Genomic DNA, 50,200 nt, shown 5'->3' on the forward strand with positions numbered 1-50,200 from the left:
CGTGCAAAGGAGCCATCGCAACTCTTCGATTGTTTCCAACTCCTGCTGAAATATCTTCAATGGAGTCACTAGATGTCATGAGGGGATGGAAATCATTAATGAAAAGACAACCAGGACCTAAAAAAGCTCAATTACTGATCAATCTAGCAAAATGTTCTATTGGAACGGGACAAGCACTTGATGCTTATAAATTCCATCTAGAACAATTATTAGAAGAATATGACCTCTCTGTAAAACAACTCGAAAGAGTTGAACAACAAGTTACAGAAGTTCTCAACAATATTCCATTTGCAAAAAAACTACTTATGATTAAAGGAATAAGTGAAATTTCATTAGCTGGGATACTAGGTGAGTCAGGTGATCTAAGTGGATTCTCTCACGGAAACTCTCTATTACGTCATGCAGGATTACATCTAGCTGAAGCAAGTTCTGGCAAGTGGAAAGGTCAGATTGTTATTTCGAAGCGTGGAAGGTCGAGACTACGACGTTTCCTCTACTTAGCAACCATGAGCCTTGTGATGAATAACCCTGAATTTAAAGCCATGCATTCCTATAATGTGAAGGTTAAGAAGATAAAGAAAATGAAATCAATAATGAAACTGATCGGTAAACTAGCAAGGATTTTTGTAGGAATAGCACGACGAAACGAGTCTTACTGTCCAAATAAAATACAAGAATTAATCCCTTTAGCAGCTTAGAAATAAAACATTAGTTAATAAAATGTTTCAATTAAGATAGTCAACTTTAATTTTGAATGTTGTCTTATTCGTAGGATTTCAAATATGTACGGAGTACCAGGTTTCTTGAACAAAAGGGCACTGTGACCCATCAGGTTAGCATAACTGGCCTCCACCCCTTGGATAGGCATGACGAAGGAATGAGAGGGCAATTGACCCGTTGAGACATGGGAGGGAAAGCCTCCAGGGGCGGCGTGGAGATTTGCATTATATGGTAAAATATGGAGTGGTAGCTGACTCCTTTATTTAACTATGCCTTCACGAAGCCAAAATGATCTGATCTCATTTCAATGACCCGAAAATCCAATTACAAGGGTTATGAAATCCTGCGAATAAGTGAGCATTCAAGAGATACTCATATCAAACTGAGGGAGTTTAAGAAGAAATGGTAAAATATAGGTTGACTAATTTAATAACATAGTATAAAATTAGGAAAATTTAAAATGTTAAGACACAGAGACTGGGAGTATTAAGGAATGTTTATTGTTTAGAGAACTGTCGATTGGTGAAAGACAGTCAATAATAAATTCCCCAACTCGCCCACGAGTGTTAAGACTGATATGTAGGTCTTAACGGTTGACATCCGTAATCAGTTATAAAGTGGATTTGTTGTAACAGCAAATCAACAAGAGTGGTACCACGAAGGTAAAGCCTATCGTCTCTTATGAGATGTAGGCTTTTTTTGAACAATCGTTTAGACAAGGAGGAATATTTTATGGGAACAGTTTATTCATCAATACTTCCAATTCACGAAGAATTTATAAGAAAACAACGAATTTTTTTTGTTGGTTCAGCACCTTTATCAGCAGACGGGCAGGTTAACATTTCCCCAAAAGGTCATGATGTACTGCGGATATTTTCACCAACTGAGGTCGCTTATTTAGATTTAACTGGTAGTGGAAATGAAACAAGTGCACATTTAAAGGATAACGGTAGAATAACGTTTATGTTCTTAGCTTTTGAAGGTCCCCCGATGATATTACGCCTTTATGGAAGAGGTAAAGTGGTATTACCAGGTACCTCTGAATGGGATGAAATGGCTAATCATTTTGACATCCTTCCTGGTGCAAGGCAAATTATTTATGCAAAGATTGAAACAGTAAAAACGTCATGTGGATTTAGTGTACCATATTATTCATACAGTGGTGATCGAGATACGCTTCAACAGTGGGCTACCAATAAAAGCGAACAAGAGTTAGAAGAATATCGTAAAAAGAAAAATTCTATAAGTATGGATGGGATAGTTACACCAATAGGAGAAAGTATAGCTAACTTTAATAAAGTGTAAATAGTTCTTGTTGATTTAACGGGTGCTTTAGTGTAATAAAGGGTTGCTTTTGCAGCCTTTTTTTCTTGTTCCACTATCCTGAAAATAAAAACTGCAGTGGGGGATTTTAGGCAATACGAAACTAGACCCATTAAAATCCGTTAAAAATTTTGCTGTACTAACGTGGGCTCAAGTTAATGATGTGATCGCTGCGTCGGTCTTTTTCTTGCTATTGTAATGTTAAACACAATGCTAAAAAGGGTGTTAATAGGGTGCTCATTCGATTGTTATTTTAACTTTATTTCTTATTTTGCATGTCAAAACGGAACTCGTAAGGCTACAAGAGTAGCTCTTTTTTATTTTGAAGGTAAATTTGTGAAGAGATTCACACTAACGGGTGCTTTACTTGAATGAGTTAAATTTAGGACCTAAATTGGTCCTATTTATTTTTGTGTATTTACAGATCGTTTGTTCGCATATAATGATTACGAGGTGAGTTATATGGCAATACGAGACCGCGGTAAAAAGAAATGGCAGTTTGCGTTTGGAATGCCGGAGTTAATTAAGGCACAGCGAGAGCTATGGACCGACCAGGAGCGAATTATAAAGCCAATGATTGATGAATACGAGAAGGAAGAGTTTGACCAACGTATCTGCTATGCGATGGAGTACAACCTGTCGATAAAGATAACGATATGGTCTAACGGCTTTACATCAGATATAACCGGTCGCATTCATAACGTAGATCCCATATCGTACCAACTTCGGATTGAACTACTGGGAGGCGAGTTTCGGCGGATTAATTTCGAGGATGTTATAGGAGTGTCAGTCGTTGATTAAATGTGGCTCAAATTATCAAACTATAATGAAACCTTTTTCTGGAAAAATTCGTATAAAATAAAGCAGATATTAAAAGGGGATGTCTTTCTCAGAACTGGCTGCGATAAAAGGGCAGCCTTTTTGTTAATATGCTAACGGAACAGAATAGTTGTTGAACAAGAAAAACTACCTCGATATTATCAGATTTGAGAAAAAGGATGAAACAAAGGGGTGCAGAAGATGAAAAAAGCAATAAAATGGATTATATTAATCATTGGAGCTTTATTTGGAGCAGTAGCGTGGAATTCCAATGAAAAAGATGAACAATAATGAATTAATCCGCAAACTTTAAAACATTGAATCAGCTTAGTACGAAATACGAATAAAAATGTGACACATCATTATAATCAAGTGAAGCCAAAAGACAAGCTGAGCACCTTTTTTCTTGTTACGCTAACGGGGCAGGTTTGTTTAAAAAGTGTTCACAGTAATTGGTATTTTATTGTATAATTGGAATTATAAAACCATAGGAGGGAAGTATAGGATATTAAATACATTAGTACCTATATCAATATTAGCTGGTCTTGTTGTTTTTGGATTCCTAATGGTTAAGTTAGTTAAATTGTTAAAAAACTAAAGGGAGTAACGGATAGATTGTTCAAAATGAACAGTCTTTTTTACACCTAACATAAAATTTGTGAAGAATTAAACTTAAAGTAACGGGTGCTTTATCTGAAGAGCACTATTAAATGGTTGGTCTACGCAACAATCAATCCTATTCTTAGGAAGTATGGAAAAGCAAATTTATGTATAAAAGCGCCTAAATTGACGCTGTTTTATTTTACATATTAATAAAGAATAAAATAAACAATTACATTTTTGAAGGCGGGATTCATAAACCACCTTCATAAAACTTAATCGCATCCACGTTTTTTATCCATAGTTTTGCTTCTGTCCCATTAGTATTTGCCCTCCAAAGGTTTCTGATGTTATTTGTAATGGTGGTTTTTCTAATCCAAACAATCTTATCAATCGACTTAACGTATAAAGGCTCGTAATCACCATATCCTTTAGGCGGTTCTGTGATTTTTTGTTGTTTATTTGCCTTAGTATCAATGAAATAAAGGGAAGGTATCGGATGTTTGCCAAAATCATTGGACCATTCTGCTTCCTTGCTTCTTGACGAAACAATTGCGTTGTCAGTAATCCAATCGAAATTAAGATCAATGTAGTTTTCTGGTGTGAATTTTGTTGATGCAGGCATACCTCTATTTTTAAATCCTTATTCTTAAACCCAAAAACAATTCTTCCGCCGCCGGCAATATAGGCAATGGTATCGTTTGAGGGAGCCCATTTTGGTTGTCCAACCTGAAGAATAAGTTCATCTAATACCTTAAAATTCTTGCCGTCACTTGATATGACACATAGCATATTACTATCCATTGAACAGGAAGCTGTGGGTGAAACGATAAATGAAATCCACTTTCTACTTGGTGAATAGTTAAAATCGTATACATATACCGCAATGATTTTGTTATTCTTATTTGTTCCAATTTCTCTTGGAAGGGTAAAAAAATGATCAACCCCGTCAAATAGGACAACATCTTTATAGTTATCCCCGACTTTTTTCAAGAAAAGAATGGCACTTGTCCAGCCGTCCGGTCGAAGAGTGCCTGCTGCTGAAAGCAAAAACCCGTTCCCATCTGGCAGCCATGTATAACCATGAACGCCGGTTGCGATATTATAGAACCGTGTGAAATCAGATATATTTAATATACCTTCTTGATTAAAGGCAATTATATTTTTCTTTGGTGACCATGATGGGTCATTTCCATCATAAAATATTTTCTTTTTTTCTCCTGTTTGAATTTTGTAAGCCCAAATCTCATGCTGAAATTCATTATCCTTATGTTCTGCTAGCGCTTCGTTTCGATACAACAGCCATTGTCCGTCTTTTGACCATTTTGGTTGACCGAAGACTCTCCCAGTGGTTGTGATTTGTTTTTCCTTGTTGTTGATAAACGTCCAAAGATTCCCGTCCCTGATAAAAGCTGCTTTGACATCTTTATCATTCTCCGCAAACGAAGGTATTGGATAAAGTAACAACATAAAAAATGTTATCAGTAGAACCCTTTTCATCGTGCAGGATCCCTCCAAGAAATAGCGCTGTCGTCATTTTGGTGGAAACATCGAATTTACGACCTTTACTAAATCACTTTTAGATGGTTTATAATTGGTACTGTCACCGATCAACTTTACGTTGTACTGGATATTATCGATTAACAAGATTAATTCATATCCCTCGGGTAATTCCCCGATAAAACCTTTGTAGCCTTTGTGAAGCGTTATTGGTTTATACATGTTCCCTTTCGGCAAAATGATTTCGCCTGCGGTTGGCTCTGCTTGTATTTTCACTACACAGGGCGTTTTCACATTCTTATAATATAAAGTAATTTTCTCGCCAGAAATCTTCCCGCTCACATCCGTAATCTTAAAGGGAAAATAACCAGGTCCATATATTTGTTTATTAAATTTTTCTTTGTATTCTTTCGTCAGGATGAGTTCGTTCATTAGCGGATTGGCTTCATCTGATATGACTTTAATTTTAGAGATCCTGTCACTTTTCATAGATACTTCCCATATGAAGGCAATTCTTTGACATCCCCCTATACAATCATCAAAAGAATCATCTCTAAAACTCCCAATTATGACATACGTGTTTTTACGCGGGGAAGGTAGGGTTTCAAGACCGTTGATTGGGGTATTTTCTCTGATTTCAGGGATTTTAACAGAAGGATCGATCAAAGAATTTAGCTTTGATTCGTCTTTGTCATGCAATGCCCTAGCAAAATGACGAAAAAATTCTCCTCTATAATTAGTTGATTCAGCTTTTATGAATTGCGGCGCAACAAAAGAAAATACAACAAGTAAAGATAAGATTAATATCTTTATTTTCACATCTATCATCTCCTAACTTTAGTGTCCCCAATTCTGTTTTTAGTATGTTTTATCTGTTCTTAACAAGATGATTTATAACATTTTCCCGATTGGTACCATGGAAAATATGAATCTGCTTTTATTATGTTGATATGAAAAGTAAGCAGACGGTGATAGTGTCCTCGCTCTTATCAACTGTGAATCTTGGACCTAAATGATTCCGGCAAAAAAATAAGACCCTTGAATCAGCCCTAACAAGTTGTATGAACCCCGTTTAGAATAGTAACATATGTCCCCGTTTTGTAGTTTGTATAATTTCTTACAGATGATTAGACCCTTCCTTTTTCACCTCTCACCATTTTCTGAAGCAGAATTATTTCTATAATCTAAGACTTTTGTTGTATTCAAATATCTAGTTTGAAAAGTTATTATATGAGGATGTAATAATTTCAAAAGCGGTGTTCGTGGTCTTGTTTTTCCACGTAACATCAAGTTTTCTATCAATTGTGGTGCTAAAAAATTATCGTAAAAAGAGAGAGGGTATATTAGAATGTCTTTTGGTTCATTTGTCATGGCTTTTTCAATGGCGGGGATAGACTATGACATGTTAAAAAATTTAGGAATTTCTATAGGTATTTTGGTTTTATTTATTCTTTTTAGAAACTTATTTACAAAGTATGTGTTTCAGTTGATTTTAAAATTGTCTAGAAAAACACCGACTGATTTTTTCACAAAAATTTGTTTAGGGTTTGAACGTCCTTTAGGATGGTTCTTTATTATTGTAGGTTTGTATTTAGCAATGGATTATTTCCCATTTATAGAACAACATAATGCGTTATTTTTAAAATTTTTACGTTCCATGGTGATTGTTTTAATTACATGGGGATTGTTTAATTTGTCATCTCCTACTACGGGGATCTTAATAAGTGTTAATCAAAAGATCAATAATAAGATTGATTTAATTCTTTTACCGTTTATATCAAGAACGATCCGTGTCATCATTATTGCAATCAGTATAAGCATTATTGGCCAGGAATTTGATTATGATGTAAATGGATTGGTGGCGGGCCTTGGGTTAGGGGGTCTGGCATTTGCTTTAGCTGCAAAAGAAGCGGTTGGAAATCTAATTGGTGGAATCGTGATTGTAACAGAAAAACCTTTTTCCATTGGAGATTGGATTTTAACACCTAGCGTCGAAGGTATAGTAGAAGATATTAATTTCAGAAGTACTAAAATTCGCACTTTTAGTCAAGCTCTAGTTACAGTTCCCAATGCGACACTTGCAAACGAAGCCATTACCAATTGGAGTCGTATGGGGAAAAGACGAATCTCTTTCCACCTAGGACTTAACTATCAAACCACTAAAGACCAAATTCAAAGAGTCGTTAAACGGATTGAACAGTTGTTGAGAACTCATGAAGAGATCCATCCGGATACGATTATGGTCGCATTCGATCATTATAATGAGAGTAGTCTCGATATTCTTATATATTTTTTCACGAATTCTACTGTTTGGGCAGAACACGTTAAAATTAAACATGAAATCAATTTAGAAATCATGGGGATATTAGAGGAAGAGGGAGTGGAAGTTGCTTTTCCAAGTCGAACCATTTACGTCACTCCACAATCAAATGAATTATTACAAACAATGGGTTCTTTTGATTGAAATTAGTTTAGTTGTTCCAAAGTAAAACAAAGTTTTTGAGTTTTGCCAACTCGAAACAAAAAAATATAACCAGAAAAGGATTAATCTCCCCTGAGTGGAATGATTCCTTTTTTTGAACTGATTATAAGTCAACTTTTTTATATGATTCAGATGCTAGATATTCATTTGTTTTTTCTTTAGCAAATTGGAAGGCATCAATTTCAGTCGTTCGTTCTAGATAAGGTAATTTTTTATCCCATTCAAAATGATGTCTAAAATCAGGATTGAAGTCTTGCATAACATGACGAAATTCATGAAAAAGAGTCTCAATTAATGGGATATATTCACTGAAGCGAAAAATAAAGATAATCTTTAATTCTCTCCAATAAATACCTGAAGCGAATCGTAAATATTCATCTTCTTCATCCCCTAAGTCACAAATGATTTTATTCGCTTGACGAATAGAACAAAAAATAACTGGAATATTAAAATTTGAGTCTAAGTATTTAAAAATAGTATTGTATAATGTTTTGATGTCCCAATAAAATTCATCATCCAGCACATACCAATTTTTATATTGGTGAAAAATAATGCGTTTTTGTAGAACTTGACTTAAAGACATGCATAAAAACCTCCAATACATTTTTATCAATTATTCTTATATTAAAAACATTTTTCCTGAGAGTAGACTTAAAACCACAATAGGCTTCAATCTATTGTGGTTTTAAGATTTTTCGTAAACTTTAGTCTCATCATTTACAAAATTTATAAAATTTAAACGCAATGCTTAATGAAAAAAAATCCTCCTAAATTTTCTTCCTCTTTTTACATATTAGTATTTTTAATGTGGTTGAATTGACAAATTCTAATGATGACGCGATTCCAATGTTCCGAAGAAACAGTAAATATGTCGAACTAGGTTGGATAGATTTATTCCTGTAATAATATATTTATACTATTTTTAAAAATACTTTATACCTCTGATATCTAGTTTTTTTAAATACTATTTTTTCTCAATGATAACGAATAAAACACCAGTAAGAATTAGCATGGAGCTTATCCAAAACGTTACACCTATATTCTCCAGTCAGGTTATAAAAATTACGATTTTAATTTGATATTCATCCCACTTAATAAAATCAACCCAATTCATTACAGTAGGTTGGCCTAATGTCTGGCAGCCTGTTAGGACAAACATTACTAAAATACAGACTTATTGATTTCCTTATTTTCCCACATCGATGATATAGACGAATTCTAAAACTTTTGGTTTCGATTTTTCAAAACATGGATTATAGGAAAAGAAATAAAATATAATAAGTTAAAAGAAAAATAGGTGGGATAAAATGATGAAAAAAATTGCTTATTTGTTCGCGATGATAATAGCTGCAATCAGTTTAGCCGCTTGCAACCAACAACAAGATGTGGTGAAAGAAAAACCACCTGTAACTGAACCAAAGGGAGAAAATCCATCCAAACCTGAAGAGCCTGTTACACCTGAACCAGAGCAAAAAGTGTATCAAAATGAAGTGTTTAAAGATGTTGTCGTCACGGAAACTTTAGATACACTCACAATAACCGGAAAAGCTCAAGTATTTGAAGGGGTGTTTCAATATGCTCTTTACGATGGAGAGAAAGTGGTCAAAGAAAGTAATTACCAAACAGCGGGTGCACCTGCCTGGGGGGAATTTGAAATTACTTTCGAAAAAGGGTTAGTATCTTCTAATAATGCTAAATTTGAATTATTTGTTTACTCAGCAAAAGATGGATCAAAAATAAATACGTTAGAAATCCCAATTTCAAAGCCTTAATTACCTAAATGTAAGTATTTTAGAAAACCTCATCATAACTGAACACTTTTTTCAATTGAACTATTTGGCATGCAAATTACCTAAAATGTATTTTGTTTTTTTGAAAAGAAGGAAAGACACGGCATGGTCAAGAATAGGAATAGGTGAATATGAACAGAGGTGAATTGAATGCTAATAAAGGAAGAATTGATTGAAATAAAAGCACTTCAAGAGGTTTGTGAAAAAGAGGGAGGATTTCAGCTCAAGCTGAATTTTGATATGCTTGAAAATCGAATCGGGAATAAAAAGGAAGACTTCTTCCATTATGAAGATGGCAGGCTTGTCGGTTTTCTTGGATGCTATGGTTTTGGAGAGAAAGTGGAGCTTTGCGGGATGGTGCACCCGGATTATCGAAGGAAAGGGTTATTTTCTAAGTTGCTGGAAATGGGACTTGGAGAAGCGAAAAAACGTTTTATCACTGTTCTGTTAAATGCTCCAACAGACTCACTATCTGCCAAGCAGTTTTTAAAGAATATTCCGTGTGTATTTTCGTTTGCAGAATATCAAGCAGGAAACTGAATTGTCTGTGGATCCCAATATAACCTTAAGGAAGTCCTTTACAAATGAGGATTGGGAAGCAGAAATTCGACTCGAAGTCTTGGGATTTGGATTGAATGAAAATGCAGCAAGGGAGTTTAATCAGTTGATTCGGGAGAACAGCAGGGATTCACGTTTACTTATTGAAGTAGAAGGAAAAACTTCTGGAAAAATGCGTGTTTCCGAATCCAATGGAGAAGCATGGATTTATGGTTTTGCTGTTTTTCCAGAGCTTCAGGGAAAAGGGATTGGGAGAAACGCTTTATCAAGAGTGGTAAAAATGGAACATCAAAAAGGGCTGCCTATTTTTCTAGAGGTTGAGGCCAAAAATTCCCATGCCCTTAGGCTCTATGAATCATGTGGATTTAGAAGTTACCATTCCCAGGATTACTATAAATATCTTGATTAATTTCAAGTACTGTGAGGGAGTAGCTTGGCGATTGCCAAGCTATTTTTTTAATAAGGTATTAAATAGAGCCAAAATCATAAAAAATCTTAGGTCCTTTTAACTGGAAGTTGAATATGGAAGGTTGTGCCTTTTCCAACCACACTTTGTACCGAAATATTTCCTCCATGCTCATGTACCGTTGTAAACACTTGAGTCAATCCAAGTCCTGTTCCATCTGGTTTACTAAAATAAAAAGGTGTTCCTAATAGGACCAACTTTTCTTCAGGAATACCTTGACCTGTATCACTCACCTTAATATGGATCCATCCGCCATGATAATAATGTTCAATTTTAATTTTACCATCGTCAATTATTGCTTCAATTGCATTCTTGATCAGATTGAAAAAAGATTTTAAGAGTAAATTTTTCTTTCCATAAAATCTCTTATCAGAATCCTTTAAGTCCATTTCAACCTCAACGGAATATAGTTTTTCTTGGAATAAAAGCAAGATAGAATTTAACTCTTTACATACGTCAATCAATATAAGAGGTTCATCTTGTAAGTCGGGTTTGGATACCTGCAATAAATTTTGTAGTGTTTGAAATGCTTTTTCTAATTCGCTTTCCATCGTATCTAAATAAGGATGATTATTAGATTCTTTAATTAATTGTAAAAATCCCTTTACTGCCGTTAAGGGGTTTTTAACTTCATGAACAATCCCAGCTGCTAATTGACCAAGTGAAGCTAATTTTTCTCGATCCTTCAACCGTTTCTCTGCAATTTTCCTCTTGGTAATGTCTTGAATAATAACCTGAGCCAATACATTATTTTCAAAATAAAACGGTATGGTCATTATTTCAACCTCTGCAACTTCCCCATGATTTTTAATAATTTTTATATCCATTTCTTTAATGATTTCTTGTTTTTCGATAACCCTGGTTAATCCTTCATAGAACATATCATGAAGATCGGGAGGAAGGAATTGGCTTATTTTTTTATTTATTTAATATTTGATCTGGAGATGTAAGATTTAATAAGCGTAAACCAGCCAGGTTACAGTAGAGGATCGTTCGATCTTCACAAACAATCAATATCGAGTTAAGGGAATTCTCTACTAATTGGTGAAAGTCTAAATTATCTATTGTTAGATTCAATTAAATCCCCACTTTATATCTCTTTTTGTCAGCAATTAGTTTATCAATAAAGTTGCTAAACTTAAATACCAATTTATGTATTCAATCGTGTAGAAACCGCTAAAAAACAAAATGTTCACAAAATCGACATAATTATTTGAAGGTAGTACAAAATAAAAGTTAAAAGTTAGAGAGAATACCATGCGAGTATGCTTTTTTTTATGCTATTTTATTTCACGTTCCTTTTAAGTTTGCAAAATAAAACGGATTTACTTTGAAAGGATATGTAAAATGAAACATAATTTTGTCATTGTCATTGGTTTGATTGTATTCATGCTTGTTCATCCATTTCCTGCTCAGGCTGCTGGTAATAAACCTAGTAATATTTATTTGGTAAAATCAGGGGATACTTTACCTGGAATAGCAAATAGATATAACACTTCTGTTAATGATCTCAAGGTAACCAATGGATTGCAATCCAATTCATTATTAGTGGGTCAGAAGTTGTGGGTTCCAACCATGTATGAAGTGGTTGCCGGAGATACCCTGAGGGGAATTTCATCAGCCTTTCATTCTACAGTCGACAGTATAAAAGCAAACAATCAACTTTCATCTGAACACCTTTATATCGGGCAAGTATTAAAGATTCCTCCTAAAAAAATGACCATGCAAGGTCAGCATATCCTGATGACGAGGGAGGAATTTAGGGACTGGTTATTTAACGCTAGAATTAATAGGAAGGTAACTATCATTCAACAGCATCACACATGGTTACCGTCATATAAGCATTTTAATGGATCCAATCATTTTAGAATGTTGATGGGGATGGAAAATTTCCATAAGAGAAGAATGGGCTGGAGTAATATCGCTCAAAATATTACCACCTTTCCGGATGGAAAAGTAGCTGTTTCAAGGCCTTTTAACATAGCCCCCGAAGGCACTATTGGGCCCAAGGCTAATAAAACAGGGATTACCATCGAAAATGTTGGCAACTTTGATAAAGGTCATGATGTCATGACTACGGAACAGAAGGAAACTATTGTTTATATTACCGCCATGTTATCTATAAAATTCGGGTTAACTCCTTCCATTGATAGTATCACTTATCATCATTGGTGGAATTTGAGTACGAAGGAAAGAGTGCTAGATAGAGGGCCAGATTATAATGTAAAAACGTGCCCAGGGACTGGATTTTTCGGGGGGAATTCCACAAATAGTGCCAAAAACAATTTTTATCCCCTCGTGTCACGTAAGATGCAAGAAATTTTAGGGTCTAGGCATTAAACACAGTTCTAGGCATTAAACAAAGCTTTCATGACTCATATTCGGAGGCTGGTGGAAGCAGGTAAGATTCTAGGAATCGAGATCCTTGATTCTTAATTGTAAATGCCGATGCCGAATACTACAGCTTGAAAGCAGAAGGTAATATGGAAGATACGATGGAGAGGGGGGATTCTCCCCTTTCTTTGTTTTTTCAGCTAATCAGAATTTATAATCATAAATTCTGAACTCATAAGTGCAACTACTCCACTGTCTTCGCCCTACATGCTCGTCAGTGGCGAGTTTTCTTTATATGCGACAAAAGACTTTTTACTTATCGCTAAAATCTTTTCTTTTTTTTCTTAACCACGTTATGACCGATAAAATAATAGAAAGGAAAAAGAGGAACGCATATAATACCCAAGGATAATCAATGATTACCCTTGACTGCCATGGCCAGAGAAATTTTTCCATTTTTGATTCAACTCCTATTCATCGATCATCCACTTTTTTTCATTTGTGTAATGGATATTTGCTTACGAATGCATGCCACAATTAAAAGAAGAATTGGGAATATAATAAAAGGTAATAATCCTAAATTCCCAATGGCTTTATTAGAAGACCAATGTTCCGAGGTGCTTCTTGATATGTTCATTCCTAAATAAAGGACAATGGCTGCTGTAGGAAGAACGAGTACCCTGCTGTCACGAAGGTACAACAATTGCTGTATTCCTCGAATAACTCCATACATTTGTATCGTCACTTTAAAAAAGGCGGTTCCCATAAAATATAATATTCCCAACGCATCAAGGTTTTCAAGAAAGTCCGCAACAGAAATAACTTTGACTAACCTGTATAAAGGATAGACACTGGTTGAAAAGGTGCCTTCACCAAAGGTAAGAACAGCCAGTGCATCAAAAATTGAAAGAAGAATTCCGTAAGAAACCGTTGCTAAAAGAGTTGTTTTCATAATGCGTTTCGGATTTATCACTAATGTCCAGATCATGGCGAATTCAAGGGTTTCTCCAAATGATTGTTGGATGCCGCTCGGCCATACGGATTTCCAAATACGCCCCCATCCTCCTCCTAAAACCGGCTGCAAATTCTTGATATCGGTTATATCCGAGGCAAATATTAAGATGATCTCAAGGAAAAACAAAACTAAGATGACTGGTAAAATTAATTCTGCAAGCCGAGCTATAACCTCAATCCCACTATATAACGCATAAGTGATAGCAATCATAAATACGCTGAGTATAATCCAACTAGGCGTACCTGGCAAAATGGTGGTTGGGATGAGTTCCTTTATATCACCCAGCGTCCGACTTGAGTTATATAAAAAATGAAGCATATAAAACCAAGCAATTGGAGTGCCGAGCCATTGGCCAAACTGGGCAGGAAACCATTCAACAAGAGTCAATCCCGGCTGAAGTCGCACTAAAATGAGAAACATAATGATGAGGCATGTCCCGATTCCAGTACATATTAAGGTAGCTAGCCAAGCATCACTCCCGGCTACAGAAGCAAATCCAAATATCACCGACGAACCAATCTGAAATATTAAAGTAAGCATAAATAATTGGATGATTGAGATTCTCTCCATGGTTTTTTCACCTTCTAACCCATTTTTTGTTAGCTCATTCAGTATTAACATAAACAAAATTTTTGACTATATCCTCAAATTATTTTTATTTCTGGTTAAAATATGAAAAAGTTTGGAAATTGGAGGTGGTCAGAGGAAATGGGAACAATGAGATGGCAAGGGAAGAAGATTTCAAAATCGAATCAAAGTCAAAAGCAATGGTCATATAACCAGGAGGATAATTCCAACAGCTATCAACTAAAAGGTCATTTTCAGGATGATTTAAAACAGTTGAAAATGATTTTTGAACGATCTTCCGATATTGTTTTCCGTGAATTTCAGCTAGCTGGGATACAAAAAGGAGGTCTTATTTATTTAGATGGCATGGTGGATATACAGATGATTGATTCTGACGTGTTGAAACCATTATTGGATATTAGGAAAGGGACATCTCTTTCTGCAACAATACCATTGAAAAAAATGGACACTATTCTTCAGGATTCAGTCATTTATGTTTCACAGGTGAGTATCGGGACGACGATAAACGAAGTCGTGGATCATATTTTGAATGGGGACACCGTTCTATTATTGGATGGAGTAAATCAAGCCCTTTTTATCAGTGCTCAAGCTTGGGAAACGAGATCCGTCGAAGAGCCAGCGACGGAAGCGGTGATTCGGGGTCCAAGGGAAGGATTCACAGAAAACCTCAGAACCAACACCAGTCTTGTTCGGAGAAGGCTAAAAACGCCTCAACTCAAAATGGAATCCATGACTGTAGGGCGGTTATCAAATACGAAAATAGTCATAACCTATCTAGAGGATATTGTGGAGACATCACTCATAGCCGAGGTCAAGGAAAGAATCAGTCAAATCGATATCGATGCCATTTTAGATAGCGGATATATCGAAGAACTTATTCAGGACAATCCCTTATCCGTTTTCCCCCAAGTAAACAATACAGAACGTCCGGATAAAGTAGCTGCTTATTTATTGGAAGGGAAAATTGGGATTCTCATTGATAATACTCCCTTTGCTCTGCTCGTCCCGGTTAGTTTTTATGAAATGCTCCAATCGAGTGAGGATTACTATCAACATTTTATGGTTGCGACGGTAATCCGATGGCTTCGCTTCTTCATGTTGGCGGGCGCCTTGCTTTTACCTTCTCTTTATATTGCGATCACGTCCTTTCATCAAGAAATGCTTCCCACTACCTTATTACTGAGTGTGACTTCAAGCAGGGAAACTGTTCCTTTTCCAGCCTTAGTGGAAGCTTTAATAATGGAAATCTCATTCGAGGCATTGCGGGAAGCTGGTGTACGATTGCCACGGCCTGTTGGACAGGCGGTTAGTATTGTTGGAGCACTCGTGATTGGACAGGCAGCAGTACAGGCGGGAATTGTTTCCGCTTCAATGGTTATTATCGTTTCTATAACAGGTATATCTTCGTTTATTTTCCCAGTCTTTAGTCAGGGAGTCGCCATTCGTTTGCTCCGTTTTCCCATGATGATTTGTGCTGGGACACTTGGGTTGTACGGCATCTTGGTGGCAAGTTTGATTCTTTTAACTCATATGGCCCGGCTTCGCTCATTCGGTGTTCCTTATTTGTCTCCAGTGGCGCCACTGAATTTCTCCAGTCTTAAAGATACTTATGTACGTGCACCTTGGTGGAAAATGATAGATCGTTCCGATCAGACGGGGAAAAGGAATCGTAAACGAATGAATCATTCAATGCGTCCACGGCCGCCTCAACGGAGAAACTAGCGGATTCGTGGTTCGGAGAGGAAATATTATGAGAAAACTAGGAATTTTAGTCATAAACGGTATGATAATATTCTTGCTGACTGGCTGCTGGAGTCGGGTAGAGATCAATGATATTGCGATAGTAACGGCTACAGCCATTGATAAGATGAGTGACGGTAAAATCCGTGTATCGATCCAAGTTGCAATCCCAAAGCAGCTTGGTCCTGTAGGAGCCGGTGGTACTGGTAGTGAAAAGGAAACGACTATTCTTATTTCAGAGGCGGGGCAAAGCGTGATGGACGCCTACCGGAGACTTCAAGAAAAATTACCGCGTCGCATATTCTTTTCTCATAACAGGATTCTGATAATTGGGGAAAAGGCAGCAAGGGATGGGGTTTATCCAATTTTGGACTTCATTTCGAGAGTAAGAGAGTCACGTATGCGCAGTTTTATTTTATTTTCAAAGGGTGAAGCCGCACCACTTTTGAAACTAACTCCCACCATTGAGCGATACACTGCAGAAACCATTCGGGAAGAGGAGAAAGAAGGGGTTGGAGTAAGGGTCATGATAAAGGACTTTTTCAATGCGCTTACGACTGAAGGCATCTCCCCTGTCGCTGCTCAAGTCGCAATAAAACCAGAAGAAAATGGTGGGAAGTCTAAGCTGACTCCCGCCATTATTGGAACAGCTGTCTTTCGTAAAGATAAATTGGCAGGATGGATCAATGATAAGGATACACGGGGAGTGCTGTGGCTCCGTAATGAGATGGAGAAAGGAAATATCACGATAACGATACCGAGGGAAAAAGGAGGGGGGAAAATCAGTGTTCAGCTAATAAAAGGAAGGGCAAAGGTTAAACCAATCCTTATGCAAAGCAAGGTGAAAATGAACGTAAATATTCTTTCGGAAGTTGAATTGTTTGAAAATAGTTCCAAATTAGATTTAGGCAACCCTAAGGTTTTGCAATATGTTCAAACATTAATGGAAAAAGATGTCGAGGAAAGGTGTCGATTAGCACTCTATAAGGCGCAAATACAGTACCATTCTGATATATTTGGGTTTGGAAATGCTGTGTATCGTTCCCATCCAAGATCATGGAAAGAACAATATAAAAAAAAGTGGACCAAGGAATTTCCTAAACTCGAGGTCAGCGTAAACCCTCACGTTTCCATCGTTAGAACAGGGCTTCTCATAAAGTCCCCAGAAATGAAAGATTGAATGAAATAAATTTAGAACACTGCTATAATTAATTTCGTAACCCAATAAACAATGTTTGAAAAGTAAGGTCAATTATTTTAAAAAAGCGGTTTCCTTAAAAGGGCACCGCTTCTTTTCTTATTATTTTGTATGATTTCCGCTTATTTAGGGGCATCGATCCCCAATAAGACGGCACATCTATGTTTCGCATTGCTACAGCTGAATTGAAGTAAACCAAATTGACAATCATTACCGTATTTTGTATAGTAAGTGGCGAGGATTATGATTGGAGTGAATCATTTGATTTCAAACGCTGAATTACAAAATTTAGATCTTATCGACTTATTAAGTGAGCGTCATAGTTTGGTCCGAAGTATCTCGGAGAAAGCTTGGAACGATCAAAGTGAGATTTATATTTCAAATTCTGAATGGTATATCATGGCTAGGATTTATAAAAAACAGCCTAGCATTTCGTATGTTACAAAAAATGTAGAAATTTCACGTCAGGCGATACATAAGTTTATCCAAAAGCTTTCTGAAAGAGGATTAGTTGAAATCAACAATGTAGAAAACAACAAGAAGGAAAAGTGTATCCAGTTAACAGCTTTAGGAGAAGAATGCTACGAAAAAAACGAGGCCCTTAAAGCCAAACTTGAGAATAAAATTGCAGAAAAAATAGGGACTGAACAAGTAAGTATTCTTAAAGGTATATTAAAGTTAGATTGGAAGATATAAAAAATAGCAAAAAACCCTTGCTTTGTCAATCTATTTGACGAAGTGGGGGTTTTTTCTTTTTCTAAAATAGTCAACTCAGTTGATAATAACTTAATAAAAAATATTGTCAACTGAGTTGACATAGAGAAAAAATTTTTGATATAGTTAACGAACCGTTAGTGTTCGGGGGTGTACTACGGAAATGATCTTTGCTGAAATTGAAATTACGACAATTTTTTTTTAGTAAGAAGGGAAGACGAAGGGGTAAACGAAATTTTAATTAAAGGAGTTTTTATTAGTGAATCAACAAATGAATACAGTTCAGAAACAAAAAATCAAGACTGACACGGGGGTGAAAAAACAATACAAAACAGCTCCGATTATGGCGGCTCTTTTTGTGGCTGGATTTGTCGGGCTTTTTAGTGAAACGGCATTAAATATTGCCTTAGGAGATTTAGCTCAAATATTTAACGTGAGTGCAACGACGATCGGATGGTTAGCAACGGGATATTTCTTAACATTAGGTATTTTAGTACCAGTAACGGGTATTTTGATGCAAAAATTCACAACAAGACAAATGTTTTTGACTGCTATATCACTATCCCTTATCGGGACCATTCTAGCAGCAGTAGCACCTGTATTTAGTCTTTTATTGGTGGCACGTGTTATCCAAGCAGCAGGATTAGCGATTGCTTTACCTTTAACGCAAAATGTTATTTTTACCATCTTCCCACCAAATAAACGAGGCGCTGCGATGGGAATTATGGGCTTAGTTATGTTAGCTGGTCCAGCCTTAGGCCCAACCATTGCAGGGCTTATTTTAGATACATTATCCTGGCACTGGATTTTCTGGGTTACCTTACCTTTCTTACTGTTCTCTCTTATTTTTGGACTCCTTTATTTACCGAATGTGAATGAGATTCGTAAGGTTTCAATAGATACAGTATCTGTTATTCTCTCGACGATTGGTTTCGGTGGGGTCGTTTACGGATTCAGTGTATCTGGTGATGCCGGTTGGACTAGTGCAACCGTTCTTGTGTCCATCATTGTCGGATTAGCAGCACTTATTCTTTTTTCCATTCGTCAAACGAAAATGGAGAATCCGATGCTGAATCTAAGAGCATTTAAGTACCCACTGTTTGTACTTGGTGTCTTTATGAGTTTTATTACGTTCTTTAATATGTTGTCCATGCTTGTCATTTTACCAATGTATATGCAAATGGCTTTATTAATTGCAGCTTTTACAACAGGTCTTATCTTGCTGCCAGGCAGCTTACTAAACTGTGTATTAGCTCCAAGCATTGGTAGTCTATTCGACAAATATGGTCCAAAAGCGGTTATTATACCTGGAACCATTTTAGTAGCGATTGGTTATGCACTCTATGCACAATTTGGCACAGAAACGGCTTTATGGATGGTTGTGGTAACTCATATTTTCATGATGTTGGGTATAGGGGCGGTCCTTGCTTCTGTACAAACAAACACATTAAATTCTCTTCCGAAACAATATTATCCAGATGGAATCGCTATCACTCAAACGATTCAACAGGTAGCTGGCGCTATTGGGATTGCGGTAATGGTATCGATTTTTTCATCCAAAGAAACTAGTTATTTAGCAGCCACTGCCAATGAATTGCCACATGCAGCAGCAGCGGGAACTTCCCTAGTGTTTACCATTAGTTTAGTGTTAGCGATGATTAATGTTGTATTGTCATTATTTATCAAAAAGCCAAATTAATCTAAAGAAAAAACAGTTTCTAATAATTTTAGAAGGGAATTAGGACGGATGCTAAATCATTATAAAAGTATTTTAGTAGCTGTAGACGGTTCAAAAGAAGCGGAATACGCATTTCAAAAATCAATCAATGTTGCAAAGCGCAACAAAAATTCATTTCTAACCATAGTAAACGTAATCAATTCTCGTTCATTCGAAGCATATGACCGTTCAGTTGTTGAGCGTGCACAGATGTCATCAGAGGAACTGTTAAATAGCTATAAGGCTCAAGCTGAGGGCTTAGAATACTTTTGATAAAAATATTTAATAGCTGCAAATGTCAGTTAACCATTCGTAAAAGCGAGCATTTACGAATGGTTAATTTATTTTTAGCAAAAATTGAAGAATAGAACAGGTAGGAGATGGTAAAGAGTATTCCTATTTTCCTGTCTGAACAGTATAATTATTGCCAAACTGTTATTATCCTTTTGAAAATTATTCACATAGTGATGACAACTTTTCCCTGGGCATGACCTTCTTCAAAATACCTGAAAGCCTCGGGCACTTCACTCAACTTATAACGTCTATCAATAACGGGTTTTACTTTACCGGCTTCAAGAAGTTCTTTTATATAAATCAGATCTTTTCGGTTTGGCCTTTGTAAAAAGGTTCCCATTTTCTTATTCCCGATCATTGAAATCCAAGGCCCAAGGACCATTGCTTGAAACATTTGTGCTCCGGAACCCCCGATGTGAACAAATATCCCATTTGGACTTAAAGCACGCTTATAATCTGTCATTCGTTTATGTCCGTTCACCCCAAGAATAAGGTCATAACTCTGCATTTTTTCCGTAAAATCTTCCTTTGTATAGTCAATAACATGGTCAGCTCCAATCGATTGCAAAATGTCTATATTTCTCGTACTACATACGCCTGTTACTTCAGCCCCTAAGGATTTGGCAATCTGTACGGCGAAAGTCCCAACACCACCAGAGGCACCATTAATCAATACCTTCTGTCCCGACTGAATCTTCCCTTTATCCCTTAGACCCTGTAACGCTGTGACACCCGCCATAGGTACCGCAGCAGCTTCCTCAAATGAAAGATTGGCTGGTTTCAAGGCTAATACATTTTCAGGAACAGAAACATATTCGGCAAAACCACCCCAACCACATCCAGATAGGTCTCCGAACACCTCATCGCCTGGTTGAAACTGAGTAACATCTTTGCCAACTGCTTCAATCCGACCTGCGATGTCCCCTCCCGGTATAGGGAATTTTGGTTTCAGAAGACCGAAAGCAAATCGTGCTAAGAACGGCTCTCCTTTCAAAAGTACTAGGTTACCATAATTTACGGATGCAGCATGAATTTTTACCAGTACTTGATTGTCCTCTGGGATAGGTTTTTCCACCTTTGTTAATTCAAGCACATCAGGTGGGCCATATTTGTTAGAAACGATAGCCTTCATAATTAATCCTCCTAATAGCCTTCGAATATTTTTATTAAACTCATTAAATTGATAAATCTCGCTAAAGACCCTCAAATTAAAAGATATTCCAGTAAAAGTTATTCAGACTGGAATCAGTAAAAAAATTAAAACGAAGATTTTCATGGACTTGTCCTTGAAAGGAGGCGGTCGCTTGTTGGAGAGCTGTCTAATGGCCAGAAATTATTTTATAAAAGTGAAGAACTAATATAAACAGCTGTACCCCACATGACAATAGCTGAAATTTTATTTAGGACCACTAGGTAATTTCCTGATTTGTCTATTTTTCCTAGCATTCTTCCTGTTATCCCCAATCCTGCAAACCATACCCACGAAACGAATATACATGCTACAGCAAATGCAACTTTCTCCCAGCCTACATATTTTACGGAACTTGTTCCGATTACACCCACGGTATCCAAAATGGCATGTGGGTTTAGTAGAGACACAGACATTGCAAAAGATATTTGTTTTTTTGGTGAAAAAGAAAATTCTACTTCCTGTACATCTTGAGGTTTTGCCCTCCATACAACAAAACCCATGTAGAGCAAAAATAAACTACCAATTATATAAAGAACTGTTTTTATCCAATAAGAACCAAGTACAACGACTGACACTCCTAAGACCGCTATTGAAATAAGCAAAGTATCACAAATAGCTGCGGTAATAATGACTGGCAGTGCCCTCACGAATTTGGGCTGACTTGCACCTTGATTAAAGACAAAAACATTTTGTACCCCTAATGGTAGGATTAAACCGAATGCTAAGATCATGCCGTGTAAAATTGCTTCTAACATTTTTCTCCCCCTGAAATGTAATAACTGCATTGTATTAGATTTGATTACATTCGTCTCCAACCAATTGGATGGAATATTACCCAACCAATCATTTATAATTAATATAAAAATGATAGGGGAGTTCCTTTTGATAGAAAAAGACTGGATCCTAAACAAATCCTCCTTGATTCCACTCCATCAACAAATCTATGAATTTATGAAGAGAAAAATAATAAACGGTGAATGGACGGTTGGAACTAAAATTCCTACGCAACGAGATTTAGCAAAGAATTTCAATGTGAATCGGAGTACCATTGTTTATGCACTTGATGAGTTATCAGCTGATGGGTTAATCGAATCAAAAGTTGGAAAAGGGACATTTGTGGTCAATAATACGTGGAGTTTACTTGCTTCAACCCCGCCACCTGATTGGAACAGTTACGTTAAGTCGGGATCTTACCGACCCAACAATAAAACAATTCAAGAAATTAATAGAGCAGAAATTAATCCAAACGTAATACGCCTTGGGACGGGAGAACTTTCACCAGAGTTGTTGCCTGTCAAAAAAATGGAAGAAATGTTCAAGAGGCATTCCCCCCATACGTTTTCGTTAGGATACTCGGAACCAAAAGGAAGTCTCTATTTAAGAGAAATGATAAGCAATTATTTAAAAACGAAGAACATAGAAGTTTCCCCTCCATCGATAATGATTGTTTCAGGAGGACTTCAAGCATTGCAATTGATTTCCTTAGGATTATTGCACCGTGATTCAACCATTTTTCTTGAAACGCCTTCTTATCTAAATTCAGTGCACGTATTTCAATCAGCAAGAATGAACTTACTTGGAATTCCCATGGATGATGAAGGGATTAGACCCGAGTCGATTGGGAGGTTAAAAAAGCAGCATAATGGTGCTTTACTTTACACCATTCCAACTTTCCATAATCCCACGGGGATTTTAATGTCAGCAAATAGAAGAAAGGAGTTGTTGGATGTTTGTAAGAATGAAAAGCTGCCAATTATTGAGGATGATGTCTACGGAGATTTATGGTTTGAGAACCCGCCACCGAATCCATTAAAATCCATTGATGGTCAAGGACTTATCTTATACATAGGGAGTATGTCTAAAACTCTGAGTCCTGGTATACGAATTGGTTGGATCGTTGGACCAGAACCAGTGATAGATCGGTTAGCTGATATAAAAATGCAAACTGATTATGGCTCAAGTTCTTTATCTCAATTCATCGTCGCAGAGTGGCTATCAAGTGGTTTATACGATGATCATGTAAAGAAGATAAGGACAGAACTCAAATTCCGTAGAGATTTCACCCTTGAAATACTAAATACACATTTTATGCAATTAGCCACATGGAATATCCCACAGGGTGGTTTTTATATTTGGCTGCAAATCAAAAAACAAATTTCAATTAGAAAATTATTTGAAAAAGCACTAAACGAGGGGATTTTACTAAACCCAGGAAATATTTACGACAGTAATAATCACTTTCATCTTCGTTTGTCCTATGCCTATGCATCACTGCACGAATTAAAAAAGGGATTATTAAGACTTTCGGAACTGATTGAAGAAATCTCCAATTAGGCTAATGGGTGCTCGAATTCAAAAAGGGTTGCTGCGGCGATCCTTTTTCTTATTCGAAGGTGGCAGGTTACTTGAATAAGCAAAATATCTTCGAAATGTGGAGCAAGCTAATATCATTTTTAAATATTAAGATTATGTAAATATATGTAAATTTTTATTCTTGTCCAATTCGATATTTAATGTTCTGACATACGATGTTCTATCTAATAATTAAGGTGGTGATATATTATGTCAGATGGTTATGGCGTTAATTTTGCTTTATTCGTGGTGCTTTTCATCCTTTTAATTATTGTCGGTATATCTTTTCGTTAAATACTAGTTTTAAATAAACCAAATTAAGCCGAACTTTTATAATTGTTCGAGCTATAGGCTCTCAAGGAGGAATGAGTAAAAACATGGAAATTGAAGTCACAATCATCATGCCTTCATATAACCGCTATCCCCTTAATCTGCTTAGCCTTTATGCATTGGAGAAACAGTGCTTTGATTTATCCAAAATGGAAGTGATATTGATTGATGACGCCTCTACCGACCAGACCCCAAAAATTAAGGGATACTGTCCTCCCTACCATTTTCAATATATTCGCAATAGTACCAATGTTGGTGTTGCTGCTTCAAGAAATATTGGACTTAGGCATGCGAGGGGAGAGATTATTATCATTTTGGATGCAGAAACCATCGTTTCCCCTAACTATGTTACCCTTAACCGCCAGCATCATCTAACTCACGAGAAATCCGTTGTTATTGCAGGAAGCAAGCGGGGGCGCATTTATACTTTTTTATCCCCGGATTTTACTAATAATCAAATCAACGCGATTTATAAGTGGAGCGAAAAAAATTCTCTCTTCAACCAACGCCTTAAAGAGGTGGTATCGCAAGAACAGACACTTAGTAGCTTAACGACTCATATCAGGCTTTTACAAGAGCCCCAACAAGTGGTTAATAGAGAGGATATTGACGTTATAAAAAATTTATACTCGATGGTAAAATACAGAAGTTATGCTCATCATTTATTAAAATACCTTAGGGAACATTTTTATAGCAGCCCATTGCGTTGGATGGCTTGCTTAGGTTTTCTTTCTATTAAAAGAAGTTTTATGGAGCAAGTCGGCGGCTATGAAGAGAATTTCAAAGGATGGGGACCCGAGGATGCTGAGTTTGCTTATAGATTATATAAGGCCAATGCTAATTTTATTATCGAAGATGATTTAGAAACTTTTCATCAAGAACATCCGCCGTCGAAAACGAAGAAGGAAGATATGAACTTAAATCGTCTGTTGTTTCAACTAAAGCACCCTGTTCTTGATGTATCCATTAGAGCCCTGCACTCTATTCATCCGACGGATTATGGACTCATGGAAAAGATTATATTAGAACATCAATCCCTTACTGCAAGCTTTCCCGATGAGTTTCATGAATTTAACCAAGCAATCATAACATTACTTCATCAAATTCGTATAAATATTGCAGAAAACCGCCCCCCTGTTAACCTAGTTCAAAATACCGGGTTCGGCGACGACTCGATTGCAATGGAACGTATCCTGATCGAGAGAGATCACATACAATCCTGTGGTAAATACAATCATCTCGTATGGTTGTTCGATAAACTGAATACGATCTAAAGATGAGTGGAGCAGGTCTTCCATATAGGGGAAGAGGCAATTTTACTGAGAAATCTGGTGCCGACTAGGATAGGTTGACTGTCAGATAAATGTTGGTCTTTCTATTTCAGTCTGCTAACCTCTTCACGTATATCATGCTTCCATTCTTGGAGGCTTTTTCTTATTGTGGGTAATTTATCTGGAAAATTGAATAAGACATATAAAGGCAGGTAAAACAATTGTTAAATGTTTTTTGCATACTTCGTATGTGACATGCGCCCATTTCATACATATAAACTAAAGGGATTTCAGTTTAATCATGTGTTTTTCATAACGATAATTGACACTAACCATAGAAAAGGCCGAAGTAGTTACCATTCATCAGTATGACGCACCTGCTGTAAGAAAACCTATGCAATTGGGGACGGGTAAATAAAAAAACAGGAGGGGCAGTGTATGAAATTCACGATACAGTATATACCACTGGACAAAATCAAACCTGATTTATCGTTGAAAATTACTGAGCATATTAAGAAACTGCAGAGATTAATGTGGGACTGCATGTTTGTTTTGGTTGTCAAAAAAAATCGGAAGGATGACAATTACATCATTGTTAGCGGGCAAGATCGATTTGAATCCCTTAAAAAACACACTAAAAATATTTATGCGCCATGTATTGTCGATAAAAGTAACAGTTCGACCGGAATGAAAACGTGGCTTCAGCGGTTACGGAACAAACAACCCCTAGATGACTTTCCGTTAATGCCGACCAGCTGGTCAATCGTACGCTCCTTTTTGAAACAAGAACCCCGTTTTAAACATCTCTCCCGATCCGAACAGATAAGAGTGCTACTTATAGCAGTTCGGTACAAAAAAACCGTGATTTATTCAATGAAAACGACAATAAATGAAATTCTAAGAAGTAAAAAGTAATTCATCATTTAAACTCAGTTGAAAAAAGAAAGTTAAGGACAGCCCGATTTTACTTCAGGATTGAAGAGAAATCGGCTGTCCTCTCATTATTCACTTCCGAAGCATATTACCTGATTTGAATCAAAAAAATGGTGAGCTGTCATGGACTGTTTTTGATGTAATTTGGGAATGAAGAATATTACATAATGTTGTAACCCCTTGTTGTAATAATTGCTCGTTCATATAAGAGTAACTCACTCGCAAGTGATGATTTTCTTGCTCAACCGGATAACACGCTGATCCGGGCAAGAAGGATAGTTGCTGTTTTTTTGCCTCAATTAGAACATGATTACTATCTAGCCAATAAGGTAGACTGATCCATAGATTTAATCCCCCCTCTGGAATTACCCATGATACGCTATCAGGCATATGTTGTGAAAGTAATTCAAGAACCAAATCACGTCGAATCCTTAAAGCTGTTCTCAATTTTTTATAGTGCTCCATCATTTGTTTAGAGTTGATAAACGGTAAAATGGATTTTTGTGTAAGTAAAGGACTGCCCAGGTCAGTATTTGCCTTGGCGGCCAATAACCGATTGAATAAGGAGCCAGAAGCAGATAATATTCCAATTCTACAACCCGGCGCAAGTGTTTTGCTTAAGCCTTTCAAGTAAATCACATGACCCTTATGGTCTATACTTTTAATAGGAGCCGGTGGCTTTTTACCAAAGTAAATCTCACTCCATGGGTCATCCTCAATAATAAGGCTCTGGATACTATGTGCAATGTCAAGAATTTGTCTGCGGCGTTTTAAAGTCATAACCACACCTGTTGGATTATGAAAAGTAGGAATCGTATAAATAATTTTGGGTTTATGTTTGTCACATAAATTTTGGAGGATATCTACTCGCATTCCGTCCTTATCAACAGGCACTGTGAGTATCGTAGCGCCTCTTCCTCGAAAAACATCAATCGCTCCTGGATAGGTAGGTGCCTCCATTACTACTACATCTCCCGGCCCCACAAATGTACGGGCAACAAGATCAATCCCTTGTTGTGAACCACTCGTAACTAAAATGTTCTCAGGTGTAGAAGGAACACCTGAACTTTTCAAATACTCAACCATTTCCTTTCTAAGAAGTGTGTCTCCTTGAATCTCACCGTATTGAGACAATATTCTGGGGTTTTCCGAAAGCATTTGGTGAATCTCACGTTCTAAATATCGATTAGGAAGAAGTCCAGGATCAACCATAGAGGAGGAAAGGTTAATCTTTTCAGGCACAAGATGGAATCGGCCAAATTGAGACCTAGGTAAATAATCTTGAACAGATAGCTGCCAATCATACGAAAAATTCTCATCTTTTCTTTCCTCTTCCGCTTTTCTTTTCACTTTTACAAACGTTCCTTTTCCTTGGACAGAAGTGATAAACCCATCTTGCTCCAATTGCTGGTAGGCCTTCACAGCTGTAACCAAACTAACTCCAATCTGTTTCGATAAGATGCGCACAGAAGGTAATTGTAACCCTTCATGCAAAAGTCCTGAACGGATGCGATCCACAATTGATTGATATATTTGCTTTGATAGTGAAACATCAGCATTTCGTTGAATTTCGATTTGCATCATTAATATCCCCTTAGTGTTATACATCTGTATTGAGTGTTATATAGTGCTCAATATAAAATACCCATAAATAATTATTTTCCATTATAACACTAGGAGGGAATTTTACATGAAATATTATGTTATCGATGCCTTTGCAGAAAAAGTTTTTGAAGGAAATCCAGCCGGAGTATGTATTATGAAGGATTGGATTCCAGACGAGATCATGCAGAAAATAGCGATTGAAAATAATTTATCGGAAACGGCATTTGCGGTAAAGGAAGAGAAAAAATATCGGCTACGCTGGTTTACTCCAGGCGGGGAGATCAACCTTTGCGGTCACGCTACGTTAGCTACCGCATATGTCATTTTGAACTATATAGAAAAGCAAGTAGATACCGTCCAATTCGATACGATGAGTGGAGTACTCAAAGTAAACAAAAAAGGTGAATTGTATGAAATGGATTTCCCATCTGTTCCATCAGAAGAATTGCCTATCACGGCACAGATGATTGATGCTTTGGGAGTTAGGCCCGTAGAAACCTATTTAAATAGAGACTTAGTATTTGTATTAGAATCAGAAGAAGCAGTGAAAAATGCAAATCCTGACTTTTTAAAATTAGAAAAAATACCAGAAGGTCTTGGTGTCTGTATTACCGCAAAAGGGAGCGAATATGATTTTGTTTCCAGAGGATTTTTTCCAAAGTTAAAAATCAATGAGGATCCCGTGACTGGTTCTTTGCATTGCAGTTTGATTCCATTCTGGTCCCAGAGATTAGAAAAACGTGAACTGGTGGCAAAACAGATATCCAGTAGAGGCGGCACGTTATATTGTAAACATGAAGGTAAACGAGTGAAGATGGCAGGAAAAGCAGTACTCTATTCGATCGCTGATTTACATATCGGATATTGAAAATGAAAAAATTGAAATATAGCGAAATGAATGAAGGAAAATGGATCAATTAAAAGCGGTATTTTTCGCCGCTTTTCCACACACCATTCCAGTGTTGACAAGTGGGATCTATTAATTTATTCTGAATATTCACGACAACCGGAGGGTGAAGACTTGAGACGTATTCATTATAGTTGGTTTATTTTATTGATAACATTCTTTTCTATTATTGTAGCAGGAATTGTTCGCTCCTCATCAGGAGTGTTAATTGTCCCATTTGAAAATGCGTTCGGATGGGATCGTTCATTAATCTCCATTGCCTTTGCGATTAACCTTCTATTATACGGGATTTCTGGTCCTTTTATGGCTGCGCTGATAGAGGAAATTGGATTAAAGAAAATGATGATTTTGGCTATGACAACGCTAATGGTCGGTGTTTTGCTCACCCTTTTTATGCTGAAACCATGGCAATTACTTTTAATTTGGGGATGGATTATCGGCTTAGGATCTGGGTTATTCTTAACGATATTAAGCCCATATGTTGCGAATCATTGGTTTGAAAAAAGAAGAGGACTTGCAGTTGGCATTTTGACCGCAAGTACAGCGACTGGACAATTAATCCTACTTCCGTTGTTAGCTATTATTATAGAAACGTATTCGTGGAAATGGGCGATTGGTTTTATTCTTATCCTTAGCTTTATTATGTTGTTAATCATCCTATTATTTATGAAAAATTCACCAAAAGAAGTAGGACTCCTTCCATATGGACTTGAAGAAGAATCACCTGTGAAGCAAGTAGTCCAAAAGAATAACCCCATTATTATCGCTTTTCGCACTTTATTTGAAGCGGTAAAAGTGAAGGAATTTTGGTTACTAGCAGGCAGCTTTTTTATATGCGGACTTTCGACTACTGGATTAATCGGTACTCATTTCATCTCTTATTGTATAGGCTTTGGATTTACTGCTGTTACAGCGGCCTCTATGCTTTCTTTTATGGGGATTTTCGATTTAATTGGAACCACTCTTTCTGGTTGGTTATCAGACCGTTTCGATAACCGTTGGTTGCTGTTTTGGTATTATAGTCTAAGAGGGGCTTCACTTGTATTTCTTCCTTTTGCACTAAATGAAGGTTCTATTACTCTACTTATTATTTTTTCTGTCTTTTATGGACTAGATTGGATTGCGACTGTACCTCCAACTATTAACATTTCAAGGCAAATCTTTGGAATTGAAAAAAGTGTAGTGGTATATGGCTGGATCTTTGCAGCCCACCAATTAGGTTCAGCTGTTGCCGCAGGTGGGGCCGGGATAATATATAAAATCTTCACCTCTTATACATCGGCATTTGTACTTGCAGGAATGTTTTGTTTATTAGCAAGTCTATTTGTAATAGTGATAAAAAAACAAAAAATAAAAGTTGAAGTGAGTCAATCTTATAAAGCCTAGATTGTTCATTTATTTTTTCAAAAATAAGAGGCTGTCATCGCAGCCTTTTTTACAAAATTATTTTGGTATGTCATTCACTTCGTTTGCCACTCGTATTCCTGATTCAATTGCACCTTGTATCCAACCGTGGGTAAGTGAGGTATGTTCTCCAGCAAAGTGCACTCTTCCCTCAGGTGTAGAAATATAAGGGTATAGCTCCAAATCCTGTCCAGGTTCAAATGACGTAAAAGCTCCACATGAATAAGGATTCTTACTCCAACTAAAAGAAGCCCCTGTAACGAATTCTGAATATACCTGATACCCAAACATCTCTGCTAAGTTCATTAGAGCATATTGGATCAACTCTCTTTCAGATAGGCTCTCCAATGTTAAGGCCTCATCTGCCCATGTATAGCTCGCGATAACTACCGCAGGTCCGGTTGTACCAATACCATAACTTGGGTAATATGAAAATCGAATGGGCAGATCCGTTATCGATTTACCACCCAATTGACCTAGTTTTTCCCAAAACCTACTTTTAAACTCGATAGCGATCTTTGATGAGGCCATATAATTGAGTTCGCGAATCGCAGTCCTTTTATAATAGGAAAAAGACTCATATGGTTCGACTTTCACAAATCGTAAGGTTGAAAAAGGTATGGTTATAATCGCAAGATCACCGGTTATACTGAAACTCTCATCGGTTTTTTGGTGCTTACAATGAATCTTTACACTGTTTTGAAATTGAGATAATTTCATCATCTTTTGGTTGAACAGAATATTCTCGTTTAATTGCGGCAGAAATGCTTTTGGCAATCGGTCCATGCCACCCGTTATTTCATAAAATTTCTTTGTTTCTGTTAAGATGATGAGTTCACGTATTACTTCAACAAAGGTCATCCCCATATATGCTTCCAAATCAATAAGCACACCAATCATATCAATAGTACCGATTGAAAAATAATAGTTTAAGAAAGAACCAAAGGCTAGATTTCTATATTGTTTTTCTATTAGAGGCCAATTCTTTTTAGGATCTTCGTTAATAAAATTGATAATTGGATGTACGACTGATAGCAAAAGTTCTTCCGACGATTTCCCGCTTTCATTTGGAGTAACTGGGTATTTTAAAATACTTGGATTTTTTTCATATACATTCAGACGTGTTTTGATGCCATTTGCGTAAATGTGGTCATTAGGGGTCCGGTTAATAAATAGATTTGTAGGCAATTTGAATTTATTAATATATTCAAAGGTTAAATGATGTTTTTCTGGAATTCGCATGGGTCCGACATTGAAATATAAGTTATTGCTAAAGGGGGCCCTTATGGTGTAAACACGTCCTCCAACTCGATCATTGGCTTCCAGAATGGTGACTTTATGTCCCGCTTCCTTTAATAAAGAGGCAGCGACGAGTCCAGCCATGCCTGCACCGATTATAAGAATATGTCTAGGAACTTGTGATGTTTTTAGACCATCCCTAATAATTTTGAGCATTTGATGATCAGTTAGTTGAAAATTCATGTAATGTGGCATCCTCCCTTACTTTTCCAAAAAATGGCTTATTGCATTATATACAAATAAAAGGATGCATATGTGCTATTTTCCAGTTTGGTGATTACTCTTTCTGTCGAGAACACCTGTGGCTTCGGCATAAGAAAAATCAATCATTATTGTTTTCTTATACTAAAAGTATGTGCTATAACAAATTTAGATTAGAAAGATGTTCTTATTAAAAGGGGGGGAAATGGTATGTAGATAATAGTTAAACAGGAAAAAAGTTGTATATAGTCTTATAAAGCAAACTAGGTTAACCTAATAGTGGTAAAAATGCTATCATGATATATAAATGGAAATTACTATTAAAGGAGAACTAGATGAAAACCAATGTTCTGTTTGATACAAATAATATAGATCGTAAGGCATTACCGTATTATTATGACTATGGAAAAATTGTATCTTCTCTTCAAGAGAAGCTTATCGATGAAGTGGGAATCGATTTTCACATGTACTCCGATGAAGATACCTCAAATGAGATTTGGGACATTCTTGAGGAAGACCTGAAAGAGGAGTCTCCGGAAGTACAATTGATTTGTCATATTTATAAAGAAGGCGAGACCAAAACTATCTCATCCAACCATACCGATAAAGCGATGGAGCTGATTGTTAAACCACGAATCACCAACGGTCTTTTTTACTATTCGAATTATCAGGTTGCGCTGGCCAGATTGGTTATTTTTCAAAGTGACGGAGAAATGACCCGGGATTTTATTTTTGCCAAAAATGATGCTTGCTTAGTTACCTTTTTGAAATATGTTCTTAAAAGAAAAAGAGATTATATTAAAAACTATGTGACTGTTTTTACGGATACAGAAGATGGGGTAGAAACAGAGATTGATAGTATTACTACTTTGGTAAGAAGAGAAGATGTATTTTTAGAGGATTCTTTAAAGAGAGAAATTTATCGATCGATTGACGAATTCTTTTCGGAAAGTGGTCAGTTTTTCAAAACGTATGATATTCCCTACAAACGCGGGATTCTTCTCTACGGAAAACCTGGTAATGGAAAGACCACTCTTGTGAAATCAATCGCCAGCAGCATTAATGCTCCGGTAGCTTATTGGCAGATCACTGAATTTACATCAAGCTATACGATCAAAGAGGTCTTTACGTCTGTATTAAAATTGACACCATTGGTTTTAGTCATTGAAGATATTGATTCCATGCCATCAAGTGTCCGGTCCGTCTTCCTGAACATTTTAGATGGTGCCACCTCGAAGGAAGGAATCTTCATCATCGGGACAACGAATTACCCTGAAAAAATTGATCCTGCCCTTATGAACCGCTCTGGCCGGTTTGACCGAGCATATGAGATCCATGTACCGACGAAGGAGCTTCGCTATCAGTATCTAGTGAACAAGAATATTGCTCGAATTCTTTCAGAGGAAGAGATTCAGCAAGTTATTGATTCAACCAAGGATTTCTCTTATGCGCAGCTCAATGAATTGTATACATCGATTGCCCTTGAATGGCATTACGAACAGCAGGTTGATGTGAAGAGACTTTGTGCGGACTTAAAATCACTGCAGCAAAAACAGCAAAAACAAGAATGGGAACAAGCTCTTACCTCTGCATCGATCGGATTTTCAGGGTTTGGAGATGATTAATTTTGATGCATCGACTCTAGTAAACCCAAAAGAAAGAGAAGATTGCTCATGAGAGTAATAGGGATTGATTTGTCCGGTCCAAGTAATCATAAAGATACTGTTTTGACGGTATTTGAATTACAAAATGGTCAATTAAATTTTATTAAGTTAATGAGCAATATTGGGGATCTGGACATTTTAAAAGAAATAGAGACTCAAAGTCAAATAGATGAAGTCGTTATTGGAATGGATGCCCCTTTATCTTATCAGGATGGCGGAGGAGATAGACAAGGGGATAAACAATTGAGACAGTTTATTGTTTCTCTTGGGATGAAGCCTGGATCAATCATGCCGCCAACTTTAAACCGAATGGTGTATCTTACGCTAAGAGGAATAAAGCTTAGTAGAGAAATAGGGAATCTAACTCCTAATTATCCGATTACGATCGTGGAGGTGCATCCAGGTGCAGTGATTGGTTCAAGACTCTCTCAAGAGAAATTGGAGTATGTTTTGAGTTAAAAACAAAGTCTATTAGCGAGAAGTTGGATTCGGAACTGGCTTGGTGAGCAAAAATTAACTATGCTCCCTGTTTTTATTGATGAGGAAAGTCATTTAATTGATGCCTGTGCAGCAGCATTAGGGGCCTGGCATTGGAAGGATCCATCCTTGCAGCCAAAGTGGTCAATTCCTGCGAATCCTCCACTTCATCCGTATGATTATTGTTGTTAATGGTTATTCTGCCACAGTACTGGATACTGTGGTTTTTTTTTGCACGGAGACAATATCGACACAGTGAGGTCAAAAGAGATGATAATGCTCGATGAGAGAGAGAAACCGGTTCAGCGGTAACAAGGGAAGCCTAGGATGCTTGTTGTGAGTGAAAAACTAATTCAGGAGTAATTATAGAAAGTGTATGATGCCCATTGAGTCGGAAAAATCAGATCAGCGGTAAGCATAGGAAGTGAATGATGCCCGTTGAATGGTGAAAATTGATTCAGCGGTAACTAGTGGAAGCGACTAATGCTCGAGGATGTTAAAAAATCAATTCAGATGCATTCAAAGGAGTCGTCTTAAGCTTTTGGGAGGGTGGATACAGAAGACAAAAAAGTCCCCGGGATTTTCTAATAAATCACTGACCGAATCTTTACTTACATACCTGAATATCATATAGGCAGGAGACGAAGGGAGATAAAAATAATTTCCCTGAGTTAGTACGAAGATAAAGGGGAGGGAAAAGGATGCAGCTTTTTTACACAGTTCGTCCCGGTGATAACCTGTATCAGATTGCGAAGCGATGGGAGCTTCCGCTTGATACACTTATTGCCGCAAATAATATTGGTCCTCCATATACGATTTATGTCGGTCAACAACTATCTGTCCCACCTGGTGTTGATGTTATTCGTGTAAAACTAGGAGATAGTGTTTATAAAATTGCTCAATTATTTGGTGTTCCACCAGCTATAATTATCGAAGCTAATCGGCTGCAGCCTCTATATCAAGTTCAAGTCGACCAACTGTTAAGAGTTCCTCCCGGCAACCCCTTCTATGTCGTACAACCCGGGGACACACTGTTTCAACTGGCCAGTAGATTTAACGTCATTACGGATGGACAAAACAATCATGAGTTAATCAGGCAGATTAACCAGCTTCCAACCAATAATTTAACTCCAGGAATGAAGTTGATTATTCCTTATGCACCTCCGGGGGACCGCGGAATGATTGCGTATACATCTAACCGTGGAGGTGGCCAAGATATTTGGTTATATAATCCCGCCAATGGTGTTAATGCACAGCTTACCACTGGCTTAGGAGAATCTACCTCGATCCCTTTTTGGTCTCCAGATAGTAGTCGAATCGCGTTCATTGGGTGTAATGGAATCCTTTACGTCGTCCAGGTAGCGGATGGTTCAATCGCTCGTATTGATCAGTTTGCGGAAGGGGAAAGTAGTTATTTAAATTGGTCACTTGATAGTCAAAAACTAGCATACACGAAACAGAATGAAATAATCATGTATCATGTCCTCACACATCAAGTCCAACGAATAAACCAGCCAGGGACAACGGATGTCCAATGGTTTCCGAGTGGGACGGAGTTGCTATATCAAGCACCCAATGGAGCAGGAATCAGTCAGCTTTTTCGGATTCAAACCGATGGAACCGGAAGGCGTCAAATCACTCAGAACACCGGTGGCCGATTGAATGATGTTCGTCTTTCCCCAAATGGGACATATGTATTATATACTTCTCCCGGAGCAAGCATTTCCATTATTTATACCCTGGAACTTTCAACTGGAAGAGTAAATGAAGTGAGGGGAGGACCGCTTGCGAAAAACTATTTTCCGGTATGGTCGCCCGATTCATCATCCATCGCCTACAGTGCTACAGCTTTTGAAAACGTCGGCTATTTTTCTCAGATTCGATTAACAGGAAGGGGAGGAGAGAACGATCGAACAAGAGCGTTTTCGAATTGCTTTGCCACTCCCATAACATGGTCCCCAGATGGCAGGAAATTGGCTTATCTTTCAGGTTGTAAAAACCAAGGAGCTGCGAACGAAATGTGGTTAATCGACGTTTTGCATCCTGTTCCCATCAGGTTAATTGAAGGGGTATTAATTAGATCTTTACAATGGTCCCCGAGACCCATTTCTCCGCTGAGAAGGACCTATAAGAATCAAGTCTAAAATAGACAAGTTCAACCATTCCTTTATTTGAGTAGAAAACAATTGTCCTATTTCTTACATGAATGATAAAAAAACTGGGAGGGATCTTCCAGTTTTAATTGATTTATTCTTTAGATTAAATCTCGGCAATATTTTAATAGGAAGGACAAATCACTCTATTAAGCCATATAAAAATATTTACTGAATTAATAGAATATTTTATTTATTTACCTCTTGTCAATTCTCTGAAAATTGCATATAATTACTTTACCACTACTAATAACTTGTTTTCCTCGCAGAAGTGTTTGCTACTAGATATAATAAAAAACGAGTGCCCCACGTGTTTCGGGACACTCTTCTAATGTAAAAGAAATTCCTCATTGATTAGACTTTCTCTATAATTAGTTGGATCGTTCTTCTAACCAGTCGGAAATGGTTGGATAAGTTATTTTTGTTGCTTGACTGCCATAAGTAATGGAGGTATGCCCAACAGGTAAAACTTTAAATTGTTTATCTTCACTAGAAATCTTGTTCATCAATGCTTCAACTTGATGCGGTGGGGCAATGAGGTCGTTTTTCCCAGCTAAGTTGAGCACATTTGCCTTGATATTTTCAAGTTTGACCTTTTGACCACGAATAACCATTTCACCTTTTATCAGTTTGTTTTTTTGATAAAAGTCTCTAATCCACTGACGGTAGGCTTCACCAGGGAATAAAATTCCGTCGTTTAACCATTTTCGCAGTAGTTTAAAGCTCTTTATGAAATTTTCATTGTCAGCACGCTCAACAAGACTAATAAATGGTCCAAAGTTGGTTCCTATTGGATTGATCATTTTGTTTCCAAAGTCAATCATTTCTGGTGGAATCACACCAAGGGTTTCTACCACTTTATCAATATTAAAATATCGCTCATCTAACATCGCACCATATGCGCCACTATTTTCAAAATCAAAAGGACTAGTCATAAAGATGAGGTTGCGGATTGGCAATTCAGGGTGTAATGCCGCAAATGCAGACGTGATCGTTCCACCCATGCAATAACCAAGGATCGATACTTCCTCAACATTAGACCTTCTCATTACTTTACGAACGGCACGTGGTATATAGTCCATAATATAATCATCCAGTTTCATATGTCTATCTTCGTAACCTGGTGTACCCCAGTCAAGAAGGTAAACATCAAACCCACGTTCAACCAAAAATTCTATTAAACTACCACCTTTGGTTAGATCCAATATATAGGGTTTATTAATTAGAGCATAAACAAGTAGAAGTGGAATTTTATGCTTTTTTGGGTGATCAGATATATACCGATAGAGCTTCGTTTTATTTCTTGTCCAAACTACTTCCTTCGGTGTAGGTGCTACTTCGGGTTCGGCATCGGTCGTTAACACTTGAGATGCCCTCATTACACGTTGGTACATCTCTTGATACTTTTGAGGTGTAGCCTCTAGCATCTCATTCCATTCTTTTAGCATTTGAGCGTTAATGATTGTTCACTCCTTACATGATTTATTTACTCTTTTAATATATAAAGAAGTTTGTACATTCATGACACTTACATGTAAAGTCCACCGTTAATATTTAATTGCTGACCAGTAATATAGTCACCATCTTTACATAGGAAAACAACACCACGAGCGATTTCTTCTGGTTTGCCTAGGCGTTTTTGTGGTACTTTTTCAACGATTCCTGCAAGAACTTTTTCAGGAATGGCTTGGACCATCTCGGTTCCAATAAATCCTGGGCAAATCGCATTAACTGTTACTTTACTTCTAGCAAGTTCAAGAGCGAGAGATTTAGTGTATCCAATTAGTCCTGCTTTTGCGGCAGCATAGTTTGTTTGTCCAAACCCGCCAGCTTGCCCAATAATGGACGAAATGTTGATGATGCGGCCTGCATCAGATTCAAGAAGATAAGGTAATGCTGCAGATGTATTATTGTAAACACTGTTTAAATTAACATCGATTACCTTTCTCCAATCTTCTTCGGTCAATTTTTTGAACGTGCTGTCTCTTGTAATTCCTGCATTATTAATTAAGATATCTAATTTGCCATAATGGTTGATGGTTTCTTGTACAAGGTATGCTGCTTCATTACTTTCTGAAACATCTGCTTGTACTGCGTATGCCTCTCCACCAAATTCATTGATTTCTGCGACTACTTTATCTGCTAGTTCTTTGCGAATATTATAGTTAATGACAACTTTCGCGCCATTTTTAGCTAGTTCCAATGCAATCGATGCACCGATTCCTCTGCTTCCGCCTGTTACGATTGCTACTTTATCTTTTAATTCTGTCATTGTTGTCCACCCCATCTATTATAGTTGTAAAAATAATCTTGATAGTTTACTAAATTACTTGGTTTTACATGCATTATGTAATGCGTTTCTATTTCGTTTTTTCTGGTGTTTTTAATAAATTAAGGATTTGATTCATTTTATTATCCAAACTCTTCATATCCTTTTTTAAATTCGACAATTCTGTATTAAATGACTCCTGATCTCCAGAGTTGTCAAATTTCTCTTCCAATCTTTCTTCTAAATCATCAACTTTTGCATCGACATTAACAATCAGCGAAGAAATGCTAGCAATGTCATTTCGAGTTGGAACATTCATAAATTCTAAATACTTTACCGTTGATTCATCAATCATTTTTTTTAATTGAAGATTCATCTCCAAAACCTGACCCATTCCTTGAGACGGGAAATCATTGCTTACTTTCTCATCGAATAACTTACTGGAATGTGAATAAAGATCCTTCCACATCTCATAAAAATTAAAATCTGTGCTCATTTTTTTTCCTCCTTTGTTTTGTTGACCTATCCATCATACTAACTTCATCGAAATTTTAAAAGGTGAAAGATTAAAAATTATTAAAATACATTTCATCATTTTTTGACAAATTTCTCACTTTCTTGCGAATTGTAAAGTATTTTAACAAGAGTGATAATTAGCTATAATCCATCATAATATGGGTAAAAATGGATTTAATTTTGTCCAAAGCCTAGTTTCATCGCCATTTTTTTGTTTTGGATTTCTTTTCTCATTTGCCTAGGGATGCTGATGTTTTGCAGAGGTCTATTCTGAAAAGAAAAAAACGAGGTGATATATTATGGAGTTTAGTAAAAAGGTTGTGTTAATTACAGGTGGTGCACAGGGGATTGGAAAAGAAACGGCTAAACAATTTCTCCAAGAGGGTGCAAATGTCGTCATCTGTGATTATGATGAGTCGGCTGGTAAATCTGCATTAGAAGAATTGAATCATGAAAAAGTAGAATTTTATAAAGTCGATGTAACGGACAGCACCCAGATAGAAGAAATGGTTCAATCCACAATAGGTAAGCATGGCCGAATCGATATCTTAATTAACAATGCCGGAATTACACTTGATGGTTTTTTAACAAAGATGGAGGAATCGGATTGGGAAAGAGTCATTTCTGTCAATCTATCAGGTGTTTTTAAATGCACGAAGGCTGTAGCTCCTAGTATGTTAAAGCAGGGGTCGGGCGTTATTCTAAACGCATCTTCCGTCGTTGGTTTATATGGGAATATTGGTCAAACGAATTATGCTGCGACAAAGGCGGGCGTCATTGGGCTGACGAAAAGCTGGGCAAAAGAATTTGGACCTAAGGGGATCCGAGTCAATGCAGTTGCTCCAGGTTTCATTGAAACAGGTATGACTGCAGCGGTGCCAGATAAGGTGCTTCAATTTATGAAGGAAAAGACTCCGCTTAGGAAGCTTGGCAAACCAGAAGATATTGCCGCAGCGTATGTATTCTTGGCTTCGGATAAGGCGAATTATATTAACGGAACCATCTTAAGTGTGGATGGCGGATTAGTTATTTAGATAATATAGCTGCAAATTGAGGGAGAAAATCATTATTTTCTCCCTTTTTGGTTTATTATGGTAACCGCTATTACTAAATTACTATATTACAATATATGGAGGTTCGGTCATCTCGTTATCATTTTGTCATCTATTCAAATTCAAAAATAGTATAATCTCAAAAACTTTTCTACAAAACTTGTCAATTTATACTAAAGTTCAACAGGATTTTTTTGCCTGTTTTATTTAAAAAATCCAATCTATATATTTACTCCGTATTCACTGTCATTAGTGGATTTTCTCGACCTTTTTTTAAAGCGAATATCTGTTGATAATGTTGGGTTAGATCATTAAATTTTTTATAACAATAAATAAAAAACTCAGAATTTGTCGAATAATCGGTAAGAAAAATACCGCGAAATGTAGTAAAATTTGTGAGGAATTATTATTCGAATACATAAATCACTTTTTGGGGGAAATCAGAATGACTGTAAATGAAGTTGTAATTGTAAGTGCGGTAAGGACAGCAATTGGTAGTTTTTTAGGGAGTTTAGAAAATGTTTCAGCTGTACAGTTAGGATCTACTGTAATTAAAGCAGCTATTCAAAAAGCTGGAATTAATCCTAATGATGTAGATGAAGTGATTATGGGGAATGTTTTACAAGCAGGAGCTGGACAAAATCCGGCAAGACAAGCTTCCCTTGCTGCAGGTATTCCTCAAGAGGCACCAGCATTGACAATTAATAAGGTCTGTGGATCAGGATTAAAAGCTGTTCACTTAGCAACACAAGCGATTCTTGCTGGAGAGGCAGAAGTGGTTGTTGCAGGCGGTATGGAGAATATGAGTCAAGCTCCATATCTGTTAAAAGGCGGACGAAATGGATTTAAAATGGGCGATCAGAAAATTTTAGACAGTATGATTAAAGACGGATTATGGTGTTCAGAAAATGACTATCATATGGGAATTACAGCTGAAAATCTTGCTGAGAAATATGAAATCACACGTGCTGAACAAGATGAATTTGCAGCATGGAGTCAGCAAAAGGCTCAAGCAGCAATTGAATCCAATCGATTTGCTGATGAAATTGTCCCAGTTGAGGTACCTGGCCGTAAAGGACAAGTGACATTATTCAGCCAAGATGAGTTCCCACGGTTTGGAACAACTGCAGAAGGATTGGGTAAGCTTCGTCCTGCATTCAAAAAGGATGGATCCGTTACTGCTGCTAACTCTTCAGGAATTAACGATGGTGCGGCAGCATTTGTAGTGATGAGCCGTAAAAAGGCAGAAGAATTAGGCGTCACTCCTCTAGTAACAATTAAAGCAAATGCTACTGCGGGTGTGGATCCGAGTATAATGGGAATCGGTCCTGTCCCTGCAGTAAAAAAAGCTCTAAAAACAGCGTCTTTATCTTTAGAAGAGATTGAATTAATTGAAGCAAACGAAGCATTTGCGGCACAATCGATTGCAGTAGATCGCGAGCTTCAATTTAATAAAGAAAAGTTAAATGTTAATGGTGGTGCGATTGCACTTGGTCACCCAATCGGTGCAAGTGGAGCAAGAATTTTGGTGACTTTAATTCATGAAATGAAGAAAAGAGAAAACCGCTATGGTTTAGCTACGTTATGTGTCGGTGGAGGACAAGGTGTAGCAACCATTATCGAAAATGTTAAGTAAGAATGAATAAAAAATTGTAAAAAATGTCTTGGAGATAACTCCGAGGCATTTTTTTTCGAGGTAATTTTTACCTTAAATAAAAATAAAATGCATGGTGATGATATAGAAGTAATTTAAAACAACGGCTGTGTTAAAGGTAAAGATGATATTGTAACCTTGTTGATTGGAGCGGAGGGCGCGAGACTCCTGCGGGAGAACGGGACAGGGGAGACCCCGCAGGCGCTTTAGTGCCGAGGAGGCTCCCCGAACCCGCCCGCGGAAAGCGAAGCGCCTGGAGCGGAAATCAACAAACTAGTTTAACACAGCCGAAACAAAAGGAGAGAAACTCATGCCACAAATTGATGTAAATCAACTAAACCAAGCAAAAGCAAATGTAGCACTAACAGAAGAATTGTTAACAAAAGCAATTGAAAAAGCAAATTCCGATCCTACTCTCGCCCAGGAAGCGATGAAACAGGCATCAAACGAAATTTCGTCTGCTTTAACGGCCGTAACACAAGTACAAAACACATCTAAAGCCCAATCGACAGAATGATAAAATAGTTTTTCCAAATATTACTGTGTAAAATAGTTGTCCCATGCAAGACTAGATACCTGATAAATCAAAGAACACCCCATAGAATTGGGGCGTTCTTTGTCAGTATGAACGAAATCATCTGTCGATTTCAATATGTTGAAAGCCATTTTTGGTGGCATACACTTCATACCATTTGTATTTCGGGGATTTAAACCATTCGTACTGCGGCAAATAAATCAAATATCTTACATTGCCATCGGCATCAAACATTGTTTTGAATATTTTAACCGGCCCAATTCCAAATGTTTGATCCAAATAACCTTCCATTCCATCTCGGACAATATTTTTTTTATCTTCCTTTTCTTGCTTATACAACCTCATTAGCCCATCAATAAAAAGACTCAATAAGATCAGAGTAATAGCGATTAAAACGAATATTAGTAAATTGAACAAAAGAACAACCTCCTAACTTTTATGTATAGATTCCGATAAATAAATAGACTAAGCCCCTTTTCTTTTAATAGATTCACTTCGATTGTACATCCGATTGTTAAAAGAAGATGTGATGAAAAATACATATTAGCGACTTTCTTAAGAATTATTCGACTGTAATAAAGGAAAAAAATAGATTTATGTCGAATTTTTACAAAACGGCAAAGGCAAATCTATTAAGGGGGAATTACATGATATTGGAAGCGGTTATGCTTAAGGTTAGGCCAGGAATGGAAGAGGATTATGAGGAAGCATTTCGTCAGGCATCAGATATCATTGCTTCTATGAAAGGTTACATATCGCACGAATTACAGCGTTGTATAGAAGTGAAGGGGAAATATTTATTACTGGTAAAGTGGGAAACATTAGAAGACCATACAGTTGGATTTAGGCAATCAAACGAGTACCAAGAATGGAAAAAACTGTTACATCATTTCTATGACCCATTTCCAACTGTTGAACATTTTGAGAATATCACTCTTTGATTGTTATTGTAATTGGTTATTCAAATCGATATACAAATCTCCTCTTGTCCCTAACACAGCATACGAAATGTCAATAACAGCAAGGTTTCTTTTTTCAAGCTCTTCCATTAACCATTTTTCGTTGTAGGTGTGTTTGGACAAGTGGCCTATAGGATTTTACTATCATAGATCAACTCAATCGATACAGATTCAGTCGAAAAGAGCACCAATACAATTAATAGGGTTTAAGGGTTGTAGAGTGGGATTGCTGAGACAATCCCTTTTTTGTTGTGCTTAATATGACGCTTGAAAAGAAATGGCCAAACTGGAGGATTTTCATCAAATAACGGAGGAGTTTATTTCTTAATGTACGCACAGGAGTTTACTTGAATGAAATCAAGTTTAGGGAACTAAAGTGAAATATTTGGTATGTTATATAATAAATTACAAATATATAAATGGGGAGAAACTTATGGGGAAAATAAATTATTCTATTGTTGATGTTTTTTCACAAGGGAAATATACAGGAAATCAACTTGCTGTTTTTAAGAATGCTGAAAACATTTCAGATAATAAAATGCAACAAATAGCTAAGGAAATCAATTTCTCCGAGACTACTTTTATCTTATCAGATACAAAAAAAGATGCTGGTTATGATGTTCGTATATTTACACCTAATGAAGAGGTTCCTTTTGCTGGGCATCCGACATTAGGAACTGCATATATCATTCAAAATGAAATCCTAGATGAACCCTTGGACAAACTTATATTAAATTTCAAAGCCGGACAGATTCCCGTCACGTTCGATAATCAAGAAGAAATTATATGGATGAAACAAAATGAACCAACTTTTGGTGGGATTTTAGATACAAATATTGTTTCTGATGTTTTAAATATAGATAAAGAAAACATAGATGATAGATTTCCTATCCAAGAGGTTTCAACAGGCCTTCCAGTGATTGTTGTACCTTTAAAATCTTTAGAAGCAGTTAAAAAAGTAAGGGTAAATAAAGAAAAATACTTTGAGTTAATTGAACATATTAATGCAAAAGCAATAATGGTTTTTTCTCCTGAAACGTATAATTCTGAAAATGATTTAAATGTTCGAGACTTTGCAGATTATTATGGTGTTCCCGAGGACGCAGCCACTGGAAGTGCCAATGGATGTTTAGCATCTTACCTTGTTAAATACCGATATTTTGAAAAAAGTGAAATAAATATTAGTGTAGAACAAGGATATGAAATTAAAAGACCTTCTTTACTATTTTTAAAGGCAAGTAATAATAACGGGAAAATCAACGTTAATGTAGGAGGAAAAGTAGAAAAAATTGCTCAGGGTGAATGGTTTTTATGAGAATAATCCTTCTTTATCGAGGGGGTGCTTCGGCGACCTCTTTTTTTGTTATTAAGCTAAAGGGCCAGGAGTTATTGAAGACTATTAATAAAAATTAAATTTTTATAATAAAGACAAGGTTTGATTGAACAGAAGTACAAAAGATGTGATAAAATGTTTGAATATTAAAACTACTGAAGGAGGTTAAATGTTGATAAATTACAATGGCCGGAAATTTATTTCAGTTGAAAATACAGCTAACGGTGAGGTTACTGTAGAAACAATTTTTGAATACCAACAAGAAGGAAACATACTCTCAGCAACCTATAGTGGAGGAGACATACTAAAAGGTACTCTTATTGGAATTGTTGAGGAAAATGGCAGTTTACAGTTTAGATATAATCATATTAATACAAAAAACGAAATAAGAGGCGGTCAATGTTTCTCTACTCCAGAATCTCTACCAGATGGAAGAATTAGATTACATGAAAGGTGGAAATGGACAGATTCGGACCAAAGTGAGGGAGAATCCATTATTGAAGAAGTTAATTCATAAAAAATAATTTAAAGCAGGTGGTTTTATGGAAAGTTGGAATGCGAGAGCGTATTGGAAAAATGGATGGTGTGTGGCGTGATACGGTATTGTTAGAAAGAAGAAGTCATTCAGTTGGAATTAATTAAGATTGTTGAATAGCGAGTGCGATGCATTAAAAAGGCATCGCATTTTCCTTGTTCTACTATCAGGGTAGGGTGAAGAGTAGAGATTTCTAAATAATTAATAATTTTTATAAAATATTCCAAAATTTATGATATTGGATTTAAGATTGATGATTTAAGAGAAGGTACTCCAAGGCCAGAAGAATTTAGGAATGAAAGTGAGTATAAACGAAGGATGAGGATTCCGCTCTTTTTAATATTTTCTTGTGTAAAATAGAAGCTAAACTTCCAAAAGAATCCTATATCAATAAAAAAGCTTGCAGACTCATCTAGAAGCTAGATTGTGTCTGCAAGCATGAGGCTGCTGCCGGGAAAAGTTGTTTTTCAATCCTTATTTCATACCATTAAAACTTACAGCTATTTGAGCTCCCACCACTGCATTGTTTTTAACTAAAGCAATGTTTGCATCTAGGCTCTTACCATCAGTTAATTCTTTCACCTTACCTAGTAAGAATGGCGTTACATTTTTACCAGATATGTGTTTTTCTTCTGCTTCCTTTAAAGCTGCTTCAATTACATTAGTAATGGTTTTTTCATCCATAGCGAATTCTTCAGGGATTGGGTTGGCAATCACAGCTCCGCCTTTTAGGTTTAAATCCCATTTAACTTTTAGCGTCGAGGCGATTGTTTCCGCATCGTCTGCACGGAAGTTCACTGAGAATTCACTATTGCGCGTATAGAAGGCAGGGAGTACATCGGTTTGATAACCAATAACAGGTACGCCTTTTGTTTCAAGATATTCCATTGTTAACCCTAAATCTAGAATCGATTTGGCACCTGCACAAATGACGGCCACGTTTGTTTGTCCGAGTTCTTCTAGGTCTGCAGAGATATCCATGGTAGTCTCTGCACCGCGGTGAGCACCGCCAATACCACCAGTTACGAAGATATTAATTCCTGCAGCCTCGGCACAAATCATGGTTGCGGCTACTGTTGTTGCCCCTAGTTTTTTTGTAGCGAGTAAATAAGCTAAATCACGTCTAGATGCTTTTGCTACATCTGAACTCTTACCGAACATTTCTAGCTCTTCATCGGATAATCCAATTTTAATTTTACCATCAACGATTGCAATTGTTGCCGGAACAGCACCATTATCACGGATAATTTGTTCCACTTCACGTGCGGTTTTCACATTTTGTGGGTATGGCATACCATGTGAGATAATTGTAGACTCTAAGGCAACGATTGGTTTTCCTTGTTCCTTGGCGATACGTACTTCTTCAGATAATGTAATGTATTGTTTCATGATAATTCCTCCATGTCTTTTTGTAGTTGTTCTGCTGATAAATCCTGTCTAACTGTATAAGATGATTGCAGTGTTTTAGAAGCATTCATACTCCCAGCTTTAGCAATTTCGACCAACGATTTACCTTCTAACCAAGAGTAAATAACAGCGGAGGAAAAAGCGTCTCCCGCACCCGTTACATCGACGACTTCATTAATTTCAATAGAAGGTACATGAAAAATTCCTTCTTTTTTATTACCTATCATCGAGCCTTGTTTTCCATTCGTAATAACCACATTGGCTATCCCTAGTGCCAGCCATTTTTCTAATGCGTTCTTCCAATCTTCCTCATTTTTGATTTCTGTTTGGAAGTATGTTTCAGATTCATCTCGGTTCGTAATGAGCCATGTAACACCTTCTAAATTATCTGGTAATCGATTCATCTTTGGCGATGAAACGGGTATTAACACAATCGGTAAATCATGGCTATATGCGAAATGACACAAGAATTGAATCGTTTTTTTCGGACAGTTTAAATCGACCATAATACATTTTGCGTGACTTAATTGTACGTCATGTTTAAGCAGTAAATCAGGTGTGATTGCCTCATACACTTCCATATCCGCTAACGCAATAACTAATTCTCCGCTAGAGTCTAAAACAGCCGTGTAGGAACCTGTTGATTTTTCAGGAAATTGGGTCACGGTTTCTAAGTTCATGTAAAGAGATGATGAATCTTCAATGACCGACCAGTCCTTATCGGCGCCGCATGTAGAAATAAGTGATACGTCCATTCCAAGTCGCCCTAGATTTTCAGCGATATTCCGGGCAACCCCGCCGGCATTCTGAGTGGCGTAAATCGGATTGGAAGTACCTAACTGGGCTTTGTCTTTGATATGGAATTTACGGTCAATATTAGCCCCGCCTATACAAATAACATGTTGTGATTCACTAAGAATATAAGCTCTGCCTAGAATATTACCTTTTTTAATCAAGCCAGAAATAATATTTGCAATGGAAGGCCTGGATAAGCCTAATATTTCAGCCAGTTCTTGCTGAGAAACATAGGGGTTCTTACGTATTAAATCGATAATCAATTGTTCTTTATCATTCATTCTTTCAGGCACAAACTCACCCCATTTAATCTTCCTAATCAGTACGATTACTTTGGACTAAAAGTTTTTAATTCTTTACGTGTTTCAGGAACTTTTACATCACCTGATTTAATCTTTTCAACCCATTCTTTTATGGCCGCTTCAATTTCCGCTTTGTTTGTAGCTTTTGCATTAATAGGGGCTAAGCCAACACCATCTTCTGCTAAACCAAATAGCGCAACTTCGCCGCCTGGGAAATTACCTTCTTTTGTTTTTGTTGCCAGGTCTTTAACAGCTACATCAACACGTTTTAAAGCCGATGTAAGAACCACATCTTTACCCATATCAGCTTGATCGCGGTCTACACCGATAGCCCAAATATCTTTGCCAGGGTCTTTTGCTTTTCGGTCATTTGCTTCTTTAAATAAACCGACACCAGTTCCCCCTGCGGAGTGGAATATTACGTCCGCACCAGAAGAATACATTTTAGAAGCGATTGTTTGACCAAGTTCTGCCTTGTCAAAAGCACCTGCATATTGCACGTCCACTTTTACCTCAGGTTTAGCAGCTTTAACACCGGCTAAAAAACCAGATTCGAAACGTTCAACAACCGGAATTTCCATGCCGCCAATAAATCCGATATGGTTAGATTTTGTTGTTTTAGCCGCTGCAATTCCTGCAAGGAATCCAGCTTCTTGCTCTTTGAATAAAATACTTGCAACGTTTGGCTGCTTTACCTCAGCATCAACGATTGCAAATTTGGAATCTTTTTGTTGGGTTGCAATTTCCTTAACTGCTGCTGGCATCAAGAAACCGATCGCATAAACTAAGTCAAATCCTTCACGAGCAAGTTTATTTAAGTTTGTTGTATAATCTGCATCCGATTTGGATTGAAGGTATTCGTAACCGCCTTTACCTTTGTTCAAACCGTTTTCTTCGCCAAAACTTTTGAGACCTTCCCAAGATGATTGGTTAAATGATTTGTCATCAACCCCCCCGATATCAGTCACCATTGCAGCAGTGAAAGTTTTATCATTCCTACCGCCTTTGGCCGCTTCATCGCCTTTGTTGTCATTACTTTTTCCACAAGCGCCTAACAGTGTACCTGCAGCAAGAACAAGTGATAGAGCCATTCCAACTTTTTGTTTTTTCAAAATATGTACCCCCTTATGATGTTTGTTTAGTTAAGAAAAACGGCCTTATAAACTTTTGTTTAAAGGTTAAACTTATGTTTGAATTATACATCCTGCCAGAAGTTAGGTCAACTATTTTAGCAGAACCTAAACAAACCTTTGCACTGTGATAAGGTTTGTTTTTTTGATGTGGAATCATCATCTTTAAAACAGATGCGGTGGTGCCCCATTTTTCTGCGGTAGTTTTCAAAATGTCTGCGGTTTGCAGGGAATGGATACGCCGTACAATGAAACCATGGGAAGAAGAGGAAAAAGGAAATTCACGGTCACTAACATCATGGACTCAAACCTGGGGAATTGTGTAAGAAGAAACTAAGACTATATTATCAACATATGTAAAGGCATTTCATTCAATCGATAAGAAAATAAGGAGGAATTATTAATGGAAAAAGAGGAATTATAAATTAATGGCATGTTATGTGGTTACGATTTTTGAAACAACCTTCGATAAGCTTCGCACCTATAAAATTTGGGCTGAGTTTAAACACTATGGAACAGGAAGGGCATTCCCATTTGTGATTGAGATAAAAGAATAAGACTCTAAATTAGAAGCATCATTAAGCGGAACCTATGATGGACAAATCTCTTGTTACTACGGTAACTTTTGTCCATCATAAAGCTTATGAAAGACAAATCCCTTGCTACTACGGTAACTTTTGTCCATCATAAAGCTTATGAAAGACAAATCCCTTGCTACTGCGGAAACTTTTGTCCATCATAAAGCTTATGAAAGACAAATCCCTTGCTACTGCGGTAACTTTTGTCCATCATTATTGTGCCCGCCACCATAGAAAAAAGGAGTCGACGGTAAAATTAGAGGTTAATTGTGCCCGTCAGCTTAGAAAAATAGGAGTTAACCTACATCAAAATCCGGTTCATTTAGACCTGAAACGAGTGCGTCTCGAGCGGCTACTAAACTTAGTTTAATGAAAAAGAGCTGCCCATTAAGTCGATCATTGTCACCGCTTAACAGAATTGCTTGGTCAAGGTAATTAATGGTATCTTCCGTCTTATCTAATGCCAGTGAGATGCGGTTGTCGGATAGATGAATAAGGTGTTGGTTATCTTGGCTTTGGGGAACAATAGGGGCATTTGGAAAAACAGGATCACTAGGAAAATGAGTATCGAAAGGTAATGCTTTCATGGCAAGATAAGCCTCTGTGAGATTATCGACGACATCTTGGTAGAATTGTACTTTAATTGGATTTGGTGGTAAAGGAAATGCGGGCATTTCTAAAAAAAGGATTAAGGCACTATCGGCAAATCGAATGGCCTGCACCGTGTAAGCCAAGGCTGTTCTAACATTTGTAACTAAGTTAGAATACATTTATTTCACTCCCAATCTGTTGAATTGTTTTAGTGTATGTAATTAAGACGAGCCCGTAAAGGACACTTAGGTAAATTTATTTGATCGAATTATTTATATAATTAATTAGGATGTAGGAATGATAGATATGTTAAAAATTCGAAACGTAAAATTGGAAGATTTACCAAATCTAATAGACATTGAACATCTTTGCTTTACAAAAGAGGAAGCAGCGACCAAAGAAGCTTTTGAAAAGCGCATTCATTTTATTTCAGATAGTTTTTTTGTAGCTGAAGAGAAGGACGTGATTGTTGGTCTAGTCAATGGTCCTGTCATTGATCGTGCATACATTACAGATGACCTCTTTAGTGATATAAAGGAGAATCCTGTGTCTGGCGGTCATCAAAGTATTTTAGGATTAGCGGTGTCCCCATATTTTCAAAAACGTGGTGTGGCATCAGCCTTACTTGCACATATAGAAACAGAGGCAAGTGCAAAAAAACGTGAGACGATGACACTTACCTGTAAAGCTGACTTAATTCACTTCTATGAAAACCACGGATACCTCAACAATGGGGTTTCAAGCTCCCACCATGGCGGAGTGATTTGGTACAACATGAGTAAAAAGTTAGTTTGAATGTTTGGGTGATTTTATTAACCATATGGAAAAAAATCTTACAGATAAAAGGCATGAAAAAAGACGATTCGGGACCGAATCGTCTCAGACTGTCGACAAATCC

At 37.0% G+C, this 50,200-nt stretch carries 48 protein-coding genes, 1 pseudogene and 1 other annotated feature; of the genes and pseudogenes, 31 read left to right on the plus strand and 18 right to left on the minus strand.

Annotated features, from left to right (window positions below):
- The 3 genes from J7E77_RS01525 to J7E77_RS01535 form a co-directional block, all read left to right on the plus strand.
- A partial coding sequence (locus J7E77_RS01525; RefSeq protein WP_214711916.1) for a transposase occupies nt 1-698 on the plus strand: 698 nt, incomplete at its 5' end.
- A gap of 486 nt (nt 699-1,184) precedes the next feature.
- Nucleotides 1,185-1,403, plus strand: a binding site (T-box leader).
- 49 nt (nt 1,404-1,452) lie between these two features.
- Nucleotides 1,453-2,025, plus strand: coding sequence for a pyridoxamine 5'-phosphate oxidase family protein (locus J7E77_RS01530; protein WP_214711919.1), 573 nt, complete (start codon nt 1,453-1,455; stop codon nt 2,023-2,025).
- A gap of 480 nt (nt 2,026-2,505) precedes the next feature.
- Nucleotides 2,506-2,844, plus strand: coding sequence for a YolD-like family protein (locus J7E77_RS01535; protein ID WP_214711921.1), 339 nt, complete (start codon nt 2,506-2,508; stop codon nt 2,842-2,844).
- Between the two features lie 912 nt (nt 2,845-3,756).
- Here the strand turns inward: J7E77_RS01535 and J7E77_RS01540 are convergent.
- Nucleotides 3,757-4,962 carry a TolB family protein gene (locus J7E77_RS01540; protein WP_251027964.1) on the minus strand — a complete coding sequence of 402 codons (1,206 nt, stop codon included), beginning with the start codon at nt 4,960-4,962 and terminating at the stop codon, nt 3,757-3,759.
- Between the two features lie 33 nt (nt 4,963-4,995).
- The gene (locus tag J7E77_RS01545) at nt 4,996-5,781 is read right to left on the minus strand and encodes a hypothetical protein (protein WP_214711922.1); all 786 of its coding nucleotides are present in this window, start codon (nt 5,779-5,781) and stop codon (nt 4,996-4,998) included.
- A 529-nt stretch (nt 5,782-6,310) separates the two neighbouring features.
- Between J7E77_RS01545 and J7E77_RS01550 the strand changes: the two genes are divergently transcribed.
- Nucleotides 6,311-7,426 (plus strand): mechanosensitive ion channel family protein, encoded by a 1,116-nt coding sequence (locus tag J7E77_RS01550; RefSeq protein ID WP_251027965.1) that lies wholly within the window; start codon nt 6,311-6,313, stop codon nt 7,424-7,426.
- A gap of 121 nt (nt 7,427-7,547) precedes the next feature.
- Here J7E77_RS01550 and J7E77_RS01555 read toward each other — a convergent pair whose 3' ends face one another.
- Nucleotides 7,548-8,027, minus strand: coding sequence for a DUF3920 family protein (locus J7E77_RS01555; RefSeq protein WP_214711923.1), 480 nt, complete (start codon nt 8,025-8,027; stop codon nt 7,548-7,550).
- Between the two features lie 724 nt (nt 8,028-8,751).
- On the opposite strand from J7E77_RS01555, the gene J7E77_RS01560 reads away from it, so the two are divergent.
- The 3 genes from J7E77_RS01560 to J7E77_RS30345 all read left to right on the plus strand — a co-directional run bounded on the left by J7E77_RS01560 (nt 8,752) and on the right by J7E77_RS30345 (nt 10,201).
- Nucleotides 8,752-9,216: a Gmad2 immunoglobulin-like domain-containing protein gene (locus J7E77_RS01560; RefSeq protein WP_214711924.1), complete on the plus strand. Its 465-nt coding sequence runs from the start codon at nt 8,752-8,754 to the stop codon at nt 9,214-9,216.
- 168 nt (nt 9,217-9,384) lie between these two features.
- Nucleotides 9,385-9,774, plus strand: coding sequence for a GNAT family N-acetyltransferase (locus tag J7E77_RS30340; RefSeq protein ID WP_251027073.1), 390 nt, complete (start codon nt 9,385-9,387; stop codon nt 9,772-9,774).
- A gap of 7 nt (nt 9,775-9,781) precedes the next feature.
- Entirely contained in the window at nt 9,782-10,201 is a 420-nt protein-coding gene (locus tag J7E77_RS30345; RefSeq protein WP_308160345.1) for a GNAT family N-acetyltransferase, read from the plus strand.
- Nucleotides 10,202-10,287: 86 nt separating this feature from the next.
- On the opposite strand, the gene J7E77_RS01570 is transcribed toward J7E77_RS30345, so the two are convergent.
- Both J7E77_RS01570 and J7E77_RS31595 read right to left on the minus strand, forming a co-directional pair.
- Nucleotides 10,288-11,139, minus strand: a complete 852-nt coding sequence (locus J7E77_RS01570; RefSeq protein ID WP_251027966.1) for a two-component system sensor histidine kinase NtrB — start codon at nt 11,137-11,139, stop codon at nt 10,288-10,290.
- Nucleotides 11,140-11,176: 37 nt separating this feature from the next.
- On the minus strand, nt 11,177-11,335 hold the full coding sequence (locus tag J7E77_RS31595; RefSeq protein ID WP_374102939.1) for a PAS domain-containing protein: 159 nt from the start codon (nt 11,333-11,335) through the stop codon (nt 11,177-11,179).
- Between the two features lie 270 nt (nt 11,336-11,605).
- Here J7E77_RS31595 and J7E77_RS01575 point away from each other — a divergent pair, with 270 nt between their 5' ends.
- Nucleotides 11,606-12,598 carry a peptidoglycan recognition protein family protein gene (locus J7E77_RS01575; protein WP_214711925.1) on the plus strand — a complete coding sequence of 331 codons (993 nt, stop codon included), beginning with the start codon at nt 11,606-11,608 and terminating at the stop codon, nt 12,596-12,598.
- Between the two features lie 475 nt (nt 12,599-13,073).
- On the opposite strand, the gene J7E77_RS01580 is transcribed toward J7E77_RS01575, so the two are convergent.
- Nucleotides 13,074-14,177, minus strand: coding sequence for a GerAB/ArcD/ProY family transporter (locus J7E77_RS01580; RefSeq protein ID WP_214711926.1), 1,104 nt, complete (start codon nt 14,175-14,177; stop codon nt 13,074-13,076).
- Nucleotides 14,178-14,315: 138 nt separating this feature from the next.
- On the opposite strand from J7E77_RS01580, the gene J7E77_RS01585 reads away from it, so the two are divergent.
- The 5 genes and pseudogenes from J7E77_RS01585 to J7E77_RS01605 all read left to right on the plus strand — a co-directional run.
- Nucleotides 14,316-15,917: a spore germination protein gene (locus J7E77_RS01585; protein WP_214711927.1), complete on the plus strand. Its 1,602-nt coding sequence runs from the start codon at nt 14,316-14,318 to the stop codon at nt 15,915-15,917.
- A gap of 28 nt (nt 15,918-15,945) precedes the next feature.
- Complete coding sequence (locus J7E77_RS01590; RefSeq protein WP_214711928.1) at nt 15,946-17,115, plus strand: Ger(x)C family spore germination protein; 1,170 nt, start codon at nt 15,946-15,948, stop codon at nt 17,113-17,115.
- Nucleotides 17,116-17,376: 261 nt separating this feature from the next.
- Complete coding sequence (locus J7E77_RS01595; RefSeq protein WP_214711929.1) at nt 17,377-17,829, plus strand: MarR family winged helix-turn-helix transcriptional regulator; 453 nt, start codon at nt 17,377-17,379, stop codon at nt 17,827-17,829.
- 289 nt (nt 17,830-18,118) lie between these two features.
- The gene (locus J7E77_RS01600; RefSeq protein WP_214711961.1) at nt 18,119-19,546 is read left to right on the plus strand and encodes a DHA2 family efflux MFS transporter permease subunit; all 1,428 of its coding nucleotides are present in this window, start codon (nt 18,119-18,121) and stop codon (nt 19,544-19,546) included.
- 48 nt (nt 19,547-19,594) lie between these two features.
- Nucleotides 19,595-19,819: pseudogene (locus tag J7E77_RS01605) on the plus strand (universal stress protein); the annotation flags it as partial.
- A 202-nt stretch (nt 19,820-20,021) separates the two neighbouring features.
- Here J7E77_RS01605 and J7E77_RS01610 read toward each other — a convergent pair.
- Nucleotides 20,022-20,990, minus strand: coding sequence for an NAD(P)-dependent alcohol dehydrogenase (locus J7E77_RS01610; RefSeq protein ID WP_214711931.1), 969 nt, complete (start codon nt 20,988-20,990; stop codon nt 20,022-20,024).
- A gap of 206 nt (nt 20,991-21,196) precedes the next feature.
- Nucleotides 21,197-21,805, minus strand: coding sequence for a LysE/ArgO family amino acid transporter (locus J7E77_RS01615; protein WP_214711932.1), 609 nt, complete (start codon nt 21,803-21,805; stop codon nt 21,197-21,199).
- Between the two features lie 127 nt (nt 21,806-21,932).
- Here J7E77_RS01615 and pdxR (J7E77_RS01620) point away from each other — a divergent pair, with 127 nt between their 5' ends.
- The 4 genes from pdxR (J7E77_RS01620) (at nt 21,933) to J7E77_RS01635 (ending at nt 25,918) form a co-directional block, all read left to right on the plus strand.
- Nucleotides 21,933-23,384, plus strand: coding sequence for a MocR-like pyridoxine biosynthesis transcription factor PdxR (gene pdxR / locus J7E77_RS01620; protein ID WP_251027070.1), 1,452 nt, complete (start codon nt 21,933-21,935; stop codon nt 23,382-23,384).
- A gap of 228 nt (nt 23,385-23,612) precedes the next feature.
- Nucleotides 23,613-23,696 carry a YjcZ family sporulation protein gene (locus J7E77_RS01625; protein ID WP_088087823.1) on the plus strand — a complete coding sequence of 28 codons (84 nt, stop codon included), beginning with the start codon at nt 23,613-23,615 and terminating at the stop codon, nt 23,694-23,696.
- A gap of 83 nt (nt 23,697-23,779) precedes the next feature.
- Nucleotides 23,780-25,006 carry a glycosyltransferase family 2 protein gene (locus tag J7E77_RS01630; RefSeq protein ID WP_214711934.1) on the plus strand — a complete coding sequence of 409 codons (1,227 nt, stop codon included), beginning with the start codon at nt 23,780-23,782 and terminating at the stop codon, nt 25,004-25,006.
- Between the two features lie 435 nt (nt 25,007-25,441).
- Complete coding sequence (locus J7E77_RS01635) at nt 25,442-25,918, plus strand: hypothetical protein (protein ID WP_214711936.1); 477 nt, start codon at nt 25,442-25,444, stop codon at nt 25,916-25,918.
- Between the two features lie 120 nt (nt 25,919-26,038).
- Here J7E77_RS01635 and pdxR (J7E77_RS01640) read toward each other — a convergent pair whose 3' ends face one another.
- Nucleotides 26,039-27,517 carry a MocR-like pyridoxine biosynthesis transcription factor PdxR gene (gene pdxR / locus J7E77_RS01640; RefSeq protein ID WP_214711963.1) on the minus strand — a complete coding sequence of 493 codons (1,479 nt, stop codon included), beginning with the start codon at nt 27,515-27,517 and terminating at the stop codon, nt 26,039-26,041.
- Nucleotides 27,518-27,626: 109 nt separating this feature from the next.
- Between pdxR (J7E77_RS01640) and J7E77_RS01645 the strand changes: the two genes are divergently transcribed.
- Nucleotides 27,627-28,409 (plus strand): PhzF family phenazine biosynthesis protein, encoded by a 783-nt coding sequence (locus tag J7E77_RS01645; RefSeq protein WP_214711938.1) that lies wholly within the window; start codon nt 27,627-27,629, stop codon nt 28,407-28,409.
- Between the two features lie 153 nt (nt 28,410-28,562).
- A complete protein-coding gene (locus J7E77_RS01650) occupies nt 28,563-29,834 on the plus strand; it encodes an MFS transporter (RefSeq protein WP_214711940.1) in 1,272 nt (423 codons plus the stop codon).
- 57 nt (nt 29,835-29,891) lie between these two features.
- On the opposite strand, the gene J7E77_RS01655 is transcribed toward J7E77_RS01650, so the two are convergent.
- Nucleotides 29,892-31,334: a flavin monoamine oxidase family protein gene (locus J7E77_RS01655; RefSeq protein ID WP_214711941.1), complete on the minus strand. Its 1,443-nt coding sequence runs from the start codon at nt 31,332-31,334 to the stop codon at nt 29,892-29,894.
- A 353-nt stretch (nt 31,335-31,687) separates the two neighbouring features.
- Here J7E77_RS01655 and J7E77_RS01660 point away from each other — a divergent pair, with 353 nt between their 5' ends.
- The 4 genes from J7E77_RS01660 to J7E77_RS01670 all read left to right on the plus strand — a co-directional run bounded on the left by J7E77_RS01660 (nt 31,688) and on the right by J7E77_RS01670 (nt 35,637).
- A complete protein-coding gene (locus J7E77_RS01660; protein ID WP_214711942.1) occupies nt 31,688-32,977 on the plus strand; it encodes an AAA family ATPase in 1,290 nt (429 codons plus the stop codon).
- Between the two features lie 48 nt (nt 32,978-33,025).
- Complete coding sequence (locus J7E77_RS01665; protein WP_251027967.1) at nt 33,026-33,475, plus strand: DUF429 domain-containing protein; 450 nt, start codon at nt 33,026-33,028, stop codon at nt 33,473-33,475.
- Between the two features lie 60 nt (nt 33,476-33,535).
- On the plus strand, nt 33,536-33,685 hold the full coding sequence (locus tag J7E77_RS30350) for a hypothetical protein (protein ID WP_251027968.1): 150 nt from the start codon (nt 33,536-33,538) through the stop codon (nt 33,683-33,685).
- Between the two features lie 509 nt (nt 33,686-34,194).
- Nucleotides 34,195-35,637 (plus strand): LysM peptidoglycan-binding domain-containing protein, encoded by a 1,443-nt coding sequence (locus tag J7E77_RS01670; RefSeq protein ID WP_214711943.1) that lies wholly within the window; start codon nt 34,195-34,197, stop codon nt 35,635-35,637.
- A gap of 380 nt (nt 35,638-36,017) precedes the next feature.
- Here J7E77_RS01670 and phaC read toward each other — a convergent pair whose 3' ends face one another.
- The 3 genes from phaC to J7E77_RS01685 form a co-directional block, all read right to left on the minus strand.
- Nucleotides 36,018-37,094, minus strand: a complete 1,077-nt coding sequence (gene phaC, locus J7E77_RS01675; protein WP_214711944.1) for a class III poly(R)-hydroxyalkanoic acid synthase subunit PhaC — start codon at nt 37,092-37,094, stop codon at nt 36,018-36,020.
- A gap of 80 nt (nt 37,095-37,174) precedes the next feature.
- Nucleotides 37,175-37,918 (minus strand): 3-oxoacyl-ACP reductase, encoded by a 744-nt coding sequence (locus J7E77_RS01680; RefSeq protein WP_214711945.1) that lies wholly within the window; start codon nt 37,916-37,918, stop codon nt 37,175-37,177.
- Nucleotides 37,919-38,006: 88 nt separating this feature from the next.
- Nucleotides 38,007-38,411, minus strand: a complete 405-nt coding sequence (locus tag J7E77_RS01685) for a polyhydroxyalkanoic acid synthase subunit PhaR (RefSeq protein ID WP_214711947.1) — start codon at nt 38,409-38,411, stop codon at nt 38,007-38,009.
- Between the two features lie 319 nt (nt 38,412-38,730).
- Between J7E77_RS01685 and fabG the strand changes: the two genes are divergently transcribed.
- The 3 genes from fabG (at nt 38,731) to J7E77_RS01700 (ending at nt 41,654) form a co-directional block, all read left to right on the plus strand.
- Nucleotides 38,731-39,465: a 3-oxoacyl-[acyl-carrier-protein] reductase gene (gene fabG / locus J7E77_RS01690; protein ID WP_088087811.1), complete on the plus strand. Its 735-nt coding sequence runs from the start codon at nt 38,731-38,733 to the stop codon at nt 39,463-39,465.
- Between the two features lie 463 nt (nt 39,466-39,928).
- Entirely contained in the window at nt 39,929-41,119 is a 1,191-nt protein-coding gene (locus tag J7E77_RS01695; RefSeq protein ID WP_214711949.1) for an acetyl-CoA C-acetyltransferase, read from the plus strand.
- A gap of 328 nt (nt 41,120-41,447) precedes the next feature.
- Nucleotides 41,448-41,654 (plus strand): hypothetical protein, encoded by a 207-nt coding sequence (locus tag J7E77_RS01700; RefSeq protein WP_168244179.1) that lies wholly within the window; start codon nt 41,448-41,450, stop codon nt 41,652-41,654.
- A 117-nt stretch (nt 41,655-41,771) separates the two neighbouring features.
- Here J7E77_RS01700 and J7E77_RS01705 read toward each other — a convergent pair whose 3' ends face one another.
- On the minus strand, nt 41,772-42,089 hold the full coding sequence (locus tag J7E77_RS01705) for a hypothetical protein (protein ID WP_214711951.1): 318 nt from the start codon (nt 42,087-42,089) through the stop codon (nt 41,772-41,774).
- Between the two features lie 230 nt (nt 42,090-42,319).
- On the opposite strand from J7E77_RS01705, the gene J7E77_RS01710 reads away from it, so the two are divergent.
- From J7E77_RS01710 to J7E77_RS01720, 3 genes are all read left to right on the plus strand, one after another.
- Nucleotides 42,320-42,613 (plus strand): antibiotic biosynthesis monooxygenase family protein, encoded by a 294-nt coding sequence (locus tag J7E77_RS01710; RefSeq protein ID WP_214711953.1) that lies wholly within the window; start codon nt 42,320-42,322, stop codon nt 42,611-42,613.
- 451 nt (nt 42,614-43,064) lie between these two features.
- Nucleotides 43,065-43,946, plus strand: a complete 882-nt coding sequence (locus tag J7E77_RS01715; RefSeq protein WP_214711954.1) for a PhzF family phenazine biosynthesis protein — start codon at nt 43,065-43,067, stop codon at nt 43,944-43,946.
- A gap of 190 nt (nt 43,947-44,136) precedes the next feature.
- Nucleotides 44,137-44,481 carry an avidin-fold protein gene (locus tag J7E77_RS01720; protein WP_214711955.1) on the plus strand — a complete coding sequence of 115 codons (345 nt, stop codon included), beginning with the start codon at nt 44,137-44,139 and terminating at the stop codon, nt 44,479-44,481.
- A gap of 492 nt (nt 44,482-44,973) precedes the next feature.
- Here the strand turns inward: J7E77_RS01720 and J7E77_RS01725 are convergent, their stop codons facing one another.
- From J7E77_RS01725 to J7E77_RS01735, 3 genes are read right to left on the minus strand one after another with little or no spacing between them, the layout of a single operon-like run.
- Entirely contained in the window at nt 44,974-45,888 is a 915-nt protein-coding gene (locus J7E77_RS01725; protein ID WP_214711956.1) for a pseudouridine-5'-phosphate glycosidase, read from the minus strand.
- The gene (locus J7E77_RS01730; RefSeq protein WP_214711964.1) at nt 45,885-46,982 is read right to left on the minus strand and encodes a carbohydrate kinase; all 1,098 of its coding nucleotides are present in this window, start codon (nt 46,980-46,982) and stop codon (nt 45,885-45,887) included. The genes J7E77_RS01725 and J7E77_RS01730 overlap by 4 nt, the downstream gene beginning before the upstream one ends.
- Nucleotides 46,983-47,029: 47 nt before the next feature.
- A complete protein-coding gene (locus tag J7E77_RS01735; protein ID WP_214711957.1) occupies nt 47,030-48,115 on the minus strand; it encodes a BMP family lipoprotein in 1,086 nt (361 codons plus the stop codon).
- A gap of 446 nt (nt 48,116-48,561) precedes the next feature.
- Here J7E77_RS01735 and J7E77_RS31050 point away from each other — a divergent pair, with 446 nt between their 5' ends.
- Entirely contained in the window at nt 48,562-48,690 is a 129-nt protein-coding gene (locus J7E77_RS31050) for a hypothetical protein (RefSeq protein ID WP_285290456.1), read from the plus strand.
- Nucleotides 48,691-49,007: 317 nt separating this feature from the next.
- Here the strand turns inward: J7E77_RS31050 and J7E77_RS01740 are convergent, their stop codons facing one another.
- Nucleotides 49,008-49,481 carry a hypothetical protein gene (locus J7E77_RS01740; RefSeq protein ID WP_214711958.1) on the minus strand — a complete coding sequence of 158 codons (474 nt, stop codon included), beginning with the start codon at nt 49,479-49,481 and terminating at the stop codon, nt 49,008-49,010.
- A gap of 127 nt (nt 49,482-49,608) precedes the next feature.
- On the opposite strand from J7E77_RS01740, the gene J7E77_RS01745 reads away from it, so the two are divergent.
- A complete protein-coding gene (locus J7E77_RS01745) occupies nt 49,609-50,097 on the plus strand; it encodes a GNAT family N-acetyltransferase (RefSeq protein WP_214711965.1) in 489 nt (162 codons plus the stop codon).
- Nucleotides 50,098-50,200 lie beyond the last annotated feature (103 nt).

This window comes from Bacillus sp. ISL-77 (assembly GCF_018613105.1).

Coding starts and splice junctions, on each gene's coding strand:
- J7E77_RS01655 (WP_214711941.1), bottom strand. CDS start 31,334: ATGAATTTTCAACTAACTGATCATCAAATGCTCAAAATTATTAGGGAT.
- phaC (WP_214711944.1), bottom strand. CDS start 37,094: ATGCTAAAAGAATGGAATGAGATGCTAGAGGCTACACCTCAAAAGTAT.
- J7E77_RS01610 (WP_214711931.1), bottom strand. CDS start 20,990: ATGAAGGCTATCGTTTCTAACAAATATGGCCCACCTGATGTGCTTGAA.
- J7E77_RS01585 (WP_214711927.1), top strand. CDS start 14,316: ATGGGAACAATGAGATGGCAAGGGAAGAAGATTTCAAAATCGAATCAA.
- J7E77_RS01595 (WP_214711929.1), top strand. CDS start 17,377: ATGATTGGAGTGAATCATTTGATTTCAAACGCTGAATTACAAAATTTA.
- J7E77_RS01600 (WP_214711961.1), top strand. CDS start 18,119: ATGAATACAGTTCAGAAACAAAAAATCAAGACTGACACGGGGGTGAAA.
- J7E77_RS01590 (WP_214711928.1), top strand. CDS start 15,946: ATGAGAAAACTAGGAATTTTAGTCATAAACGGTATGATAATATTCTTG.
- J7E77_RS01715 (WP_214711954.1), top strand. CDS start 43,065: ATGGGGAAAATAAATTATTCTATTGTTGATGTTTTTTCACAAGGGAAA.
- J7E77_RS01700 (WP_168244179.1), top strand. CDS start 41,448: ATGCCACAAATTGATGTAAATCAACTAAACCAAGCAAAAGCAAATGTA.
- J7E77_RS01580 (WP_214711926.1), bottom strand. CDS start 14,177: ATGGAGAGAATCTCAATCATCCAATTATTTATGCTTACTTTAATATTT.
- J7E77_RS01745 (WP_214711965.1), top strand. CDS start 49,609: ATGTTAAAAATTCGAAACGTAAAATTGGAAGATTTACCAAATCTAATA.
- J7E77_RS31050 (WP_285290456.1), top strand. CDS start 48,562: ATGGCATGTTATGTGGTTACGATTTTTGAAACAACCTTCGATAAGCTT.
- J7E77_RS01625 (WP_088087823.1), top strand. CDS start 23,613: ATGTCAGATGGTTATGGCGTTAATTTTGCTTTATTCGTGGTGCTTTTC.
- J7E77_RS01665 (WP_251027967.1), top strand. CDS start 33,026: ATGAGAGTAATAGGGATTGATTTGTCCGGTCCAAGTAATCATAAAGAT.
- J7E77_RS01550 (WP_251027965.1), top strand. CDS start 6,311: ATGTCTTTTGGTTCATTTGTCATGGCTTTTTCAATGGCGGGGATAGAC.
- J7E77_RS01555 (WP_214711923.1), bottom strand. CDS start 8,027: ATGTCTTTAAGTCAAGTTCTACAAAAACGCATTATTTTTCACCAATAT.
- J7E77_RS01725 (WP_214711956.1), bottom strand. CDS start 45,888: ATGAAACAATACATTACATTATCTGAAGAAGTACGTATCGCCAAGGAA.
- J7E77_RS01660 (WP_214711942.1), top strand. CDS start 31,688: ATGAAAACCAATGTTCTGTTTGATACAAATAATATAGATCGTAAGGCA.
- J7E77_RS01535 (WP_214711921.1), top strand. CDS start 2,506: ATGGCAATACGAGACCGCGGTAAAAAGAAATGGCAGTTTGCGTTTGGA.
- J7E77_RS01680 (WP_214711945.1), bottom strand. CDS start 37,918: ATGACAGAATTAAAAGATAAAGTAGCAATCGTAACAGGCGGAAGCAGA.
- J7E77_RS01645 (WP_214711938.1), top strand. CDS start 27,627: ATGAAATATTATGTTATCGATGCCTTTGCAGAAAAAGTTTTTGAAGGA.
- J7E77_RS01685 (WP_214711947.1), bottom strand. CDS start 38,411: ATGAGCACAGATTTTAATTTTTATGAGATGTGGAAGGATCTTTATTCA.
- J7E77_RS01575 (WP_214711925.1), top strand. CDS start 11,606: ATGAAACATAATTTTGTCATTGTCATTGGTTTGATTGTATTCATGCTT.
- J7E77_RS01710 (WP_214711953.1), top strand. CDS start 42,320: ATGATATTGGAAGCGGTTATGCTTAAGGTTAGGCCAGGAATGGAAGAG.
- J7E77_RS30350 (WP_251027968.1), top strand. CDS start 33,536: ATGCTCCCTGTTTTTATTGATGAGGAAAGTCATTTAATTGATGCCTGT.
- J7E77_RS01635 (WP_214711936.1), top strand. CDS start 25,442: ATGAAATTCACGATACAGTATATACCACTGGACAAAATCAAACCTGAT.
- pdxR (WP_214711963.1), bottom strand. CDS start 27,517: ATGCAAATCGAAATTCAACGAAATGCTGATGTTTCACTATCAAAGCAA.
- J7E77_RS01570 (WP_251027966.1), bottom strand. CDS start 11,139: ATGTTCTATGAAGGATTAACCAGGGTTATCGAAAAACAAGAAATCATT.
- J7E77_RS30340 (WP_251027073.1), top strand. CDS start 9,385: ATGCTAATAAAGGAAGAATTGATTGAAATAAAAGCACTTCAAGAGGTT.
- J7E77_RS01615 (WP_214711932.1), bottom strand. CDS start 21,805: ATGTTAGAAGCAATTTTACACGGCATGATCTTAGCATTCGGTTTAATC.
- J7E77_RS01540 (WP_251027964.1), bottom strand. CDS start 4,962: ATGAAAAGGGTTCTACTGATAACATTTTTTATGTTGTTACTTTATCCA.
- J7E77_RS01695 (WP_214711949.1), top strand. CDS start 39,929: ATGACTGTAAATGAAGTTGTAATTGTAAGTGCGGTAAGGACAGCAATT.
- J7E77_RS01730 (WP_214711964.1), bottom strand. CDS start 46,982: ATGAATGATAAAGAACAATTGATTATCGATTTAATACGTAAGAACCCC.
- J7E77_RS01670 (WP_214711943.1), top strand. CDS start 34,195: ATGCAGCTTTTTTACACAGTTCGTCCCGGTGATAACCTGTATCAGATT.
- fabG (WP_088087811.1), top strand. CDS start 38,731: ATGGAGTTTAGTAAAAAGGTTGTGTTAATTACAGGTGGTGCACAGGGG.
- J7E77_RS01740 (WP_214711958.1), bottom strand. CDS start 49,481: ATGTATTCTAACTTAGTTACAAATGTTAGAACAGCCTTGGCTTACACG.
- J7E77_RS01530 (WP_214711919.1), top strand. CDS start 1,453: ATGGGAACAGTTTATTCATCAATACTTCCAATTCACGAAGAATTTATA.
- J7E77_RS01630 (WP_214711934.1), top strand. CDS start 23,780: ATGGAAATTGAAGTCACAATCATCATGCCTTCATATAACCGCTATCCC.
- J7E77_RS01560 (WP_214711924.1), top strand. CDS start 8,752: ATGATGAAAAAAATTGCTTATTTGTTCGCGATGATAATAGCTGCAATC.